This is a genomic window from Paraburkholderia sp. BL21I4N1 (assembly GCF_002973525.1).
In the GTDB taxonomy this organism is placed as follows: domain Bacteria; phylum Pseudomonadota; class Gammaproteobacteria; order Burkholderiales; family Burkholderiaceae; genus Paraburkholderia.
In genome coordinates, this window is the sequence record NZ_PVEN01000007.1 from 1 (window position 1) to 57,671 (window position 57,671).

Consider the following 57,671-nt stretch of genomic DNA (forward strand, 5'->3'; position numbering starts at 1 on the left):
ACAAGTCATGCCTGATGACCATAGCGAGTCGGTACCACCCCTTCCCATCCCGAACAGGACCGTGAAACGACTCCACGCCGATGATAGTGCGGATTGCCCGTGTGAAAGTAGGTAATCGTCAGGCTCCCCTGCAGAAAACAGAAACCCCACCCCCAAAAGGTGGGGTTTCTGCGTTTACGGCAGGGGAAATGCGCAATCACCCGTCGCATGCCGCAGCAAAACTCCACGATCAAGCTTTACTCCCTCCCAATCCGCAGCGCATTCGCATAGCCCGTCAGTTCCAGATAGGCTCGCCCCACATCCGCGCCATCTCGGCTCACGCGCACTGCGCCTTCCCAATAAACCGCGCCCGTCGATTGTCGCGAATCCAGTTCCTGGTCGTTCATTAACGGGTCGAGTTGCCATGTCAGCGGGCCCGTTTTCACCGACATCGAAACGGGATACGACGTGTTCGTTCGCGGTGAACGCCACGTGCGAACGGGCGTGAATTCGACTTCATCGCGGCTGAATTGCGTGACCTCGCCATCGGGTTTGCGAAGCGCCGCGTGGGCCCACACAGTATGTCCATCGCGACTACGCACTTTGAACGCCATCAACGCCGAGCCGTCGGTGAGATTCGCGCCCAGCCAATCCCATCCGACGGCATTCGCGTCGAGCAGGGTGCTCGACCATTCGTGATCGAGCCACGCCATGCCTGTCACCGCAGTCTCGCCACGCGATGCACCGGCGGCGGCCGGCCGCACGATACTGCCGCTCACGCGCAATTGAGGCTCACTGTAGTAGTAACTCGCCTGATCGGGCCGCGGACCCTTGCGCGAATAGCCGCGCTCGCCCTGAACCAAAGGTGCTTGAGAAGGCGTCAGCACGAGATGCAGTGAGAAACCGTTGGCATCGGCGGTGAGGTTGTAGTGGCCGTCGTCGGCGCGAACCATTTTCCAGGTATCGAGTTTGACGTCGGTATTCGCAGCCTTTGCATAAGCGAGGCCGAAACCTTCGCGCGCGATGCGCTGGTCGTGCGCAAGACGGCCGAACGCCGGATCGCTCAACGCGGCGTGCGCGATGATGAGCTGCGACGGCGCGAAGGCACTCGGATCGGCACTGTCGTGCCCGGTTGCCGAGCGGAAAAAGGTGATCTGAAACCCGAGCGACTGATGGTCCGGCGTAGTGAGCCAACCCGTCGCGTACCACCACTCGGTACGAAACGCCGGGTGGGCGCCGCTGTCCTGCGGCCACGCGATCGCATGGTCCGGTGTGACCGCGGCGAATTCGGGTGACGCGGCGAAAGCGCGCGATGCCGTCAGCGCGACAACGCACAACAGACCGCGCATGCGCTGTCGATTCACTGCACGCGCGCAACAGCCCAACCTGTGGCAAGAGAGCGAGCGTGGAATCGTGCGCATCACGTCGCGTATCCGTTCCATCGGCAGCACCCTCATCACCAATCCTCCTTCACGGCGCGCACGGCGTTCACCGAGACCGCGCCGCGTCCCGCGATCACCGCCGTCGAACACGACGACACCAGCATCACCAGCGCGACGGCGCCCAGCACTGTCCACGGCACATGCAGCGACATGGTCCAATGAAACGACTGCGGGTTGACCACAAACACCAGAATCAGACTGATCGCAAAACCGAGCATGAAACCCATTGCGATACCGCAAGCCGTGAGCATGCCGCCTTCGAGCGCGAGAATGCGGAGCACCTGCGAACGGGTGACGCCGACGTGCCGCAGCATGCCGAACTCACGCGCTCGCGCGAGCGTTTGCGCGGAGAACGTCGCCGCCACGCCAAACAGGCCGATCACAATCGCGACCGCCTCGAGCAGATAAGTGACGGCAAAACTTCGATCGAAGATGACGAGCGTATGCGCGCGTATTTCACCCGGTTGCGCCAGTTCCAGCGACGCGCCAAAGGGCAGCGCGCGCAGCCCCGCCATCACACGCTCAACGGGCTCGCCTGGTTGAACGGTGACCGCCACCTCGGTTGCGCTCGTGTCGGCGGTCAAGCGGCGGTAGTCGGCGAGCCGGATCTGAATCGCGCCGGTTTGCCGTACGTAGTCACGCCAGACGCCCGCCACCACGAACACCTGTCCCGGTTTGCCGAGCGCCAATCGGACACGCTGACCCAGCTTGTAACCATACAGATCGACCATGGCTTCGGACACCCAGATCGGCGTCTCATCCGCGTGAAAATCCACGGGAGACAGCACGGTGCCCGTCATCTGCAAATTCGCGCCGGGGTCTGCCGCGTCGATTTCGCGGGCGAGCATCACGACGTCCGGCCGAGCCGGGTCGAGCGTAAGACGCGAGGTGCGGGCAAACGCGGCGCTCCTGATGCCGGGCACGGCGGCGACAAGCGCCTGCTCATCCGGCCGCAAGCCGCCGGTGTCGCCGTTCGGCGCGACGCGTACGTACAGATCCGCGGATAGCAGATGGACCAGCCAGTCTTCGACGGAAACACGGAAGCTCGCCACCATGATCGCCATCGCGACGATCAACGCAAAGCTCGACAACACGCCGCCCATCGCAATCGACGCATGGCCCGGCGCATTCGCGAGACGCGCCAACGCCAGCGTACGGGCGGCCCCGGCACGACGTCGCGTGCCGAAAGCGCGGCTCGCCGCACCGAATACCAGCGCGGTGACGCGCGGCATCAACGCAATGCCGCCGACCAGCAACAACGCGACCGCCAGATAGCCGCCGATCGGCGTATCGAACCACGGCGGCATCTGCGTGAGCACGGCGGCGGCCAGTAGACACAGCAACGCGGGCCAGGGCGTGGCGAGCCGCGCCAACGCGCCTTCTTCGGCGCCGGCCTTGAGCGCCGAGGCGGGTCGCGCGCGGGCCGCCTCCAGTGCCGGCGCAAGGCTGCCCAATATCGACACCGCAATGCCCAGCGTCAGGAACACAGCGGTCGCCAGCGGTTCGAAACCGACCTGAGGCTGCACGCCGGGAAAATAGCCGCCACCCAGATCGCTGCCGAAAAACCGCAGCGCGCCGCTCGCCAGCGCATAGCCGAGCGCGAGTCCGGACAGCGCGCCGAGCAGGCCGAGCAACGCGCCTTCCATCAGGATCTGACGCAGCAGTTGAGCGCGCGTCAGACCCAGCACGCGCAACATGGCGAACTGCGCGCGCCGTCGCACGACGCCTAACGCCTGGGTCGAAAACACCAGAAACGCACCGGTGAACAACGCGACCAGCGCGAGCACATTCATATTGATCCGGTAAGCGCGCGACAGACGATCCGTGCGGCTTTCCGCATCGCGTGTTTCGGCGATCACCCAACGGCTGCCGAGCTGCGTCTGCAGAGCCTGTTTGAAGCGTTCCCGATTCACGCCGCGCTCCAGTTGCACGTCGACGCGCGACAGCTTGCCGAGCTTGCCGAATTTCCACTGCGCCGCGGCGATATCCATCACGGCGAGCCGTTGACCGGGGCGCGTTCTGACCAGGCCACCCGCGACGCGAAACCGCACGATCTCCGTGCCGCTCTGTAGCGCGAGCACATCGCCGGTTTTCACGTTGAGCCATTGTTGTGCGGCCGTGGAGAGGAATACCGTATCAGACGCGAGCGTATCGAACGGGCGCTCCGTCGACGGTACGCCGATCAGATCGGGCGCGATGCGGCCGGCCCTGAAGACATCGACGCCGAGCAGCGGCAGGGCGGCGTTCTGGCCCGGCACGGTGACATCGAGCGCCAGCACGGGACTGGCGAGCGCCACGCCGGGTTGCTCGGCGAGCCGCGGATAGATGGACTCGTCGAACCAGGCTTGCGCGCCGCGCACCTGCAGATCGGCCTCGCCGGAAAGGCTGCGGGCCGCCGCGGAGAATTCGTTGAATGCCGCACTGTTGATCAGTTGCACCGCGTAACCCAGCGCCACGCCGAGCGCGATCGTTGCAATTGCAACCAGTGCGCGGCCGCGATGACTGCGCCATTCCGCGCCCAGCAACCACCGCGCGAGAACGCGATGTCCTTGCATGCGCAACGATGAGCGCTGTGAGCGTGGGTTAGCGGACATGGCCAGAGGAGCGCGCCGGGACGCGCGCCTCGCCCGAGTCCGAGTCCGAGCCGTCACGCGCTGCCCGTCCCGCCAACGCATGCAACCCACCCTCGCTCAGAATCAGAATCCGATCGGCCACCGCCGCCGCGGCCTCCGAGTGCGTGACCATGATGGTGGCCGCGCCGGTCGCCTTGCTTTGCGCGCGAAACAGACCGAGCACGTCGCGCGCGGTATCGGGATCGAGGTTGCCGGTGGGTTCGTCGGCGAGAATCAGTTTCGGACGATGCACGAGCGCGCGCGCAATCGCCACGCGCTGCAATTCGCCGCCGGAGAGTTGCCGTGGAAAATCGTCGCCACGTCCAGTCAATCCGACCGCCGCGAGCATCTCGAGCGCGCTGTCCGTGGGTAACTCGTTGAGCAGCAGCGGCAGCGCGACGTTCTGCGCCAGCGTCAGATGCGGTAGCACATGGAACGCTTGAAACACGAAGCCGAGTTTCTGGCGGCGCAGGCGGGTCGCCGCGTTGTCGTCGAGCCGCGCAACGGGACTGCCGTCGATAATCACGTCGCCGCTATCCGCGTTGTCGAGGCCGGCGATCAGATTGAGCAGCGTCGATTTGCCGACGCCCGAGTCGCCCATGATCGCGACGAATTCACCAGGTCTGAGGATGAAGTCGAGCTGCGCCAGCACGATGCGTCCGGTGCCATAGGTTTTGCTGAGAGCGCGACACTCGAGTGCGGGAACGACGTCTTCATCATCAGGCATGCGGTTTCCGAAAGTGAGGCCGACGGGCAATCAGGCGTGCGCATTACGCGCACCGCGAGCAGAAATGGGCGAATGCCATCGCCGAACCGCCGAAGTATATTCGGCTTCTGTAAGCCGCGCAGTTCGCCGCCGCGACGATCGGGGCCACGCCGAAAGAAGCAGTCGGCCGGCCGGCAGCGACGCCGTTTCTGAGCGCATCCCCGCGTTTCTCTAGAGTGCCGGATCAAAAAATATTTCGTCATCGGCATGAGCGAAATTTTTGCCAACCACCCGAAAATGACTTCGGGAAGACCCTGGGACTCGGCGAGCGTTATTCCGGTTCATGCACCAAGCCGAGGCCTCTGCGCAAGAGTCTTCAATTAACGCTTAATTGCGCGCATTTGTCGGCAAAATTTGCCCCGGCAGACGCGGCAAAACGTCATTGTGCGTCTGCACATTTCTATCCATTTCGCAAGGCCACGCGTGGCAATGGCGCATTGACTATGGCGTTGCTGCATTGTTGCGCTGCAAAAGTATTCTTATCTTGGTAATCTCCCACCCTTGATCGTTCGGCTGCGGGTAAACGTGAGGCGGGCACCGCCGTTTCCACGTCAATTTCAGCGAAATTCAGCCTACATATCCATTTCAATGCTTTCGTTTTTGAAGGCGTTGACGCGGCGTTTTGTATTTCAAGTTTTCGACAGAGTTTTCGACAGAGCACATGCCATTGCCTCTTCTTAGCCTACTAATCTGGATCCCTATTGTCGCTGGCCTGGTGGTTTTGCGGGCGGGATCCGACGCGGCACGTAGCCGCACTCGCTGGATCGCGCTGATCGGTGCGGTGGCGGGTTTTCTGCCGGTGATTCCGTTGGTCGCGAATTTCCGCAACGACGTGACGTCGATGCAATTCGTCGAGAACGTTCAGTGGTCGCCGACCTTCGACATCGCATGGCATGTGGGTGTGGACGGGATCTCGCTGTGGCTGGTCGCGCTGACGGCACTGACCACCATCATCATCGTGGTCGCTTCATGGGAGTCGATCACCGAGCGCACCGCGCAGTACTTCGGCGCGTTCCTGATGTTATCGGGGTTCATGCAGGGCGTGTTCACGTCGCTCGACGGCATGCTGTTCTTCATCTCGTTCGAAGCCACGCTGATTCCGCTCTACCTGCTGATCGGTACGTGGGGCCAGGCGAACCGCCGCTACGCCGCGATCAAGTTCTTCTTCGTGTCGTTCCTCGGCTCGCTGCTGATGCTGATGTCGATGCTCTATCTATATAGCCAGACGCACAGCTTCGACCTCGCCATGTGGCGCGAGACGCATCTCGGCACGTGGCCGCAGGTGTTGATTTTCCTCGGCTTCCTGGCGGCATTCGGCGTGAAAGTGCCGATGTGGCCGCTGCATACGTGGCTGCCGGACGTTCACCTGGACGGCCCGACCGGCGCCGCCGTGATGATCGGCATGCTGAAGCTGGGCGGTTACGGTCTGTTGCGTTTCGCGTTGCCGATCGCACCTCAGGCCAGCCACTTCTTCGCGCCGATGATGATCACGCTCTCGCTGATCGCCGTGATCTATTCGAGCCTGCTGGCGCTCGTGCAAACCGACATGCGCCGCCTGCTCGCGTATTCGACGATCTCGCACATGGGCCTCGTGACGCTCGGCCTGTTCGTCTTCAATCGCATCGGCCAGGCCGGCGCGATCGTGCAGATGCTGTCGTACGGCGTGGTGTCCGGCGCGATGCTGTTGTGCACCGGCATGCTCTACGACCGCACCAAAACCGCGTCGATCGCCGAATACGGCGGTGTTGCGAATACCATGCCGCGCTTCGCCGCGTTCGTGATGCTGTTCTCGATGGCCAACATCGGCTTGCCGGGCACGTCGGGTTTCGTCGGCGAGTTCATGGTGCTGATGGGCGCGATCCGCTTCAATTTCTGGATCGGCGCGATGGCCGCTTCCACGCTGGTCCTGAGCGCGGCGTACACGCTGTGGATGTACAAGCGCGTGATTTTCGGCGCGATCGCCAATGCGCGCGTGGCCAAACTCAAGGATCTCGGCAACCGCGAATTCATGCTGCTGGGCGCGATGGCACTGCTGGTGCTGGCGATCGGCCTCAATCCGAAGCCGTTCACCGACGCAATCGATCCGTCGGTCGGCACGCTGCTGGCTCAATCGGAACGTTCGCTGCATCCGTCGGACTCCGCGCCTGATGGTGGCGAGCATCTGCAGGCAGCGGCGCCCGCGCCGGCTGCCGCAACGACCCGCACGCCGGGTTGAGTGGAATGAAGCATTTCGCTGCTGCAGCATCCGGAGAATGGGGCTGCAGTGTCGATCTGCTTTTTTCAGTCTGGCACGAGTCTCTTCGCACGCCTCTGACGCAGCGCAACCCTTGAGGTCGCCCTGCGTTTTATTGCTTGTATGAAGGGACTTTCGTGCTGTGACGGTTGTTTGAAGCTCAGCAAAGCGAGCACGGCAAGTACTGATCCTCGCGCAGCCCTGCGGCAACGTGTCGCACAGTGCTGCGACGCAATAGATCGTTGCTAAATCGAGGCTTTATTAGCGCTTGACGTGCCCCTACTATGCGAGCGCTTACTAATGGAGAGCGGTCGAATGACGTTCGTTGAAGTCGTAAAAAAGAGGCAATGGATATGAAAGGAAAGACTCTGCGGGGGTCGATAAGTTTCCTGTCCACGAGCCTCGTGTTGTTGCTCTCGGGTTGCAGCAACCTCGATATTTTGAATCCGAAGGGGAGTGTGGGTCTGGCGGAACGCGAGCTGATCGCGACGTCCACCTGGGCCATGCTGATCGTGGTCATTCCGGTGATTGCGCTGACGCTGCTGTTCGCGTGGCGTTATCGCGCGTCGAACAGGAGCGCGGACTATCAACCGGGCTGGACCCATTCGACCGGTATTGAAATCGCCATCTGGACGATTCCGACGCTGATCATTCTGTTCCTCGCCGTCCTGACGTGGAAGACCACGCACGAACTCGATCCGTACAAGCCGCTCGAGTCGCAGGTCAAGCCGATCAACGTCGAAGTCGTCGCACTCGACTGGAAGTGGCTGTTCATCTATCCGGACCTCGGCATTGCGTCGGTGAACCAGCTGGCGATTCCGGTCGGCACGCCGGTGAACTTCGTGATTACGTCCGACACGGTGATGAATTCGTTCTTCATTCCGCAACTCGGCGGCCAGATCTATGCGATGGCCGGCATGCAAACGCGTCTGCACCTGATCGCGGACGAAGCCGGCAATTTCGCGGGCCAGTCGGCCAACTTCAGCGGCAAGGGCTTCTCGGACATGAAGTTCCGCACGCTCGCTTCGTCGCCGGAAGAGTTCAACGCGTGGGTCGCGAAAGTACGCGCTTCGTCGGACAACCTCAGCATGGACCGCTACCACACGGTATCGGCGCCGAGCGAGAAGGATCCGGTGCGTTACTTCTCGTCGGTCGATCCGAAGCTCTTTCACAACATCATTGCCCGATACAACAACGGTAACGTCATCGACAACATGAATGACGCTAACTGTGCGCCAAAGGGTAAGGGGTAACGCATGTTCGGCAAACTCTCACTAGACTCGATTCCGTACCACGAGCCCATCATCATGGTCACCGCCGTGATGATCGCGCTCGGCGGTGCGACGGTGCTGGGTCTGATCACCTATTTCGGCAAGTGGCGCTATCTGTGGACCGAGTGGCTCACGTCGGTCGACCATAAGAAGATTGGCGTGATGTACATCGTGATCGCACTGATCATGCTGTTCCGCGGCTTCGCGGACGCGATCATGATGCGTCTGCAACAGGCGCTCGCGTATGCGAACCCGGGCTACCTGCCGCCGCATCACTACGACCAGGTGTTCACGGCGCACGGCGTCATCATGATTTTCTTCATGGCGATGGCGTTCATGATCGGCCTGATGAACATCATCGTGCCGCTGCAGATCGGCGCGCGCGACGTGGCGTTTCCGTTCATCAACTCGCTGAGCTTCTGGATGACGGCAGTCAGCGCGATCCTGATCAACATCTCGCTGGTGATCGGTGAATTCGCGCAAACGGGCTGGCTGGCTTATCCGCCACTGTCCGAGCTGCAGTTCAGTCCGGGTGTCGGGGTCGACTATTACCTGTGGAGCTTGCAGCTCTCCGGTATCGGCACCTTGCTGACCGGCGTGAACTTCTTCGCGACGATCGTGAAGATGCGCGCTCCGGGCATGACCTTCATGAAGATGCCGGTGTTCACGTGGACCGCGCTGTGCACCAACGTGCTGATCATGGCGTCGTTCCCGATCCTGACGGTCACGCTCGCGCTGCTGGGTCTGGACCGCTACCTCGGCATGCACTTCTTCACGAACGACGGTGGCGGTAACGCCATGATGTACCTGAACCTGATCTGGGCATGGGGTCACCCCGAGGTGTACATCCTGATCCTGCCGGCGTTCGGTATTTTCTCGGAAGTCGTGGCAACCTTCGCCAAGAAGCCGTTGTTCGGCTACAAGACGATGGTGTGGGCGACCTGCGCGATCATGGTGCTTTCGTTCCTCGTCTGGCTGCATCACTTCTTCACGATGGGTTCGGGCGCCGACGTCAACGCGTTCTTCGGTATCGCCACGATGGTCATTGCGATTCCGACCGGCGTGAAGGTGTTCAACTGGCTGTTCACGATCTACAAGGGTCGTCTGGAATTCACGCCGCCGATCCTCTGGACCATCGGCTTCATGATTACCTTCACCATCGGCGGCATGACCGGCGTGATGATGGCGATTCCGGGCGCGGACTTCGTGTTGCATAACAGCCTGTTTCTGATTGCGCACTTCCACAACGTGATTATCGGTGGCGTGCTGTTCGGTTATCTGGCCGGCTTCAACTACTGGTTCCCGAAGGCTTTCGGCTTCAAGCTGAATGCAAAGCTGGGCAAGGCCTCGTTCTGGTTCTGGCAGATCGGGTTCTGGGTGGCGTTCACGCCGCTGTACGTGCTCGGCTTCATGGGCATGACGCGCCGTATCAACCACTACGACAACCCGCTGTGGCATCCGTGGCTGATCCTGGCCGCGGCCGGTGCAGGCCTGATCGCGATCGGTATCGCGCTCCAGGTGCTGCAGATCGTGGTCAGCATTCGCGACCGCAATCTGCCGCAGAACCGCGACCTCACGGGCGATCCGTGGGACGGCCATACGCTGGAATGGGCGATGAGCTCGCCGCCGCCGGCCTATAACTTCGCCATCATTCCGACGGTGCGCAAGCTGGACGCGTTCGCGGACATGAAGGCGGACAAGAGTGCGCAAGCCAAGCCGGTGTATCGCGACATTCACATGCCGTCGAACACGTCGGCGGGTCTGATCGCGGCCATGTTCTCGCTGGTGCTCGGCTTTGCCGGTGTCTGGCACATCTGGTGGCTGGCTATCATCGGTCTGGTCGGCTCGATCGGTACCGTGATCGTCTACAGCTTCCAGAAGAACGAAGGCTATTACATCCCGGCGGCTGAAGTCGCGGCGATCGAAGAGAAGCGCTCGGGCGCAGGCGCCCAGCTGGCGATGGAGGTGGATTGATGTCGAGCAATACTATTAGCGCGGGCGCAGCTGCGGACGCGCATCATCACGACGCGGACCACGTGCCGTCGCATTCGGTGTTCGGTTTCTGGCTGTACCTGATGACCGACTGCATCATCTTCGCGGCGCTGTTCGCCGTGTTCGCGGTGATGGGTCACCAGTTCGCCGGCGGCCCGACCGCCAAGGATCTGTTCGAGATTCCGGGCGTCGCGCTCGAAACCACCATGCTGCTGCTGAGCAGTATCACGTATGGTTTCGCGATGTTGGGCGCGTACAAGAACCGCAAGGGCGTGTTGCTCTTCTGGCTCGGCGTGACGTTCCTGCTCGGTCTGTCGTTCCTGGTGCTGGAATTGCGCGAGTTTTCGCACCTGATCGCCGAAGGCGCGGGTCCGAGCCGTAGCGCGTTCCTGTCGTCGTTCTTCACGTTGGTCGGCACGCACGGTCTGCACGTCACGTTCGGCCTGATCTGGATGGTGGTGCTCGCTATTCAGGTAACGCGACACCGCGACCTGACGGAACGCGACATGATTCGCCTGACGTGCCTGAGCCTTTTCTGGCACTTTCTGGACGTCGTGTGGATCGGCGTCTTCACCTTTGTCTATCTTGCGAGCGTGATCTAAATGGACCATAGCCATAACGCACACTCGGGTGAAGGTCACGGCAGCCTCGGCAGCTATACGATCGGTTTCATTCTCTCGGTTGTTCTGACCGTCGCGGCTTTCGGGCTCGTGATGACGGGCACGCTGTCCGGTGAGAATGCACTGCTCGCGATCGCGGGTCTCGCGTTCGTGCAGATCGTCGTTCACCTGGTGTTCTTCCTGCATTTGAATTCGTCGTCGGCGCAGCGTTGGAACGTGATGGCGTTCGCCTTCACGGTGCTGACCGCGGTGATCGTGATCGGCGGCACGTTGTGGGTCATGCATAACGTCAGCATGCACATGATGTCCCGCTAAGCGGAAAACGCCGCTGGTTGTTGAAAAGCCCCGCAAGATGAAAGTCTTGCGGGGCTTTTACTTTTTGTTCGCCGTGATGCGGTTGAAGAGCCGCGGCTAATTCACGTTCTATTGCGCGCGATTCCACCGCCGCTGCTGGACACGCCATGCCGCGTGGCGGATTCCGTTGCGCGTCCAACGAATTGCCTTGAGTAGCGGACGCATGCGGTTGCCGCGCACTTTGTCGAGCGGGCGGGCGGCGTGTGGCGCCAGTTGTTCCACCACGGCTTCCGGCGTGGTGAAGAGACGCGTCTGCCAGTCCCAGTAGAGCGGATAGCGCAGCAGCGCGCCCGCGCACAGCATGTCGAGTGTCAATGTGCGATGCCGCCATGGCAGCGGCGCGAGGGCGTCGTGAGTCAATCCCCAGCCGGCGTAGAACGGCAGACCGTAGGTGAAGACCGCTTTGCCGCGCAATAGCGCGTCGAAACCGGCCAGCGACGATAGCGTGTGAACTTCATCCGCCACGTCGACGAGCGACAGCAGATCGCTTTCCGTGTCGACGACGTCCGCGAGTCGTTGCACGTCGACGAGTCCCTGGCGATTGCCCGACAGCACGTCGGGGTGCGGTTTGTAGACCACGAACGCGTCGGGACGTAGCCGGCGCACCTCGCGCAGCAACGCGTCGGCCGTGCCGATCGCGCGCGTGCCGAGGCGGATCGACGCGTCGTCGGCCACCTGGCCGGGCACTAGCACAATCTGTTTGCCCGCCGGCGCGGTCCACGCGGGCCGCCGACGGCCGAGGTTGTACTTGGTGACACCGAGTTTCACTACCTTCTCGCGCAAGGCTGCCGCGCGCGCCAATTCGGCCTCGGTGAACGTGGTTTCGTTCAGCAGCACGCTGAGGTCGCTGGGCTGGCTCGCGTCGAAATAGAGGCCGCGACGGTCGATCACCTGGCTGCGCGGAGCGATCATGTCGGAGCCGAGTCCCGTCGAATGAAAGAAGCCGTCTTCAATGCGAACGCGCTGAACTTCGGGCGCGAGACCTGCCGCGCTGCGAGCGCCCCACAGTACCGCGCATTCGTTGGTCCGCACCGATTGCGGCGTGTGCGTCCAGCGCAAAGCGGCGCCGCCGGCGCCGATATAGGGCGTCGCGAACGGTCGCTTCCACCACTGGAAGCGAAGGCCCACCACATTCCGCAAATCGGCGAAACGCTGTTGCACGGCGTGCTGCAATTCGATGCTGTCGAGCAGATCGTCGAGCGTGCCGGGCTTGTGCGTGGCGGGGTTCAGGTAGCGGGTGAAGCGCAGGAAGACTACGTCGAATAGCGCGGTGAGCGTTGGGCGGGCGGTGCGTTGCGGGAAGCGCAGGTCGTCGTCGGTGAGGCCCCAGCCTGCGTAATACGGCGCGCCGAACGTATGAACCTGAACGCCCGCGAGCAGCGCGTGCATGCCTTCCGACGCGCCGAGCGTATAGACATGGTCGACATGCGTCAGCGCGGCGCACAACGATTCTTGTTCGGCCACGCGTTGAATGCCGGGCGGCAACATGTCCGTCGATGCCGACAGCCAGCGCCCACTGCCTTGATCGTCCGATTGCGCGAGCCAGAATTCGGCGTGCGGATGTTTCGCGCGTGCGGTTTGCAACATACGCGCGAATGCCTGCGATGAGTTGCGTATCGCGACTGCGCCGAGGCCGTTCGAGCGCGCGCGCTCGTCGATGAGCATCACGCGGGTTGTGCGGCTGGTTTCGAGTAGCGCGGCGGGGCAGTTGTTGTGCGCGCGGCGTACGGTCGACGCATGGCTGCGTGCGAAGCGTTGCATCAGGAGTCTGACGGCTGACTCGCTGTTCTGTTCGTCTTCTTCCTTGCAACGGCTTAGCGCGGAATTCAATACATCAGCAACCGTTTCGGCGCGCGTATCGCGCAGCGGTGCGACGAACCACGACAATAACGGTGTGCCCGACGGCCCGCGCGACCAGACGGGGCCGGGCCAAATGGCATCGACTCGTTGCTTCATCTAGCGCAGCGTCTCGAGAAAGCCGTCGACGTGTTCGAAATGCTCTGCCCACGTGGGCTCGCGAAAGTTCTCGATACGTTTCAATTGAGCATCACGTTCGGGACTATTTGCGCGAGAGTAAGCCTGAATACGAACAAGCCAACCCGGACCGTCCAGCGGGTCGAGGTACTCGGGAATGTGGTCGGCGATTTCGTGGAATACATCCAGATCGCTCGCCAGTACCGGTACTTTGAGCGCGAGTGCTTCGGCGAGCGGCATGCCATAGCCTTCGACAAAGGACGGAAACAACAGCGCCTGAGCGTGTTGCAAATAGGCGTGCAGTTGTTCGTCGGAGCAGTGCGATTCTTCTATCACGACGCCTTTCAGACTATGGCAGCGCTCCAGCATATCGACGACGTTCTCGCATTCCCAACCACGCCGGCCGATCACGACGAGTTTCGGTGCGGCCGCGCCGAGCTGTTCGACGAGACGGCGCCATACGTGCAGGATGAACCAGTGGTTCTTGCGCGGTTCGATCGTGCCGAGCATCACGAAGTAAGGTGTGGGCAGCGGACGGGGTGCAAGAGGTCGTTGCGTGACGCCGGAGGCCAGACGTGCGACGACGCAGGGCGGTTGTTCGAGGCCGGCGTGTTGCGCTTGGGCCGTGAGCGAGTCGAGCGTGGCCTGCGAATTCATGATCAGTCCGCTTGCCCGTTTTAATGCTGTATGCATACGGCGACGATGAATCGAATCGACGCCAGGGCGGCAATATTCTGCGTGCGTCAACGGAATTAAATCGTGAACCATGAATACGGAGCGAATCTGGCGCCGTGCCATTGCGTCGTAATAACGGCTGAATTCCATGCCGTTGTGACTGGTGTGCAACAGGATTCCGGTAAGCCGTGTTTCTCGCAGGCGATTTAGACAGGCGCGCGCGATTAGCGCGCGGATTGCATTGCGATTTCGAATGGACGAGAGAAGCCATGCAAACGTTTGCTGTGAATCGTGCTCGCTGAGCACGGTGGAAAAGCCGCGCTCGCTGAGAATAGCACGCGCCTTTGCGCCGTATTTTTCAATGTAGGCAAGACCAACGCGATCTACGCCGGTGGGCAAAAGCCCGTCGAATAAGCGTGTGAGAAGACGTGTGACGTCGAGAAAGAGGGTTGACACGAGAGCGTAGTGCGGTTTTGGCGGTTTTGTTAACTGGCGCGCAGAACTTTTTTTGTGTTTCTGCTAATGATTTTTCTCGACAATGCGCCATTCTACCCGAGTGCATGAGACAATCCGCGCCGATGTTTTACTTACTAACTCTTGCCAACTGTTGCAATAAATGTCGCGTCTGTCTAGCCGTATGGTTTTTGCCGCAGTCGCCTTTGGGGCGATCTCGCTGAGTGGTTGCTCGAGTATTCCGACTTCCGGGCCCAGTACTTCACAGATTAACAATGCCGGCGCTGCCGCCAATCCGGCGGGGATCCAGATTGTCGATGTGACGGATGAGGTCGCGGGCAAGCTCTTTGCGGAGCGCAGTATTGGCGATTTCTCGGCTACGTTGGGTAATAGCACAACGTTTCAGCAACAGCTTGGCGTGGGCGACACGATCGAAGTGTCGATCTGGGAGGCGCCGCCCGCCACGCTGTTCGGCGCTGCGCAAATCGATTCGAAGGGCGGCACGACCAATGCGCGTGTAACGGTTCTGCCCGATCAGACAATCGATGGAGACGGCAAAATCAATGTGCCTTTCGCCGGCGAATTGAGAGCCGTGGGGCGTACGCCGACGCAATTGCAGCGTGATATCACGGCACGCTTGAAGAACATCGCGCACGATCCGCAGGTACTGGTGAAGCTCTCGCGCAACGCGACCTCGTACGTCACGGTGGTGGGCGACGTGGCGAGCAGCAACCGGATGCCGCTAAGCGCGCGCGGCGAGCGTCTGCTCGATGCGTTGGCGGCTGCCGGCGGCGTCAAGCAGCCGGTCGACAAGATCACGCTGCAGGTCACGCGCGGCGACATCGTGGCGTCGCTGCCGCTCGAGACGGTGATTCGCGATCCGCGCCAGAACGTGCCGTTGCATGCGGGCGACGTAGTGACGGCGCTGTTTCAGCCGTTCAGTTTTACGTCGCTCGGCGCGACCGGCAAGAATCAGGAAATCAATTTCGAAGCGCAAGGTATTACGCTGGCGCAGGCCTTGGCTCGCGCGGGTGGGTTGGAAGATTCACGCTCCGATGCGCAGGGCGTGTTTATTTTCCGACTCGAAGACGCGAAGGCGTTGCCGTGGCCGAATACGCCCGTGCGTACTACCGCGGACGGCAAAGTGCCGGTGGTGTATCGCGTGAATCTGCGTGACCCGAACTCGTTCTTCGTCGCGCAGAGCTTCATGATGGATAACAAGGATCTGCTGTATGTGTCGAATGCGCCGATCGCCGAGGTGCAGAAGTTCTTGAATGTGGTGTTCTCGGTGGCGTATCCGGTGATTACGGGGGTTCAGACGTTTAAGTAGGGCGGCGCCGAAGTTTTTCATTTTCAGGCGACGCAGTCATTGCAGCCGTTGCGCAATTCATACAGGGATGCCATGTGTAGCGGGTTCTTAGGCTTCGGCCTGTCAGCGTTTGCGAATTCGCAATTGCCATGCCATCGAGTTTGCGCGAGTCGGATTCTGCGGAGCGTGCGGTGAGCATTACTTCTTATGCTCAAAACTTTGAAGACGTCATGCTGTGGCGTGCGCTCGGACATATCGAGCCAGGTCGATATGTCGATATCGGCGCCCAGGATCCGATCGTCGATTCCGTTTCACTCGCATTCCATGAGCGCGGGTGGCGTGGGGTGCACGTCGAACCGACACCGCATTACGCACAGTTGCTGAGAGAGCAGCGAGTTGGCGACGTGGTGATCCAGGCTGCAGTTGGAGAGAACTCGTCCGTGCTGCGTTTCTTCGAGATTCCTGGTACGGGGATATCGACAGCGGACGCCGCGATAGCGGAACAACATCGTCAACGGGGTTTCGATATTCACGAAATCACTGTGCCGTGCATTGCGCTCTCGGCTGTTTTTGAGGCCGCTGGCGAAGGGGAGATTCATTGGCTGAAGATCGATGTGGAGGGTTTTGAGCGCCACGTGCTTTCCGGGTGGGGCGCGTCGTCGGTTCGACCGTGGATCGTGGTGGTGGAAAGTACGCTTCCGCTGACGCAAATCGAGGATTACGGCGATTGGGAGTCGATCCTCATTGGTTACGGTTACAGCTTCGCGTATTTCGATGGATTGAATCGGTATTACGTTGCGACAGCTCACGCTGAACTCAAGGCTGCATTTCGTTCGCCCCCCAATGTATTCGACCGGTTTCTATTAAGCGGGACCTCTAGCTCGCCATTTCATAGTTTGATCGAGGCGCGGTACAACGAGCGTTGTGTTCAGGCGAGTGCTGAGGCGGATCTCAAGGTCGCGGACGCAAATCGTAACGTCGAGCAACTGATCGCCCAGATCGCTGCCCTCGAGCACGCGAGAAATGAGGCTGAGCACAATGCCGAGTCGCGGATGCAATTGTTGTCGCAACAGGCGGACATGTTTCGACAGGAAGCAGAGGCGCGCCGGAACGAGTTGGCGCAAAGAGATCAGTTTTTTGCCGAGCAACTGCGCGCAAACCAGGCCGGCTGCGAGGAGCTATTTACCGCTTATGCGCAAACATCTGAGAATGAGCGGGCTCGTTTGGAGTCGACAATTCTGGGCGCCATAGGCGAGCTGGCCGCGCGTGACGAAGAACTTGCTAATCATCTGTCTGCCTTGCGCGAGCAGAGCGATAGAGAGTCCGCAATGCTTGCGCACATAGACTCGCTGCAACGTTCACGTGAAGCGTTCGAGGGTGAGGTGACTGAGTCCGCTCTGGCGCGCAGCGAAGATATCGACAATCTGCAGCACAAATTGGCGGCGACTCAGGACGAGCTGGCAAGTATTCGGACTGCCTGGTCGTGGGTCGCGACCTCTCCGTTCAGAAGAATTTTTGGGCGACGCCAATCTCGTTAGCCGAACAACGTCGGCATCAGGCGAGAGCAATCAATCAAGAAATTTCGGTGCGTATTCGGAAAGTAAAAATGTCAAGCAATCCTTTTGCCGGTGCGGCGTTTGATTTGAATTCGTTGTTGTCGGCGGACGATATTCAATTTATCGAGAGTGCTTACTTCACGCTGTTGAAAAGAGCGCCCGATACGGACGGCATGAGCTATTACCTCACGCGCTTGCGCAATGGCGCGCCGAAGATTCAGGTTCTTGCACAACTGTCGAATTCTGACGAAGCGCGGGCGACGGGTGTCGATCTTCCGGGCCTCAAGGAGGCAATCCGAACCTACAAGTTCACGCAGCTTCCGATCGTTGGTCCTTTGCTCAGGCCCATATTGAAGCGCGATGGCGGTTCGAAGCCGGCTTCGGCTGGCCAGCATGCGGACGGCAGATCCACCATCAAGGGAAATGCCACACGAGCGAAACACGTCTCCGACGTTAAAAAGGATGCGGCGATTCCGTCTCAAGGCATGGTCGCGCCCTCCGCAGCGCTAGAGGTCGACGATGCATTGAAGGCATTGCTGGCTACGTCGTCGGAAGTTTTCTGGGCAGGCGATCGACCACCGCTCGGCTGGATGAAATCAAGCTCGCGTATTTACGACCCGAAATCCGATTTCAGGCTTCCGGCCGATTTCCACCAAAGCTTCGATCTGGTTTACCTGACCGAGCGGGACCTGGGGGCGATCAAGGCATGGCCACTGGTTGTGGACGAGGCGTTGCGCCTGCTTGCCCCCGGCGGAAAGCTGCTGATGCGCGTGTCGAACACGGCATTGCTGACTAACTTCGAGTTGAAGAACCTGATTGCCGAATGGGGCGACACGAAGATCGTCTTCGAGCATACCTACGATGCGGGGCCATGCCTGTTTGCCGTGATGAACACGCGCACCGAGCGTCGTACTGCCCAGCTCACGGGTTTCTCATTCGGCGTGGTCACCGACGGCAAGCGTCCGGAGTTGCTGCGCGCGTTTATCGAAAGCGTGGAAGGCGTCGAGCGTCTGCCAGGTCAAACGGTAGAGTGCATCGTATGCGGACCGGACTCTTTGAAGGCCGAGTTCGGAGAAAAGTACAAGCACGTTGTGTTCGTTCGCCAGCCCGACGAATTTCCGAAGCTCGGTTGGATCACGAAGAAGAAAAATCAGATTGTCGAGGCTGCGACTACCGAGAACCTGGTCATCGCTCACGATCGCTATGTTATTCCGCCGGACTTTATCAAGAACCTGGCGGAGTACGGCTCGGACTACTCGGTCCTCGTTTGCCGGCAAACCCGGCCAGACGGCCGACGCATGCCGGACTGGGTTGCGCTGGGTGGTGAATGGTCCATGACGTCACCCGCCACACTCGAATACGGCGACTGGTCGCGTCACGTCTTTATCAACGGCGGAATCATGATCGCCAAGGCGGACGTGCTGAAGCGTGTGCCCTGGAACGAACTCCTTTTCTGGGGGCAGGCCGAAGACGTCGAGCTGACGCGCCGTCTGCGCTCCGCGGGCTACGTGGCCCGGCTCGCGAGAAATGTCGAGGTGGTCTCCACGACCATGCGAAAGGGGTTGATGGACGGATTTGAAGCGATGCCGGTGGTCGCGGATAAACACATGATCCCCGGTGGCGGTCAGAACCCGGAACAGGCAACCCCGGCAGTGGGATTCGGACGGAAAGTCAACTTCGGCGCCAAGTGGGGCCAAAAAGCGACCCAAATGGGCGTCTACGTCGACGCCGCTTGGGACATCAGCGCGGATTCGATCGTGCTCGATGCCGAGACTTACGGCGAAATTACGTTCAAATTGCCCGTCACGCCGACGGGCGCGATCGTTCTGCAGATGGAAGTCGAGAGCACTCAAGTTTTACCCACGATATTGGCAAACGACGTGCTTGCGATAGTGACGTCGATTTCCGCGTCGCAATTGCGGGTAGAGGTGTCGGGCGAGGCATTTCTCATTAGCAACATTCTGCGGTTGCACAGTTACGTTGCCACCGGCGAATTCAAGCTGCGCCATATCCTCGTAGAAGCACCGGCGGTCGAGCGTGCGCCACATGCGGAAGGAAAGCAGCTGTTTTCAGGCGGAGAAACCGGCGTTGCAGGGCTCGGGGAAGGTTGGTCCCAGCCCGAATCGTGGGGTTGCTGGATGCTTGGCGACGAGGGGCAAGTACTGCTTCACTCCAGTTTCGCGGAAAGCGACCTGGTTATCGAAGGCTGCGCAAAGGGGTTCGTCAGACCGCCGGCGACAAGGACCGTGGTCAGCGTCGCTGTCAATGGAATGGCGGTTGGCCATTTCACGCTGAAGGCAAGCTTCGACGATCAACCGTTCCACTTCAGCGTGCCAAAGGAATTGATCGGCTCAGACGCCGCACTCCGAATCACGTTCAAGCCTCACGATCCGTGCTCTCCGCAAGAAATCGGCATGAATGCGGATCCGCGACTGCTCAGCCTTGGGCTAGTGAGTCTCGAGGTCAGGAAGGCGTAAAGGACAAACAGTCACGTAGACCGTCTTGTTGGCGTTGCTTCGCACGCGCCAGTAGAAGATTGTTCAGGAACTTAGAGTGGGGGGCATCATCAAGGCCTTATTTATTGTAGAACCGGATTTCTTGAGCCTTCATGTCGGAGTAAGGCGAGTCATTCTTTACTATGCGGCGAAGCTCGAGAATCGCGGTTGGCGCGTAACCTTCGGTGCGCCGAAAGAAGGGAAGATATTTCGCGGGCAATTTAGTGCCAGGCGGACGGCCACCCACGTGCAGCCTTCGCGTGCGCCTTACTGGTCGTCGCGAACCGGCAACAGTGCGACCGATCAAACGGCGGCCGGGTCCAGGCCGCCGTTCGCGATCCAATGGAGCGAAGAAACCATCGATCCGGACGAGTTCGACGTCAATGTAGTCACCGCGCCATGGGTATGTGATCTGGGCGTTCCCCCCATGCCTCGGGTGGTTGGCATCGTCTACGATCTGGTGCCGAATCTGTTGGCAACCGGTTGTTTGCGCTTTCCGAACGAGTTGGACGTCTACGACTTTGCGCAGCAACACGATGTCGGGTTCCGCTACTACCTCGCAAACGCCGAGCGGATTGCCTGTATCAGCGATTCCACGCGCGTGGACTTCATGAGTCTTTATCGCACGGCGAATCGGGTGCCGTCGGTGATAACGGATATTTCATTCGAGTGCACTGCCAGCCAGCTCGGTACGCAGGCGACGCGCACAGTGCTGCTCGTGAATGTGCTGGACTGGCGCAAGAATCTCAAGAACATCGAGTTGATCCTGACGGCCGCCGCCAGGCTCACGTCGTTCCGCCTGCGTGTGGTTGGCAAGGAGCGCATCGGCATGGCCGACGCTTTGCGGTTCTTTTCCAACATGGAGAACCTGGGACTCGACGTCGAGTGGTATCGCGATGTCGACGACGCGGTTCTGGCGAACCAATACGCGCAGGCTTCCGTGCTGCTGTTTCCTTCGGTGTATGAGGGGCTTGGGCTGCCGATTCTGGAGGCTCAGGAGTACGGTGTGCCGGCAATTACATCCAACGTCTCGTCATGCTCCGAAGTCAATATGAATCCGGGCATCTGCTTCGACCCAACTGATGTGGCCGGTATGACTGCCTCGCTGGTGGAACTGGTGAACGGAGAGTCCGATGTGCTTCAAGGCGCGCCGCTGAGGGCTGCGCTGGACAGGTTCCTCGCATCGAACTGCCGGCCTTTGGACGTGTTCACATTCTAATGACTTGTTAAGCTGCCCGACGGCATAAGCGCTGGCGGAAACCCGGCACACTCTTTGAACCCAATGAGCAATTCCAAGCTTAAAAACATCAAGATCTCCGTTGTCTGTCCGTGGTTCCTGCGGGGGGATGCCGTGGGGCATTCCGCGCATGATTACTACCGGGCATTGCGAGAGGCCGGCTTTACCAACGTGCGTGGACTCGGTGTTCGCAACGATTTCCCGGATATGGATTTCGAGGTGTGTGAAGACGCGAAAAGTCTCGAGGACAACCGTTGGTTCAAACAGTCGGATCTGATTGTTTACCATTTCGCTATCCACCATGAGCTTTTCGAGGCGTTGGGCAACCCGGAGAAAAGCGGAAAGCACGTCGTGTGTTTTCACAATGTGACGCCGAAGCACCTGACTCCCCGGCGGATTTGGGATGTCATCGATCGGTCTTTTGCGCAGATTGCGCTCTTCAGGCACGCGCACACAATCTGGGTGGACAGCCGCGAGAATGCAGAGGAATTGACCCGCCAGGGCATCGAAAATTTGCCTGTCGTGGAGTTGCCGATTGCCGTTGATCGTCCCGCGATCGGCGCGCTGGAAGACAAGCCTCGCAGACGGGTCGACCTGCTGTGCGTCGGGCGTTTCTTCCCTTCAAAGGGCATCGTGGACATTATCGACGCCCTGGCCGTCGTGAAGAAAAAGACCGACCGGCATTTCGTGTTGCGTCTGGTCGGCAATACGGATTTCTCCGAGCCCGATTACGTGCGCGAAGTCAAGGAGAGGCTGCGCTTGTACGGGCTCGGCGAACATGTCGACTTTATCGGCAAAGTCGACGAAGCGACGCTCGCACGAGTCTTCCGGCAATCGCACGTACTCGTCTCGGGGTCCTACCACGAGGGGTTTTGCGTACCGGTTATCGAAGGGTTGCGCGCCGGCATGATTCCCGTGACATATGACGCAGGTAACTTGCGCTGGATCGCAGGTGGACGTGGTCGTATCGTGACGACGGGAAGTGTGGGTGGACTGGCACAGACCTTGATTGAAGTCATTGAAGGTGTCGCGGAGTCGTTTGAGAATCCTGGCGCCGCTGTATTACCGCTGGACGGCGGCATGAAGTCGGCCCGGCAATTCTCGGAAGACGCGAAGGCCTATGCGTCGAGTTTCAGCTTCGACAACTTCACGGGACGACTCGAAAGAGCCGTCACGCGTGTGTTCGCGGAAAATGTCTAGAAATTGCACTGTTCGTTTGTGGTCGCTTTGCAGCGATGTACTCATCTCGGCGCGATTACCACGGTGGAAATTCGGTGAGCGGGAACATAAGTTTAGGTGCGAATTTTGAAGATATACATACACGCAAACTGTCAGGGCGCCGCGCTGGCCAGACTCATGTCCGAGACTCGCCCTGATGATGTTCAGGTCAAGTACCGCGAGGTTTTCAGTATCGATATCCAGACCGAATTTGAGAATTTCAAGTCGGATATCGAAGAGGCCGATGTGATCATCTCCCAGCCGGTAGCGGACAACTATCGCGACGTGGAATGGTTGTCGACCGACTGGCTATGCCATAACAGATCGTCGCACTCCAGGCTGATCATCGTTCCGGCGATTTATCACCGCGGCCAGATTCCTCAATGCTTTCCGCTCAAGGACTTCTACGACGGACGGCTTGCTTATCACGACGCCCACGCGATCGACTACTTTCTCGAGGGCAAGGACGTGAATTCGTTTCTGAGCGATACGCAGAGGAGCGATTTTTTTCAGCCCGACTTCGTCAGATCGGAGGCGTTTCTCACGACCCGTGAATTGCTTCGCCGTGAGCACGCAGCGGGCTGCAATGTATTGGTTTCGGACATTATCGAAGCGTACTCAACGACCGATCAACCGCTATTCGCGGTCAATCACCCATCCCGGGCCGTGTTGGCGACGCTTGGAAACCGGGTGCTCGACATGCTGGGTGTCGAATGGCGAATCCCGTCGGCGGGTGCCGAGGTTCTCGACCAGATCGTGATCGCACCTTATCTGTCGGCAGCGATCGCGCTCGGACACGAAGGAACCGGTCTGCGACTGGATGAAATGCGTTCGCAGAGTACATGGGAAAGCCGCGCGGAGTATTTCTCTCACGTATTCGATGCCTACAGGGCAATCGGCGCGGAGCGGCTACGCGAAGCCATGTCGGGGAATGGGGAACTGACGGCCTATCTGCAGCGCTTCAGGCGCTCGAAAGGCGCGGTTCAGTTCGAAGACCGCCGGAAACTGGTCGAGTCTCTGTACCGGACATTCCTCGGACGCGAGCCGAATTCGGGAGAGGTATTGCACCATCTGCAGTCGCTGGAATCGCGAGGTTTTGATGCGCTAGTGACTGTGTTCCCGAGTTCACAGGAATTCCACGCCGCAGGCGGAGGTCGAACCCTGGACGCAAGATTTCCTTTCAACGGCGATTGAGCCGTATGAAAACGCGGTAGCAAATATTTTCGAAAAACAAATCATCTGGAACAGAGAGAAATGCTCAATATTGTGATTCCTATGGCGGGGGCCGGAAGTCGTTTCGCAAAGGCTGGGTACACCGACCCGAAGCCGCTGATTCGTGTTCACGACGTGCCTATGATCAGACTCGTTATCGAGAATCTCAGGCCGTCGGAAGCGCACCGTTTCATCTTCATTTGCCAGGCTGAGCACATTGCCGATTATGGCTTGACGGCGCTGCTCGAGGCCTGGGCGCCGGGTTGCAAGATCGTTGCGCTCAATGGCCTGACGGAAGGGGCGGCCTGCACGGTGTTGGCGGCGAAGGAATTGATCGATAGCGACGATGCGTTAATGATCGCCAACAGCGATCAATACGTCGATGTCTCCGTCGATACCTACCTGGAGCAGCTTTCGAAGCACGATCTCGACGGCCTGATCATGACCATGACTGCGGACGATCCGAAGTGGTCGTTTGTCGGTTTCGATGCGCAAGGCAAGGTCAACCGGGTTGTAGAGAAGGAAGTGATCTCCCACGAAGCCACGGTCGGCATCTACAACTTCCGGCGTGGCCGCGATTTCGTCCGCGCGGCGGAGTCGATGATCGCGAAGGATTTGCGGGTGAACGGCGAGTTTTACGTGGCGCCGACCTATAACCAGCTCATCGACGAAGGTCAACTGATCGGCGTTCACAACGTCGGCAGCGTCGGCGCGGGCATGTATGGACTGGGTATTCCCGCCGACCTCGATGCTTTCCTGGTGCATCCCGTGTCGAATCGTGCTGTCGAAGCGGTGGCGTCATGATCGTACTCAGTCACCGCGGTTACTGGCAGGACGCAAAAGAGAAAAACCAGGAGATCGCATTCTCCCGCTCGTTCGATCTCGGATTCGGCACGGAAACGGACATTCGCGACAGAAACGGCGAGCTCGTCATCTCCCACGATATGCCGAACGGAAACGAACTGACGCTAACCGATTTTCTTCGGATCGTCGGCACGCGTAACCTGCCTTTGGCGCTGAACATCAAGGCGGATGGTCTCGTCGGTGCCCTCAAGGACGCGTTGGGTCGAGGCACGCTAAGCAACTGGTTCGTGTTCGACATGGCCGTGCCGGATATGCGGGCGTATTTGCAGGCAGGCATTCCTGTATTCACGCGCATGAGCGAGGTGGAGCGAACGCCGGCATGGCTGGAGCAATCAGTGGGTGTATGGCTCGACGGATTTTCCGACGTCTGGTACGACGCTGCCACGATTGAATCACTGCTGCGCGCCGGTAAGGAAGTCTGCGTGGTTTCTTCCGAGTTGCACGGCCGGGATCCGGCCGCGCAATGGCATATGTTGCGCGGCCTGCCTGCGCATCCGGGACTGATGTTATGCACGGATGATCCGGAGAAAGCACAGCTTTTTTTTGGAGACCAGATCAATGATTAAGGCCGTAATTTTCGATATGGATGGGGTCCTTATCGAAGCAAAAGACTGGCATTACGATGCCCTCAACAGAGCGTTGCGCCTGTTCGGGTTCGAGATCAGCCGGTATGCCCATCTGACCACTTACGACGGCCTGCCGACCAGCAAGAAGCTGGAGATGCTGTCGCTGGAAAGCGGACTGCCGCGTGAACTGCACGGCTTCATCAATGAGATGAAGCAGGCCTACACGATGGAGTTGGTGCATTCGCTCTGCAAACCGCGCTTTGTCCATGAATACGCGCTGTCGAAGTTGAGCGCGATGAATTACAAGCTGGCCGTGGCATCGAATTCGATTCGCCAGACCATGGAAGTCATGCTGAAGAAAGCGCGGCTCGACGTCTATCTCGATCACGTGATGTCTGCCAGCGACGTGACGCAGGGTAAGCCGTCGCCGGAAATTTATCTGAAGACGATCGAGCGTTTGGGTTTCGAACCCCACGAGTGCCTGATTGTCGAAGACAACGAAAATGGTATCCGGGCCGCTACTGCAGCCGGCGCACACGTGCTCGCCGTTCGCGAAGTGGAAGATGTCAATATTTCGAACATTCTGAACCGCATTCGACAAGTCAACGAGGAGGCCCTCGCATGAATATTCTGATTCTGGCGGCGGGTGGCGCCGAGTTGCACGACGGCGACTATCCTCTTTGTATTGCTGAAATCGACGGTAAGCCGCTGATCCAGTGGGTCATCGACGCCTGCAGCGAAATACACGACGCGAAGTTCATCGTGGCATTGCGTGAGCAGGACATTCGGCGCTACCACCTTGGGAACATGGTCGGCTTACTCTCGCCGCGCGCGACGGTGCTTTCCGTGCCTGAGAACACGCAGGGCGCCGCATGCACGGCGTTGCTCGCGACGCCGAACATCGACACGGATGAAGAACTGCTGATTCTGAACGGCAATGACTTGCTGGAAGCGAATTTCAGCAGCATCGTGGCGAGCTTTCATAACCGCGATCTGCATGCGGGGACGGTCACATTCTCATCGGTGCACCCGCGTTATTCGTACGTGCGCTGCGATGAAGACGGACTGGTCGTCGAAGCCGCCGAGAAGAACCCCATCAGCCGCGCGGCAACGGCCGGGTTCTACTGGTTCAAGCATGGAGCGGAGTTCGTCAGGGCCGTTCAGAACATGATTCGCAAGAATGCGTCGGTGAATGAACTTTTCTATATTTGCCCTTCGCTTAACGAGCTGATTCTGGAGCAGCGACGCATTGGCACGCACGCGGTGGAGTTGAGTCACTACCACCCCATGAAAACACTGCAACAGGTTTCCCAGTGCGAAACCTTGATTCTTCAAAGGCGGTCGGAATGAATAGCGCAAAACTGGATGACATGGTGAAGGGATGGTTTGTCGGCGCATTTTCGCCGACGGCTTTCAGTACCGAGAATTGCGAAGTCGCGGTCAAACGCTATAAGGCGGGCGAGAAAGAATCGGCGCATTACCACAAGGTGGCGACGGAGATCACATTGATTCTTTCCGGCAAGGTTCGCATGGCAGGAAAGGAGTGGGGCGAAGGCGACATCGTCGTGCTCGAACCGGGCGACGTGACGGATTTCGAAGCGCTGACCGATGCAGTCAACGTTGTCGTCAAGACTCCGGGTGCGTTGAACGACAAGTATGTCCTGTAAGGCTTCCTGGAGGCCGTGCAGTCGAGGTAAGCGCGACTCGGACGTCCACCGGGCACATGCCGGCGTTCGCCGGGATGTACAAAGAGAAAAATTAATTTAGAGCGGGCAAAAGAGAGCCATGAGTAAGAGTATTGCGATTGTTACAGGCATCACGGGACAAGACGGCGCGTATCTCGCAGAGCTTTTGTTGAACAAGGGTTACGTCGTATACGGCACCTATCGCCGTACCAGTTCGGTCAATTTCTGGAGAATTGAAGAGGTGGGCGTATCGGCGCATCCGAATCTCCACCTGATCGAGTACGATCTAACGGATCTCTCGTCGAGTATCCGCTTGCTTCAGCAAACCGGTGCCACGGAGGTGTACAACCTCGCGGCCCAAAGCTTCGTTGGCGTGTCTTTCGACCAGCCGATCACGACCGCCGAGATCACCGGCGTTGGCCCCGTCAATCTTCTCGAGGCCATCCGGATCGTCAATCCGGCGATCCGCTTCTATCAGGCAAGCACGTCGGAGATGTTCGGTAAGGTGCAGGCTATTCCGCAAGTGGAAAGCACACCGTTTTATCCGCGTAGTCCCTACGGTGTTGCCAAACTGTACGCGCACTGGATGACGATCAATTACCGCGAAAGTTACAACATCTTCGGTTGCAGCGGGATTCTCTTCAATCACGAATCTCCGCTGCGCGGCCGCGAGTTCGTGACCCGGAAAATTACCGATAGCATCGCCAAAATCAGTCTGGGCAAGCTGGACGCGCTCGAACTCGGTAATCTCGATGCGAAACGCGACTGGGGCTTCGCCAAGGAATACGTCGAAGGTATGTGGCGCATGCTGCAAGCGGACAAGCCCGACACTTACGTGTTGGCCACGAATCGCACGGAAACCGTGCGCGATTTCGTTTCGATGGCCGGTAAGGCCGCTGGTCTGGATATTCGTTGGGAAGGTAAAGACGAGAACGAAGTGGGCTATCTCGTCACGTCAGGCAAGCCGATCGTTAAAATCAATCCGAAATTTTATCGGCCGGCCGAGGTCGAGTTGCTGATCGGCGACCCCGCAAAGGCGCGTGCCGAACTCGGTTGGGAGCCCCGGACAAACCTGGAGGAGCTTTGCCAGATGATGGTGGAAGCGGATATCCGTCGCAACAAAAGCGGATTCTCGTTCTAGGCAATGACAGACCGTACGGATCGACGTGGGGAAGAAGAGATGGGTAATGCCGGAGCGCAATAGGTGAAGTTAATCTTTTCGGTGGATGCCTTGGTGCCGCCGCTCACAGGTATTGGGCGTTACACGTGGGAACTGGCGCGCCATTACTCGGCGCAAAGGTGGAATGTCGACTCCGTGCGGTTTTTTCGACCCAATGAATGGATTACCGATCCCGAGGAATTGCTTCGATCACCCATGCCGGGCAGAAAGCGCGGGTATCTGCGGCGGCAAATACCGAAAAGTTGGCGCGCCTGGGCACTCGGGAAGCAGATGCGAGGCGCTGTCTTTCACGCGCCCAATTACTTCCTGCCTGATTGCGTGGATTCGGGGATCGTTACCGTACACGATCTGTCGGTTTTCAAGTATCCGGAAACCCATCCGCTTCAGCGCCGGCGGCATTTCGAGGCCGGGTTCGCTTCGACATTGGCGCGTGCTGCTCACATCATCACCGACTCAGAAGCGATCAGGCTTGAGGTGGCTGATTTTTTCGGCTGGCCGTTGGACAGGATTACGGCCATTCCGTTGGGCGTGAGCGAAGCGTTTAGACCGCGACTGGAATATGAGCTGGCTGAATTCTTGCGAAATCGAGGTCTCGTTTTTGGTAATTATTCGCTTTGTGTGTCCACTCTGGAGCCGCGCAAAAGGGTCGATCAACTTGTCCGTGCTTATGGCCGCTTGCCGATTGCCTGGCGGCAGAGATTTCCGCTTGTGCTCGCAGGCAGCAGCGGGTGGCTCAGCGAGGATCTTCAAATTGAATTGAAACGCGGTGAGGAGGAAGGATGGCTCCGCTATCTGGGCTTTGTGCCCGAGGCCGAGTTGCCTGAGTTGTACGCGGGCGCGCGGGCATTTTTCTTTCCCTCGGCGTATGAGGGTTTCGGATTGCCTGTTCTCGAAGCGTTGGCGAGCGGTGTACCGACCTTGACCTCCAATTGTTCGTCATTGCCGGAGGTGGCCGGCGGCGCCGCATGGCTGGTCCAGCCGGATGATGCTGATGCGCTGCTGGACGGTATCGAACATGTGCTGCTGGACGATGCGTGGCGCGCGGCTGCGGTGGAGCGAGGTCTGCGCGTCGCAGGGCAGAGAAACTGGGCGGCCTGCGCGAGTCAGACCCTTGAACTCTGCCGCCTTTTTGCCTGAAGGCGAACTACGCCAGGTCGGCGAGCAGATGCTTCAATTGCGTCGCGCTTTCCGCCCAACTCAGGCATTGCATGGCTTGGCTCGATGGCGCTTTATGAAGTGCCAGAAGGTCGAGCCATTGATTGATTTGCGGCGCGAGTTCCGCTCCAGATGCTGCGTTGAAATACGTCGCGTGTTCGTTAGCGACTTCCCGGAACACCGGGATGTCACGCGCAAGGATCGGCAATCCAAAGTGCGCGGCTTCAATTAGCGGTAGGCCGAAACCTTCGGCTTCCGACGCAAAGATCAGACCGTCGAACGACGAGTACATTTCAGACAGCTGTTCGTCAGTCGCATTGTCAAGCCAGATCAGCCGCTTGCCCCACTGTGGGTGTGTCCGCAGTCGGCTCACCAGTTTTTCGACATGCCAGCCGGTTTTTCCGGCAATGACAAGCGTAGCGTTGGCGTTGTTCGCCCAGAGAGTTTCGAACGCATCCAGCACCAGCGCGTGGCCTTTGCGCGGTTCGAGCGTGCCGACCATCATGATCGTTTGACCGGTCAGCGGGCGTCGATGCGTGGAAGGCGTCGCTGAAGCGTCGATCGACGAATGCGTCATGTGAGCGCTCAAATCCGCGCCGAGATGAAACCAGCGCACGTCGAGGTTGTTCGTTGCAGGGCCGAGTCTGTTATCCAGCCATGTTTGAGTTTCCTTTGCGACGGTGCGGGAAATGCAAAAAACCGCATCCGCGTGAATCGTCAACGTATTCAACCAGCGCCGGAACGATTTCCGCGCGACCGGCGTGAACCACTGTGCGTTGGTCAAAGGCAGCAGGTCATACACGATGAAACACTGGCGGACGCCTCGGGCGCGCCATTCGAGCAGATCGAACTGGCGGTAGGGAAGCGCGCGTCCGGATAAGTCCAGTCCGAGAAAGATGTCCCCATTCGTGACGCGAATGGGTGCAGTCGAGGCAGAAGGCTCCGCGTCTGTTAGTGGGCCGGGATAGCTGTCCGCATACTCATAAGCGCGCTTGCGGGTCGCCCGAACGGGGCGGACCTCGAACCCGTCCGGAGGCGAAGCAATAAGTTGGGTAAGCAGGGAGCGAACTACACGTTGAATGCCGGTGCCCGCGTCGTGCGCTGCAATGATCGAAACGTCGACGAGTAATTGCCGCCTTGGTTGGGCGGTAACGCGAGTACCGGCCGCTGCGTGTACAGCCTTTCGAGCACGCGCGGCGAGCCACGCTGGACCTCGCGCAACCACGAGACGAAGGAGCAGCGCTTTAAGACGGTTGCTCAAGCTGCGCCCCTCGTGCGGCCGACGCGTTGTTCAACCCCATCGCTAGCCCGCATTTTCCTGATAGAAAGTGTAGGCTTCTTCGATATTGTCGAACGTGTGAAGTTTGCCGCGCACCAGCACAGCAGCACTATCGCAGTGCTCGCGTATGTAACCCGCGTCATGACTGACAATGATCAGCGAGCGGTCGGTGCGTTTTTCGAAGAGTTCCTGATGGCACTTCGCGTGGAATCGGCTGTCACCCACCGCAATGATTTCGTCGATCAGAAAGCAGTCGAATTCGATAGCCATGGAGATCGCGAATGCCAGTCGTGCACGCATGCCTGCCGAGTAGGTTTTGACAGGCTCACGTAAGTAGTACCCAAGCTCGGAGAACTCCTGTACGAACGGCTCGGCGGCTTTAGCGTCGGCCCCGTACACTCTGCAGATGAAGCGCAGATTGTCCATCCCGGTCAGGCTGCCCTGAAACGCGCCACCGAATGCGAGCGGCCAGGACACGCTCATGTTGCGCAGAATCCGCCCGGAGGTCGGGAGTTCCGCGCCGCTAATCATGCGGATGAGGGTCGATTTGCCCGCGCCGTTGCGGCCGAGAATGCCGACGTTTTCCCCTTTTGCCACGCGCAAATTGACGTCGGCGAGCACGCGCTTGCGTCCTTGCCGCGTGTGGTAGTCCTTGCAAAGCTTTTGCAGTTCGATCATTCCGGCTCCACACGTTTGCTGGCGTCGGCGACCAGAAACAGTCCACAGAACAGAAGCGTGAGATCGGTAAAGATCATGTATTCAATGTTGTAGTGCGGTTTCACGAGCGAACCAAAGTATCCGCTGCGCAGCATTTCGACGCCGTGCACCATGGGCAGCAGCAGCGCCAGCTTTTGCACGCTTTCCGGAAGCCAGTTCACCATGAAGACGGCACCGGATAGCGGAAACATCAGATAAGCGATGGTGTGCCAAACCCGCTCGACTACTTCGCTACGCTCGCTGAGTGCGCCAATGGTGAGTCCGATGCCGGTTCCGAAAATGCACAGAAAAAGCCACCCGAAGATCATCAGCGAGATATTCGCCGGCGGCGCCATCATGCCGAGCGTGACAAAGAATACAGTCAGAAACAAAAAAGACAGCGACGCGCCGGTCACTTCGAGAATGATGCGTGACAGAAAAAGATCGATGACGCGAACATTGCGGTGATATAGCAAGCTCTGGTTCGGCATGATCGCCAGCGAACACCGGTTCGCGCAATTGCGCCATACGAGAACCGACGAATACCCGGTCACGGCAAACGCCGTGATGGGAAGATTCGATCCGTGCACCGATTTGGACGCGGTCCAGAGTGCCGTAATCCCGAGTGTGAACACCATGGGCTCAAAGAAGACCCAGAGAAATCCGATGTTGTGTCGTCCGTACCGGGTCAGGATCTCGCGCATCAGCAGCGCGCCAACCACTCGCAATTGGATTCTCATCGACCTGAAGAGCGGGGTATTGTGTTGCATGATGCCCCCGGGTCGTCAGTCGTGGTGTTCGCGAACGCCTGCGAGCAGCAGACTCAGGACGCCCCAAAGGAGCATGCCCAGCGCAAAGACTTCAAAAATCGACTTCAACCGTTTCGGTTCGATTGCTACGTCGGGCGTGTTCGGCTCTACCAGTCGTTCCAGGTACAGTTGCTTGCGTTGCGCTTCGGCGCGCGCGTTTTCTAGCGCGGACATGGCCGAGGCTAACTGCTTGTCGGCAAATTGCGAGTCGAGTTGCAAGCGCGCATACGCCGCAGCCTTATTCGAAAGGGAATTCTTTCCGCCGGTCACCCCTCCGGTTGCTCCTTGCACCTGCTTTTCGAGCGTGGCGATACTTGTCTTGAGGACTGGAATTTGCGGATTCTGAGGCGCAATGGACTGCAGTTGGATGAGTTGAGTTTGCGCGGCGAACAATTGCGTTTGCAGCGCGGTCACCTGCTGAAGTTGCAATGCGGATTGTTTGTCCGGATCGAATACCGTGTAAGAGTCACGGTAGGTGGCGAGCGCCGCCGCAGCGTCTTTCGCTTTGCCGGCGGCGATGTCGACCTGGCTCTGAGCGAACTGGACGGTGTCCGCAGCGGCTCGACTGTTCATTCGATTGACGAGGTGTTCGCTCATTTCCAGCAGTGTCTCGTTGATCTTCGCTGCGTCCTCCGCCGTGTAGCCGCGAATCTGAAGCGTAGTAATAGCTGACGTCGAATCGAAATCCACCGAAACGATGTGCTTGCCGTAGTACTTCCACAGCGCTTCGAAGCTGTCGTCCAGCTTGCGCGAAAAATGGCTCAGCACGTCGCCGTGATTGCCGTATGCGTCGGCAATATAGTCGCCCTGATTGAGTTCTTTAAGCGCGTCTCGCGATTGAATATAGTCAATCACGGGATAGGTATCGTCCTGCGCACGCGAAAACCCTGTACCTTGCAGCAGCGCCCCCACCACACTCGTCTGATTCTGCCGTTGCGCACTGCGCACCACAAACCGCGACTCCGAGACATAAATGTCCGAAGCAATCAGCCCGAAATACACAATGGCAATCGTGGTCGGTACGACGACCGTCAGCGCAAAAATGCGATTGACGCCCTTGATACGTTCGACCAGCCCTTTCTTTTTCCCCGAAGGCGGCAGCGCCCCGTTGTTGCTAGATACTGTTTCCAACGTCTTATCCAAACTGAATAGTTCTTCCAATCCCCTTGCCGCCTGAAAAGTGTGGCAAAGAGAAGGGCGGGAGCGCCCGCAAAAGATCTGCAACTCCATACGAGCGCAAACGTTTTGCACGAGCCAATGCGAATCCTTACGCGATGTTTTTTCGTGCTTGCAAACGCGCGACATGCGCGCAAAGCATTACACGAAACATCAATAACGTATGCCTTCTCGACAGAGCAAGGGCGGCCGATTATAGCCATGCGCTATGCCTCGCGCTATCCCGCCTTCTTATCCTTCCAACAAATTTCCTGATTTTTCTTACCCTTCCTTATGTTTTATGCCGTAATGATGTATTCTCCGAAGCTTGCTTAAGACCGGCAAGCCACTATTCAAACGATTCCGAGGTTTTCAGGGGAAAGTCGCGTCGGTATGACGTTCTTTTGCTCTCGCGCTCGGGCCGCTTTTCGACGTACTGACATGCACCGTTCCTTTCTCGCCCTGCAAGGCACGGCTTCTCCGTTCTTTAGCCGACTTGCGATTGCATTGCGCGAGCGCGGCCATGCGGTCCGAAGAGTTAATTTTTGCGGCGGCGATCTGGTGTACGCCGGAAATGGCGATGCTCAAAATTTCAGCGGCCAGCTCAGCGAGTTAGGCGACTGGTATGCCAATCAAGTGAAACGCAACAGCGTTACCGACGTTTTAATGTTCGGTGACTGCCGCGACATTCACCGTCAAATGCATCCCATTGCACAAGCCAACGGGTTGCGCGTCCACGTTTTCGAAGAAGGTTATGTCCGCCCGCATTGGCTGACGCTGGAAAAGCATGGCGTCAACGGCCGTTCGCCATTGCCGCGCGACCCCGCCTGGTATCTTGATCAGCGCCGAGTCACGCCGCCCGGTCCGCCCGGCCAGCCGACCGGCTATAACCTCTACGAACGCGCATTCCACGACATCCGCTACCGCGGCGCGAATACGCTATTCGCTACGCGCTTTCCGCATTACCGCAGCCATCGTCCGAGAAACGGGTTCTTCGAGTACTCCGGACTGGCCGTTCGCGCATTGCGGCAACGCCAGCATCATCGTGATTCCGACAAGGTCACACGCGAGTTGCTGGAAGCCGGCCACGCGTACTACATCTTCCCGCTGCAATTGAATTCGGACGCGCAGATAGTCGTCCATTCGCCGTTCGACAGCGTGCGCGAGGCGATCGTCAAAGTACTGACTTCGTTCGCGCGTCACGCGCCGGCCGACAGTTGGCTCATCATCAAGAACCATCCGCTCGACACCGGCCTGATCGACTATCGTCGTCATGCCGAGCAACTCGCGCGTGAACTGGGCATGGCCGAGCGTCTGCGTTTCATCGATGCCGGCCATCTGCCGACGCTGCTCGATCACGCACGCGGCGCCGTCGTGGTGAACAGCACGGTCGGTTTGTCGGCGCTGCATCACCGTCGGCCGCTGATCGCGTTGGGCACCGCCATCTACGGCATGCCGGGTCTCACGTGGCAGGGCTCGCTGGGCGACTTCTGGCGGCACGCCGAAGCGCCCGACATGCACCTGTACCAGGCATTTCTTGACTACGTGGTGCACCACACCCAGATCAACGGCGACTTCTACACGCGCAGCGGCATCGCGATGGCGACGGCCGGTGCGGTGCGGCGACTCGAGGCGGCCTCGCATGCGTAACACCGCGCCACGCCACATTGTCATTACCGGCGCGAGCGCGGGGCTCGGCCGCGCGCTTGCGCACGCGTATGCGGAGCCCGGTGTGGTGCTCGGTCTGATCGGCCGCGACGCGGAACGTCTCGACGCGGTAGCGCGAACATGCCGCGCGCAGGGCGCGCAAGTCGACGCCGGTCGGCTCGATGTGCGCGATGGCGCGGCGATGCAAACCTGGCTCGACCAGTTCGACGACCGTCATCCGATCGATCTGCTGATCGCCAACGCCGGCGCGGCCAGCACGCTCGCATCCGCGCAGGACTGGGAAGGGCTGGCGCGCACGGCGGCGATCGTCGACACCAATTTTTACGGCGCGATCCACGCGGCGCTGCCGGTTATTGCCCGCATGCGTCCGCGCAAAAGCGGCCAGGTCGCGCTCATCAGTTCGATCGCCGCGCTGCGCGGCATGGCGATTTCCCCCGCTTATTGCGCCAGCAAATCGGCAATCAAAGCGTATGGCGACTCCGTCCGTCCGATCCTCGCGCGCGACGGCGTGCGTATGTCGATCGTCTTGCCGGGCTTCGTGAAGACCGCGATGAGCGACGTCTTCCCCGGCGACAAACCGTTCCTCTGGTCGGCGGAGAAAGCCGCGAAGCACATTCAGCGCAAATTGCAACGCGGCCGCGCCGAAATAGCATTCCCGGGTCTGCTGGCGTTCGGCATGCGTCTTCTGCCGTTGCTGCCCGCAGTCGTGGCCGACGCGATTCTCGGCGGTCTGTCGTACCTGCCACGCGAGGAGCGCTGATTGCAAGCAACGCTCGCGCTCAACCTCATCGCTGCCGCCGCGCTCGCGCTTCTGCCCGAAGCGATCGCGTTGCCGCGCGCGTCGTTGCGTCGTTCGCCCGTGTCGTTCGCGTTGCATTTCGTTGCTATTGCGTCGATTTATTCGTTCGTGCTGCTGGTCACCGGCCGCGTGCATTTCTCGGCGTTCGTCGCGATTGCGCTGGTGGCGTTGCTGGCCGGTGTGAGCAATGCGAAATACGCGTCGCTGCAGGAGCCGTTCGTTTTTACGGATCTGAGTCTGTTCAGCCAGTTGTTCGCGCATCCCAGGCTCTATCTGCCGTTTCTCAGCGTGGCCACGGTGGCGGCGATCGTGATCGGCGTTGCGGTGGTGATCGTGGGCTTCGTCGCGGAGACGCCGCTCACACAACGGCCGGTCGGCGCGCTCGCGTTGCTGGCCTGTGCGAGCCTCGCCGTGGCCTATCCGTGCGCCGCGCGCTTGCCGCTCACGCTGAACCCGGTCGACGACCAGAAGCGCCACGGTTTCTTCGCGGTGTTCGTCTCGTATCTGCTGAACGGCATGCAGCCTGCCACCGCGCGTCGCTTGCAGGACGCGTTGGCCGCGGGTACGTTCGCGAGCGGCGCGCCGCAATCGGCACCCGACGTGATCCTGATTCAGAGCGAGTCGTTCTTCGACGCGCGCCGTCTGGCGCCGTCGATCGATCGCGCGATCCTGAAGCACTTCGACCGCGCGCGTCGCGAGTCGGTCCAGCATGGCGATCTGACGGTGCCCGCGTGGGGCGCCAATACCATGCGCACGGAGTTCGCGGTGCTGACCGGCGTCGATCAGCAGCAACTGGGCTACGCGCGTTTCTATCCGTACGCATTCGTGCGCCGCGCCTGTGCGTCGCTGGCTTCGTGGTTCAAGCGCGGCGGTTATAAAACGCTGGCGATTCACCCGTACTACGCGGATTTCTTCGGCCGCGAGCGGGCTTTCAAACATTTGCAGATCGACCGTTTTATCGACATCAAGGCGTTCGCCGACGCGCCGCGTTCGGGTCCCTATGTGTCGGACATGGCGGTCGCTGAATCGATCGTCGCCGCGCTCGACGAGCCGCGCAACCAGCCCGCCTTCATCTTTTCGATGACGATGGAGAACCACGGCCCGCTGCATCTGGAGCGGGTCGAAGCCGGCGAGGGCGCGGTCTTCCACGCCTTGGGCGACGATCCGCGCTGGCGCGATCTGACGGCTTATCTGCGCCACCTCGGCAACGCCGACGCAATGCTCGGCCACCTGCTCGCCGCATTACGCGCGCGGCGGCGCGAGACGGTGCTGTGTTTTTACGGCGATCACGTGCCGGCGTTGCCGCACGTGTTCGTCGATCTCGGGTACGAACCGTCCCGCAGCGATTACTTCATCTGGCGCAATTACGGCGACGCGCCCGCTATCCGGAAAGATTTGTGCGCCGAGCAGCTCGGGCCCGCCCTCGTTCGATCGCTCGAACCGGTCAGGCCTCGTGGCAAGCCGGCGCGCACGCTGTACCCAACAACTGAACAATGACGAAACAGATTGCAATTGTGGGGATGGCTTGCCGTTTCCCCGGCCATGTAGAGAGCCCTGACGACTTCTGGGCGCTGCTGCGCGACGAAAAAGACGCGGTCACCGAAGTGCCGGCCGACCGCTTCGGCACGGAGTTTTATCAGCATCCGGCGAAGCGTGAAGCGGGCAAGAGCTATACGTTCTCGGCCGGCGTGCTCGACGACGTCGCCGGTTTCGACGCCGCGTTCTTCGGCATCTCTCCGCGCGAAGCGCAGCAGATGGATCCGCAGCAGCGGCTGCTGCTCGAACTCGCGTGGGAAACCTTCGAGGACGCGGGCGTGCGTCCGCGCGACATGGAAGGGAAGAACTGCGCGGTGTACATCGGCGTGGCGAGTCCGGACTACGGCAATCGTTTCGTCGACGACCTGAACGCGGTCGATCCGTATTCGGCGACCGGCAACACGCTCAGCATTGCGTCGAACCGTCTGTCGTATCTGTTCGATCTGCGCGGGCCGAGCGTGTCCGTGGATACGGCATGCTCGTCGTCGCTGGTGGCCTTGCACCAGGCGTGTCAGGCGTTGCAGTCGGGCGACGCCGAGATGGCGCTCGCCGGCGGTGTGAATCTGCTGCTGCATCCGTTCGGTTTCGTGACGTTCTCGAAGGCCTCGATGCTGTCGCCGCGCGGTCGTTGCCGCGCGTTCGACGCGACCGGCGACGGCTACGTGCGCTCGGAAGGCGGCGCGCTGGTGATGCTCAAAACGCTCGACCGCGCGCTGGCCGACGGCGACACGATTCACGCGGTGATCGCCGGTTCGGGCGTCAACTCGGACGGCTACTCGCAAGGCGGCATCAGCGTGCCGGGTGCGGCGACCCAGGCCGCGCTGCTGCGCACGGTGTACGACCGCGCGGGCGTCGATCCGCGCTCGCTCGCGTACGTCGAGGCACACGGCACGGGCACGGCGGTCGGCGATCCGATCGAAGCGCGCGCGCTGATGGAAGTGGCGTCGGCGGGGCGTGAGCTCGACCGTCCGCTGTTGATCGGTTCGGTGAAGACCAACGTGGGCCACCTGGAAACCGCGTCGGGCATGGCCGGTCTGATGAAGGCGATCCTGTGCCTGAAACATCGCGCGGTGCCGAAGACGCTGCATTTCGAAACACCCAATCCGGCGATCGATTTTGTCGGCGGTCGTCTGCGGGTGGTGGATCGTCTGACGCCGCTCGGCGGCGATGGGCAGCCGCTCGTGATCGGCGTCAACTCGTTCGGCTTTGGCGGGACGAACGCGCACGTGGTGCTGAAAGAAGCGCCGGCTGCTGTTGCCACGATGCAAGCGGCGGGTGGCCACCATAAAGACAACGACATCGCGCCGTTGCCGCTGATCCTGTCGACGCGTTCGGCCGCTGCCTTGCCGGCACTGGGTGAGCGCTATCTGGCCGCGCTCGAAAACGGCACGTCGTGGAACGCGCTCGCGTCGAACGCGGCGCATCGTCGGCAGTGGCTGAAGTATCGCGCGGTTATCGCGCCGGCAACAGCGGACGAAGCACGCGCGGCGCTCGGCGCACTGATCGCGCCGACGCCGGATCCCATCACGACCGCGCTCGTACAAGGCGACACACCGGGCGACGACACACGTCTCGCACTCGTGTTCTCCGGCAACGGTTCGCAGTGGGCCGGCATGGGCAAGCAGTTGCTCGAACAGGAGCCCGTATTCAGCGCCGCGCTCGACGAGCTCGATGCATTGTGGCGCGCCGACGGCAGCCCGTCGCTGGTCGCGGCATTGCGCGAAGGCGTGAGCGCCACGCTGCTGGAAGCCACCGAACACGCGCAGCCGTTGCTGTTCGCGCTGCAGGTCGGCGTGGTGCGCGTGATCGAAGCGCGCGGCGTCGGCTTCGACGTGTGCCTCGGCCACAGCGTCGGCGAAGTCGCCGCCGCATGGGCCTCGGGCGCGCTGACGCTGGCGCAGGCCGTCCACGTAATCAAGATCCGCAGTCGCGCTCAAGCCGCCACGCGCGGCGCGGGTCGCATGGCCGCCGCCGGTCTCGGCGAAACGGCAATCCGCGCGCTGCTCGCGCAACTCGGCGTCGCCGCCGATGTGGAAGTGGCGGGCGTCAACAGCCCGCAAGCGGTGACGCTGGCCGGTCCGTTCGACGCATTGCAACAGGTCGAAGCGGCGGTGAAGGAAAGCGGCCGCTTTTTCCAGATGCTGGATCTCGACTACGCGTTCCATAGCCGCCAGATGAATCCGATCGAGGCGGGCGTACTGCAAGGTCTCGCCGATCTGAAGCCGGGCGCGGCGACGCGCCGTTTCGTTTCGACCGTGACGGGCACCGAACTCGCCGGCACGGAGCTCGATGCGCATTACTGGTGGCGCAATATCCGCGAGCCGGTGCGTTTCGGCGACGCCATTGCACAGGTCGCGCAAACGGGCGTGCGCCTGTTCCTCGAGGTCGGCCCGCATTCGATCCTGCGCACCTATGTGACGCAAACGCTCGACGACGTCCGTGTCAGCGGCCGCTCGCTGGCCACGCTCAAGCGCCACCACGACAGCGCGCGGATGCTGCAGCAGGCGATCCATGCGGCGATCGCGAACGGCGCGCGGGTCGACGCGCAACGCTTCGCGCCGGCCGCCACGCGCGTGACGCTACCGTCGTATCCATGGCAGCACGAACGCTACTGGCTCGGCCCGACCGCCGAAGCCTACAACCTGGTCAACCGGCGCCGCGAACATCCGCTGCTCGGCTACCGTCTGCATGAACATGCGCTCGCCTGGGAAAACCAGCTCGATCCAGCCGGTTTGCCGATGCTCGCCGATCATGTGGTCGACGGCGGTGTGGCGTTCCCGGGAGCGGGCTACGTCGAGATGGCGCTGGCCGCCGCGCGCGTGCATTTCGGCACCGCGAGCTGCGCGGTGGAGAACCTCGAGATCCGTCTGCCGGTGGTGTTCCAGCCGCAGCATTCCAAGCTGTTCCGTTTCACCGTCGACGTTCGCACGGCGAGCTTCACGATCGAAACGCGCGACCGCATGTCCGACGAAGCGTGGTCGCTCAATGTCACCGGTCGTCTGCTCGCGAGCGGTTGCGCGCTGAGCGACGCCGCCGCGGCGAGCCGCTTGCCGCTCGCCATGCTGACCGGTCTGTTCGCCCAGCCGGCCATGTCCGGCGCTACGCTGTACGACAACACCACGGCGATCGGCCTGACATACGGCCCGGCGTTCCAGTGGGTCCGCTCGGTGCATGTCGATGCCGATGCCGACATCGCGCTCGCGGAACTGGGCGTGCCCGCCGTGCTCGCGCAATCGCCGGCCGATCTCGACGCTTATGCGCTGCATCCGGCTTTGATGGATAGCGGTTTTCATCCGCTGTTCGCGTTGCTCGCGGCGGGGGATCGGAGCGGTCTCGACCATGCGGCGTATGTGCCGGTGCAACTCGGCCGCATCGATTATCTGCGCGGCGACGCGTTCCGCTATGTGCTCGCGCGGATCGAGCGGCGCAGCCCGCATTCCGTGGTGGCGTCGTTCGAATTCGCCGATGCGCAAGGCGCGATCGTCGCGCGGCTGGGAGGCTGCCGGTTCCGTCGCGTCGATCTGAAGGGCCGCCGTCAGCAGGCGCCCGCACGCTATACCTATATTGTCGAAGCCAAACCGCTCGCCGCCGATGCCGACGCGCACACGCTGCCTGAACCGGCCGCGCTGCTCGTCGATGCCGCCGCCGCGCTGGCCGCCCGCGAAGATCAGGCGCGCCGCCATGCGCATCTGACCGAAATGCTGCCGTTGCTCGACGTACTGGCCGGCGCGTACGCGCTGCAGGCGCTCGATGCGCTGAAGGTGTTCGAGCACGCGGCGCTGCCGGATTGCGCGCATCCCACCTTGCTCGCACGCCTCGCGCAGATCGCCGTGGAAGACGGTCTCGCGACGCGCGATGGCGCCCGTCTCGTGCGCGACGACGCGGCCTGCGCGAACCTGCCGGGCATCGACGAACTGTGGCGCGAGCTGCTCGCGCAATCGCCCGCGCACGTGGCCGAATTGACGCTGCTCGCGCATTGCGGCGCGGCGCTGCCGGCCGTGTTGCGGGGCGACGTCAGTGGCGCGCGGATTCTGCCGCCGTCGCGCAGCAGTCTGGTCGAGCATTTCTTCGAAGCCTCGCCGACGTGGACCCACGTCAACGCATTGGCAGGCGAGTGTCTGCATCGCGCGATCGAAGGCTGGAGCGAGCCGCGCCGTTTGCGTGTGCTCGAACTGGATGCGCCGTCGAGCGACGTGCTGCAGCCGCTGGCGATTCACGTGCCGGCGTCGCGCTGCGATTACACGATCGCGGGCACGCATGAACAATTGAGCGGCTTCGACGCGAGCGCGCATCCGTCGGTGCATATCGCCACCATCGAGTTCGGCGAGACGCCGCGTCTGTCTGGCATCGAGGCGGGCGAGCGCTACGACCTGGTCGTCGCGAGCCATGTGCTGGCGGCGCAGACCGAGCCGCGCGCGTTGCTCGCCGCGCTGCGCGGCTGGCTGGCGCCGGGTGCGCTGGTGGTCGTCACCGAGCCGCGCAACAGCCGCTTCGCCGACATCGTGTTCGATCTCGACGCAGAGGCCGCGCACGCGAACGCGCGCCGTGCGGCATGGTTGTCGCCGCAAGCGCTGACGAAGCAGCTCGAAGCGGCCGGCTTCGAACAGGTCACGCGACATGCCGAACAGGATATTGATCTGGAAGGCGCACCGACGCTGATCGTGGCGCGCGAACCGCGGGCCGCGTCGCGCGCCGCCGATGCCGGCGATGTGGAAAACCAGGCGGTGCGGACTCAGCCCCCGCATTGGTCCTTGCTGTACGCAGCAGAACACACTGACAACGACACGCTGGCCACAGCACTGCAAGTTGCTGGCCACTCTACGTCGACGACGACGCTGCTTACGTTGCGTCGCGACATGAGCAAACTGGCCGCACCCGCCGGGCACGTTCATCACGTGGTGTTCATAGCACCCGATCACAGTCTGCCCGCCAACGCGGACGGCGCCGACGTGATGCTCGCGCAGCAACACACCACGCTCGCGCTCGCCCAACTGGTACGCGATCTCACGACGGTCGCCGGCATCACGCAGCCGCAACTGTGGATCGTCACGCGCGGCGGCGCACCGCTTGCGGCGCCGTTCGCGGAGGCCGCCACGCTGCGTCCCGAGCAGGCGGCAATCTGGGGTTTGGGCCGCGTGCTGGCCAACGAGCATCCGGAACTCTCGTCGCGTCTGATCGACGTTCATGCCGGGTGCCGCGCCGCGGGCGCGCTGCTGGCGCGTGAACTGCTCGGCTCGGATGGTGAAGAAGAAGTGCTGCTGACGCCGCATGGCCGCTACGTGCCGCGTATGTTGCCGGCCGCGAGCGCCGCCTTGCGCGACAAGGACGCCACACCGTTGCGCGCGCGGAACGAAGCCGCGGTGCTGGGCTTCGCGTCGCCGGGTTCGCTGCGCAACCTCGAATGGTTCGGTTTGCCGCCGCGCGAACTCGCGCCGGACGAAGTCGAAATCGAACCGGTCGCGACCGGCCTGAATTTCCGCGACGTGATGTATGCCATGGGCCTGTTGTCCGACGAAGCGGTCGAAAACGGCTTCGCGGGCGCCACGATCGGTATGGAACTATCCGGTCGCGTGGCGCGCGTGGGACGCGACGTCGCGCGTTTCGCGCCGGGCGACGCGGTGCTGGGTTTCGCGCCCGCGTCGTTCGCGAGCCATGTGTGGACCAAGGCCGAAGCGATCGCGCACAAACCCGCGCGTCTCACGTTCGAAGAAGCCGCCACGGTGCCGACCACCTTCTTCACCGCGTACTACGCGCTGTGCGAGCTGGCGCGTCTGCGTCGCGGCGAGCGCGTGCTGGTGCATGGCGCGGCGGGCGGCGTGGGGATCGCGGCAATACAACTGGCGCGCCATCTCGGCGCGGAAGTGTTCGCGACGGCGGGCAGCCGCGAGAAGCGCGAATTCGTGCGCCTGCTCGGTGCCGATCACGTATTCGATTCGCGCAGCCTCGCGTTCGCCGATGAAATCCGCGAACGCACGCAAGGCGCCGGCATCGACATCGTGCTGAATTCGCTGGCGGGTGAGGCGATGGTGCGCAGCATCGATACGCTGCGTCCGTTTGGCCGTTTTCTCGAACTCGGCAAGCGCGATTTCTATGAAAACAGCCGGATCGGGCTGCGTCCGTTCCGTAACAACATCAGCTATTTCGGCATCGACGCGGATCAATTGATGAGCGCGTTGCCCGGCCTCACCGCGCGTCTGTTCGACGACGTCATGCAGCTGTTCGCCGATGGCGTGCTGCATCCGCTGCCGTATCGCGCGTTTCCGGCCGAACGGGTCGAGGAAGCGTTCCGGCATATGCAGCAGGCGCGGCAGATCGGCAAGATTCTCGTCACCTATCCGGCCGGCACGCCGAACCCGGCGCGCGCGAGCTCGGCGGCGGCGACGCTGCGACTCGATCCGGCGGCGGCGTATCTGATCGTCGGCGGCACGGGCGGTCTCGGCTTCGCCACCGCGCGCTGGATGATGTCGCGTGGCGCGCGTCATCTGACGCTCGCGAGCCGTTCCGGCACGCTGACGCCGGAGTTCGCCGAGGAAGCCGCGCGCTGGCACAACGAAAACGGCACCCAGGTCCATGCGGCCGCGTGCGACGTCACCGACGCCGCCGCGCTCGGCCTGCTGCTCGCCGACATCGGCAAGCGCGGCACGCCGCTCAAAGGCGTACTGCATTCGGCGATGGTGATCGACGACGGCCTCGTGCGCAATCTCGACGACGCGCGTTTCGCCGCGGTGCTTGCACCGAAGCTGGCGGGTGCCTGGAATCTGCACCAGGCCACGCGCGACGCGGCGCTCGATTTCTTCGTGGTCTATTCGTCGGCGACGACGTTCCTCGGCAATCCGGGGCAGTCGAGCTACGTGGCGGCCAACAGCTTCCTCGAGGCGCTGGTCGTGCAGCGTCGCGCGGCCGGTTTGGCGGGCACGTACATGGCCTGGGGGCCGCTCGACGACGTCGGCTTCCTCGCCCGCAATGCGGAGACGCGCGAGGCGTTGCAGGCGCGCATTGGCGGTCTGTCGATCACCTCGACGGAAGCGCTGCACGCGCTCGAACGCGCGCTGGTCGACGTCAACGCGGGCGAAGCCGTGGTGCGGCTCGACTGGCAGGCGCTGTCGCTCGGCATGCCGGCGGCGCGCGCGCGCCGCTACACCGAATTGCATGCGCGCGGCAGTCACGAACCGGCGCGCCAGGGCGGCGCGCGGATGCGCGATCAGATCGCCGGGCTGCCGTTCGCGGAGGCGCTGCATCTGGCCGAGGAAACCTTGCAGGCGCAGATTGCACGCATCCTGCACATGTCGCCGGAGAAAATCGAAACCGGCCGCTCGATCCTCGACATGGGGATGGATTCGCTGATGGGCATGGAACTGGGCATGGCCGTGGAAGAGAGCTTCCAGGTGAAGCTTTCCATCATGACGATGGCCGAAGGCGCGACCGTGCATTCGCTCGCGCAACGTATCGTGGAGTCGATCCAGACGCAGGACGAGGCGGCGGACAGCGGCGTCGCGGCGCAGGTGGCGGCGGTCGCCGCGCAACATGCACTGGATGTCGGCGCGCATGCGCTGGCCGACGTCGCGGACGCCATGTCGGCGCAAGCCGGCGCGTTGTCGACATCCGCCTCGTCCGCGGCCTCCGACGTCACGACGGAGCTCGTCTGATGCGCGCGCCGGCCGGCTGGAGCGATCGCGAAGGCACACTCGCACGCGAACTCACGTTGAGCGGTCACGGTTTGCATACCGGACGCCGCGTGAACGTGCGGATCCTGCCGGGCGACGCCGACAGTCCGCGCGGCATCGTGTTCCGGCGCGTGCAACGAGGCCGCCCGCTCGCGGAACTGCCGGTGAGTCCGTCGTTACGGCGCGGCCAGCCGCTTTGCACGATGCTCGAATCGAGCGACGGCGTGCGGGTGCGCACGGTCGAGCATCTGCTCGCGTCGCTGCTCACCTGCGAGATCGATCGCGCGACGGTCGAACTGGATGCCGAAGAAGTGCCCATTCTCGACGGCAGCGCACAGCCGTGGATCGACGCGATCCGCGCGTGCGGCCGGATTGGCTTGCCGCATGCCAAGCGCTTCATTCGCGTGCTGCGTCCGGTGAGGATCGCGGACGGCGCGGGTACGCGCGACGAACGCAGCATCTCGATCGAACCGTCGGCGGCCTATGAAATGACGGTGCGCAACGATCTGAAGGGCTTCGGCGAACTGCGCTGGGACGGCGCGCTGACGCCCGCGAGTTTCGCCGAACAGATCGCCCCGTCGCGTTCGTATGGCCGCGTCAAATGGGCGATTCCCGCGATTCTCGCCGGCTACTTGCGCGGCATGCCGATTCTGCGCGGCGCGCGTCTGTCGTGCACCGCGGCGATTGTCGGCAACCGCGTGGTGGGCGGCATGCGCGTGCCCGACGAATTCGTGCGGCACCGCGTGCTCGATCTGGTCGGCGACATGGCGATGGCGGGCGCGCCGTTGCTTGGTCGCGTGAACGCGCTGCGGCCGAGTCACGAGATGAACTACCTGCTGGTTGCGGAACTGCTCGCCACGCCGGATGCGTGGGAGTGGGCCGAATTCACGGCTTGAATATCGCCAGCAGGCTGGCGGGTTATGAGGTTATCGGAACACTATGGGATTGGGCGACAACATCCGCCAGCAACTCGCCGCGAAGGCGTTGATGCGGCAACTGGAACGCGTCTCCGACGAAGCGCGGACGCCGGGCGTGCCGTTGGCCGCGGCCGGCCCGCGTGCGGCGCAGGACGCCTCGCGCGCGGCGCTGTGCAGCTTCGAGACGATGCCCGGTTATCAGCAGGTCGAGATCTTGCGGCAGATGGGCGAAAAACTGCAGGTGCAGTCGCCGTTCTTTCGCGTGCATGACGGCATTGCCGGCGCGACCACGCGGATCGGCGGCGCCGAGTATCTGAACTACGCGAACTACAACTACCTGGGCCTGGCCGGTGACCCGCGGGTGTCGGCGCGTGCCAAGGAAGCGATCGATCGTTACGGCACCTCAGCGTCGGCGAGCCGGATGGTGGCGGGCGAACGGCCGGTGCAGCGCGAACTGGAAACGGCGCTCGCGTCTTTCTATGAGGTCGACGATTGCGTGGTGTTCGTGAGCGGCCACGCGACCAACGTGACGGTGATCGGCTCGCTGTTCGGCCCCGGCGATCTGATCGTGCACGATTCGCTCGCGCACAACAGCATCGTGCAAGGCGCGCAGTTGAGCGGCGCGAAACGCCTGAGCTTCGCGCACAACGACTGGCAGGCGCTCGACGCGCTGCTCGCACGCGTGCGCCACGACTACCGGCGTGTGCTGATCGCGATCGAAGGGCTGTACAGCATGGACGGCGATATTCCCGATCTGGCGCGGTTCGTCGAGATCAAGCGCCGTCATGCGGCGTTCCTGATGGTCGACGAAGCGCACTCGCTCGGCGTGCTCGGCGAGCGCGGCCTGGGGGTGCGCGAACAGTGCGGCGTGGCGAGCGGCGACGTCGATATCTGGATGGGCACGCTCAGCAAAACGCTGGCGGGTTGCGGCGGTTTTATCGCCGGCTCGCAGGCATTGATCGATATCTTGCGGCATCTGGCGCCGGGCTTTCTGTATAGCGTGGGTCTCGCGCCGTCGCTCGCGGCGGCCTCGCTGGCCGCACTGGAACGTCTCGTCGCCGAACCGGAACGCGTGGCGCAATTGCGCGCGCGCGGCCGGCAGTTTCTCGACGAAGCACGCGCGGCCGGACTCGACACCGGCAAGAGCGCGGGCTACGCGGTCGTGCCGATCATTACCGGCAGCACCTTGAAGGCCGCGCAATGGGCCAATGCGATGTTCGCGGACGGCATCAACGTGCAGCCGATTTTCTATCCGGCCGTTGAAGAAAAGGCGGCACGTCTGCGCTTTTTTATCTGCTCGACGCACGAGCCCGAGCAGATCAGCCGAACCATCGCGGCGCTCAAGCGCCTGCCTCGCTAAAGAGAAGCCATTCCGCTATTTCGCCATGCACGCCATTCAAGCCGACCGTCCCGCTTCCGATACGCTGCCGCGCGAGCGCGCCGCCGTGCTGAGTTTTCGTCCCGCGCGGCCCGACGACGCCAGCGCCTGCGCGCCGTTGATCTTCGCTTCGGGCATGCGTGAGTTCGGTTTCTTTCTGGGCGAGCCCGCCGCGATCTGCATCGATTTTCTGAGCTTCGCGTTCGGCTCGAAGCAGGGCCGTTTTTCATATCGGCGTCATCGCGTGGCCGTGGACGGCAACGCGCGGGTCGTCGCGGTGCTGGCCGTGCACGACGGCCGCAGGACCTGGCTCGACGATCCGCATGTCGCGCTGATGCTGCTGCGGTTTTTCGGCTTGCGCCGCACGGTGCGCATGCTGCTGTGCGGCCTCACGCTGGAGAGCGAATTGCCCGCGCCGAAGTCGTCCCAGACGTTGATCGCACATTGCGCGACGCACGAACAGGTGCGCGGCACGGGCCTGTTCAGCGCGCTGTTCGCCGACGCGCTGCACGCCGGCTCGCTGGAACGCGACGGCGGCCGGCAGGTCGTGCTGGATGTGCTGGTCAGCAATACGCGCGCCTACGCGCTGTACCGGCGGCTGGGTTTCGTCGAGCTGCCACGCCGGGCACCGGTTTCGCCGCGTTTGCCGCGCGAGCTCGAATCGGTGCGGATGCAATTTGTCGGAAGGGGCTGAGCGGGCGGTTCGAATCAGCCTGTCGAGTCGGTTCAGGAATCAGTCAGCCGCAGTTCAGTCGGCGCCATGATGGGTTGAGAGGTCCGTCTGACGTCCGTGCTGCGGGAACGAAATATTCACACTTCAATAAAAATACGTGGAAAGGGCAAGAGCATGCAGATTCATCCGGTGATTCTTTGCGGTGGAAGCGGCACCCGGCTGTGGCCGATGTCGCGTGGCGGCTATCCGAAGCAATATCTGAAGCTGACGGGCGACAACACGCTGGTTCAACAGACCGTGCTGCGCTTGCGCGGCGTGGCGGACATCGCCGCGCCGATCGTCGTCACGAACAACGAGCAGCGTTTCCTCGTGGCCGAACAACTGCGCCAGGTGGACGTGGCGGCCTCGGCGATCGTGCTCGAACCGGCCAGCCGCAACACGGCGCCGGCCATCGCCATCGCGGCCTTGCTGGCGCTGCGCGATTCGCCGGAGTCGCTGCTGCTCGTGCTGCCGTCCGATCACGTGATCGCCGGCGAAGCCGCGTTCGTCAAGGCCGCTTCGGACGCGGCGCAGATCGCCAAGGACGGCTTCCTGGTCACCTTCGGCATTACGCCGACCGAACCGCATACCGGCTACGGCTACATTCGCGCGGGCGCGAGTCTCGTCGACGGCTCGCAGGCTTTCGCGGTCGACTCGTTCGTCGAAAAGCCGGATGCCGAAACGGCCCAGCGTTTCATCGCGCAGGGCGGGTACTACTGGAACAGCGGCATGTTCATGCTGAAGGCTTCCACCTACATGGAAGAACTGCGCCGCTTCGAGCCGGAAATCGCATTGCAGGCCGAGCTTGCGCTGAAGGCCGCGCAGCATGACAACGACTTCGTGCGGCTGGACGAACCGGCGTTCTCCGCCAGCCCGAACATCTCGGTCGACAACGCGGTGATGGAGAAAACGAAACGCGCCGCTGTCGTGACGGTGGCGGATCTCGGCTGGAACGACATCGGCTCGTGGACGGCGCTGGCCGATATCGCCGAGCGCGATGCGCAAGGCAATGCGTTGTTCGGCGACGTGCTGACCGATGCGGTGAGCAACTCGTACATTCGCGCCGAACACCGCCTCGTCGCGGCGATCGGGCTGGACAACGTGGTGATCGTCGAGACCGCAGACGCGGTGCTGGTCGCGCATCGCGATCAGGCGCAAGACGTGAAGAAGATCGTCGCGCAGTTGAACGCGATGGGCCGCCACGAGTCCGTCACGCACCGCCGTGTGGTGCGGCCGTGGGGCTCGTACGAAGGCATCGACAGCGGCGACCGCTTCCAGGTCAAGCGCATTGTGGTGAGCCCGGGCGCGCAACTGAGTCTGCAGATGCATCATCATCGCGCGGAACATTGGATCGTCGTGAAGGGCACCGCGCTCGTGACGAACGGCGACAAGGAAATCGTCCTGACCGAAAATCAGTCGACGTATATTCCGCTCGGCGTCACACACCGTTTGCTGAACCCCGGCAAGATTCCGCTCGAGTTGATCGAGGTGCAGTCGGGTGCGTATCTCGGCGAGGACGATATCGTTCGTTTCGAAGACACCTACGGTCGCGTGCCGAAGGCCTGAGACCCGACACGCCACAAGTGGATTGACCCGTCCGGGTACAACGCGTTAGCATCGATGCCATGACTGCTTCTATCGTTTCCCTTCCGTCTGCTTTGCACGCATGCTGTCACGGCCTGCCGAGGGGAGCTTGCGTCTAGCGCGTCGATTTGCACACGTCCGTATCCCCGAGGCCACCCGTCACACGACCGGTGGCCTTTTTGTTGTCTGGTCCGCTGATTTCGCTGCTGCAATCGCTCAGCGTTGAAGGAAAACACCATGCCGCTCGCTCTCTACGACACCTGGTCGCGCACGTTGCGCCCGTTCACGCCGCTTCGGCCGGATCACGTCGGGCTTTATTGCTGCGGCCCGACCGTGTATGACCACGCGCATATCGGCAATCTGCGGACCTACGTGTTCGAGGACGTGTTGCGCCGTGCGTTGGCACTGAACGGTTACACCGTGCGGCACGTGGTGAATATCACCGACGTCGGGCATCTGGTCTCCGACGCGGACGACGGCGAAGACAAGATGGAGAAGGGCAGCCGTCGCACCGGCGAATCGGCGTGGGCCATCGCGGAACGCTATACCGCGGCGTTCCAGCGCGACTGGCGCGCGTTGAACCTGCTTGAGCCGACGCTCTGGTGCCGCGCGACCGATCACATCGCCGAGCAGATCGACTTCATTGCCGACCTGGAGCGTAACGGCTACACGTACCGCACGGCGGACGGCATCTACTTCGACACGGCGAAGCAGGACGATTACGGCTATCTCGCGCGTCTCGCCGTAACGGGTCTGCAAGCCGGCAAACGGGTGGCCGTCGGCGACAAGCAACGCGCGACGGACTTCGCGCTGTGGAAGTTCAGCGCGCCCGGCAGCACGCGGCAGATGGAGTGGGCGAGCCCGTGGGGCGTCGGCTTTCCTGGCTGGCACATCGAGTGCTCGGCGATGTCGGCGAAATATCTCGGGCCGTGGTTCGATATTCATTGCGGCGGCGAAGATCACATCGCCGTGCATCACAGCAACGAGATCGCGCAGACCCAGGCGCGCCACGGCACGCGGCTCGCCAACTTCTGGCTGCACGGGCATTTCCTGATGCTCGACGCGGGCAAGATGGCGAAGTCGGGTGGCGACTTCGTGCGCTTGCAGACGTTGATCGACCGTGGCGTCGATCCACTGGCTTATCGTTACCTGTGCCTGAGTGCGCACTACCGCAGTAGCTTGCGTTTCAACATGGAGGCGCTGGATGCCGCGCAAGCCGCATTGGACCGCTTGCGTAGAGCGTATCGGCAATGGCCGGAGGGTGGAGCGCCGGATGCCGGGGCCGTCGCGCGTTTCAATGCGGAGGTCGATCAGGACCTGAACCTACCGCGCGCGCTCGCCGTGTTGTGGGAGGTGGTGCGAAGCGATCTGCCGACGTCCACGCGGCGGGCTACGGTGGATTGCTTCGATAGCGTGCTCGGGCTGCGCCTTGCTGACTGGCGCGAGGACGTGGCGACGATTCCCGCAAGCATCACGTTGCTCGCCATGCAACGCGACGAAGCGCGGGCCGCGAAAGAGTGGAGCGAGGCGGATCGTTTGCGCGAGCAGTTGCGAGCCGAGGGCTGGCAGGTCGAAGACAGCGCGAACGGACAGGTGCTGCGTCCGCTCGACTGAGGGCTCACGCGGTTGCGTTCGACGGGCGGCGAAGCGGTGCATCTGAGCGATCTGGCGGGGCGCATGGTGATCCACGCGCACCCGTGGAAGAAGCCGGGCAGTGAGCGCACCGTTTGGTACTAGCGTAATTCTGTGCACAATGAGCTCAAGCATGCGCGCACGCGCATGCTTCGCCGATACCCGTCAGCCAGAAAAGGAGCACGCATGAGCCAGCTTAAAGCGGTCGATTACGCCGCGGCATCGCCCGAAGTCAAAGCCGTGTACGACGACATCAAGCAGACCCGTCAGGTCGAGGACGTCAACAATTTCTGGAAGTTCATCGCCCACCATCCGCCCACGCTCGCGCGCACGTGGGACAGTCTGAAAGACGTGATGGCGCCGGGTGCGCTCGAACCGCTCATCAAGGAATTGCTGTACGTCGCGGTAAGCGTGACGAATAACTGCGGCTACTGCGTGGCGAGCCATACGGCCGCCGCCCGTCGCGCCGGCATGACCGATGAGATGTTCGGCGAACTGCTGGCTGTGGTCGGCATGGCGAATGAGACCAACCGGCTGGCGGTGGGGTACCGCGTGCCGATCGATCCGGCGTTTGAGTAGAGGCCGCTTTTAAAGCTCGCTTTAAAAGCGGCTTTAAAGCCCGCTACGCCCGCGCCATCCCGCGAGCAGCGCCGGCAATTCGGCCATGTCGCGAAACACGTGCGCCGCACCGACACCATGCAGCGCGGTAACGCTGCTATGGCCGAGTTCCTGCGGGCAATAGCCGAACACGGTGGCGCCGGCCGCGACGCCCGCGGTTGCGCCCGTCACCGTATCTTCCACCACGGCGCAACGCTTCGGGTCCACGCCCAAACCGGCGGACGCGGCCAGGTAAACATCGGGAAACGGCTTGTTGCGCGGCGTTTCGTGGCCGCTGAAAACGCGTCCGTCGAAGCAGTCGAGAATGCCCGCCTTGACGAGCTGCAACTCCACCTTGATACGATTCGCGCCGGATGCCACCGCGATGCGGCCGTTCAACGTCGCATACAGCGCACGCACCGCCGACGCCGAGCCGGGAATCGCCACCAGCTCGCGTTCGAGTGCCGCATTGCGGCGCGCGCGAAACTGCATCAGCCACTCGGTGGTAATCGCGACGCCGGTACGCGCTTCGATCAGCGCCGCTTCGTCCCGAACGGCCTTGCCGACGAAAATGCGCATGGTTTCCGCCACGCTCAGATGCCAGCCCAGTTCGCCGAGCATTTCGCACAGCACGCGGTTGGTAATCGGTTCGGAGTCGACGAGCACGCCGTCGCAGTCGAAGAGTACAGCGTCGAAAGGGAAATCGGCCATCGGAGAGCGGGGAGAGAGAAGGTGGGGAAACCGGAAAGCATACCTCACGGGCGAGCCGCAACCCTTCATTTGTATAACGCATGCTGTCGTTGAGCCAACAGCGGGCAGTCCATCAGTGCTCCGTTCAGAGTCGTCAAACTCCCTGACAATCAAAGCGACGGATTTTCGCCGCTACCGCGTTCAACTAGAAACGGAGCTGCTTCTGGCTTCGCCTCTTAGGGAGAAACCAACATGACATCGACCCGACCGGTCCGCCTGCTGACCTCCGTGATTCTCGCCACGTTGACCTGCGCCGCCACGCTGACGGCCGCGCCGGCCTTCGCGCAAGCCGTGATCGTCGCGCCGATGGCGCCCCCGCCGCCGCGCGTCGAAGTGATGCCCGCGCCGCGCAACGGCTATGTGTGGGATCAGGGCCGCTGGCGTTGGGACCATGGCCGCTACGTGTGGGTGCGGGGCCATTGGCAGCCGGTGCGCGTCGGCTATCGCTGGGTGCCGGGTCATTGGGTGCAACGCGGCCCGAACTGGCGCTGGGTCGAAGGCCATTGGGCATGAACCGGGCGCGTCGCGGCAACTCACCGCGTGAGCGCTTCGGCGCGTTTGAACACTGTGCAGGAATGAACCAGGCAAGTTGCCATGAAAACGCTCGTAATAATTCTGCTGGCGACGATGCTCGCCGGCTGTGTGGTCTACCCGGCGCGGCCGGCGGTTTATCGGCCGGCGGTTTATCGGCCGGCGGTCGTCGTATATTGAGCGGGGCGTCGCAATCGCAGGCGGGCAGCGCGAGTGAACCGCTGACGCCCCGCGATGCGCCATCCACGCGCGGCCTGCAAACCGCCGCGTGTCCAACCCGAGGTGAGACGGTGAAGCCAACGTGAGCAGCATCAGAAGGAGTGGCGGCAAGTGAACGACCTTCGTCCGACGACGCGATCCGCGTGGCCGGCGCGACCCGGGCCAAGACGGCCCGGGCCGCTGCGGCCTGAGCGATCCGCGCGACGCATCCGGCTTGCAATGGGGAGCGTCACGCCTTGAGCGAACGCGATCCCGACGCGGAACTGCTTGAACAGGTCGGCCGGCAAGAACCGGCCGCCGTGCGTTCGCTCGTCGCGCGCAAATTGCCGCGCCTGCTCGCGCTCGCCACGCGCATGCTGGGCGACCGCATGGAGGCGGAAGACGTGGCCCAGGAGGTGTTCGTGCGGATCTGGAAGCAGGCGTCGCGCTGGCGCGAAGGCGAGGCGAAATTCGACACCTGGGTTCATCGCGTCGCACTCAATCTCTGCTACGACCGTTTGCGCGGCCGGCGCGAAGAGCCTTACGACGAGCTACCGGACGAGGCCGACCCCGCCGCGCTGCCGGACGCGCAACTGGAAGCGCGCGCCCAGGACGAGCGGGTGCGCACCGCGCTCGCCGCGCTGCCGGCGCGGCAACGCGAGGCGCTGGTGCTCAACTACTACCAGGACATGTCGAACATCGACGCTGCCGCCCTGATGGGCATCACCGTCGATGCGTTGGAAAGCCTGCTGGCACGCGCGCGTCGCAATCTGCGCGCTCAACTGGCCGGCAGCGGCCTTAGCAAGGACACATCATGACGCCCGAAAGATTTCATCAGATCGTCGAAGCCTATGGCGCCGATGCGCGTCGCTGGCCGCAAGCGGAGCGCGCGGCGGCGCAGGCGTGGGCCACGCTGCATCGCGCCGAAGCCGACGCGTTGCTCACCGAGGCCGCCAGCCTCGACGCGTGGCTCGCCGCAGATAAAGTCGAGCCGCCGGGCGCGGCGTTGCGCGAGCGGGTGATCCGCAGCGCGCCAGTGCGCCGGCCGGCCGCGCCGCGGCGCTGGTGGTGGTCGGGCGCGGCGGTGGCGGGCGTCGGTCTGCTGGGCGGCGCGGCCGGCGCGTTCGCCGTGTCGTTCTTCGTGCTGACCGAATCGGTGCCGCCGGTGCACGAGTCTTCTTATTTAACTTCGAGCTTCGGTGGGACCTCCGCCGATTGGAGCGGCGAATGAACGGCCGGTCATTGAAATTCGTGCTGGCGGCGTCGCTGGTGGTCAATGTGTTTCTGTTGGGGGCGATCGCGGGCGGTGCTTATCAGTGGCTCGCGGCGCACCGCGCGACGGCGGACGTGTCGGCGCAGCAGCGCGCGTTGCGCTTCGCCGCCGCGCCGTTGTCCGCCGAGCGGCAGAAGGCCTTTATCGACGGTTTGAAGCAGGCGCGCCGCGAGGGGCGCGACTATGCTCGCGAGGGCAAGGAAGGGCGCCGTGAAGTGTTGCGCCTGCTGGCCGCGCCGCAGCTCGATCGCGCGGCGCTCGACGCGGCGCTCGCCCGCACCCGCGCCGCCGACAGCAATCTGCGCGCGAACGTGGAAGGCAGTGTGGCGGATTTCGCGGCGACGCTGTCGCCCGAGGAGCGCGTCGAGTTCGCCGATAGCCTGAAGTTGCGCGGTCAATGGCGCGAAACCGCGCCGGCGCCGAAGGCGAAGAAGCCGGCCGATCAGGCGAACCAGACCGACTCGCAGAACTTGCCGAAGCCGAATTCGAGTGGGTCGTCGGCGAATTAAAAAGCAGTCGTATGCGACGGATTTTGGCGCGCGGGCCGTTTAATCCCTATCGAACGCCGAAGAGGATGGTATGGCCAACTCACCGAACCTGAATGCCGCCGCGATTGCACTGAATCGCTTCGGCCTGGGCGCGCGGGCCGACGACACGCCGCCCGCCGACCCGAAGGGCTGGTTGCTCGCGCAACTGGAGCAGTACCAGCCACGGCCTGCCGCGTGGGCGAGCCAGCCGAACTCGGTGGCGTTGTCCACCGAGTTGCTGCAACAGCGCATGGAACTCAATCAGCCGAACCGTCAGAATGCGGCCGCCGACGCGGCGGGGAGTCAGGCGGACAATCAGGCGAACGCGCGATTTGCGCCGCAACCCGGCGCGCAAGCCAACCCGCGGCAGAATGCGCGAACAACGGCGCAATCGACGGCGCAAACCGACGCGGCCAATCCGCCGCAAGACGCCGCTCAAACCGCTAGGCAAGCCGAACGGAAAGCGATTCGCGGCGAAATACTCGACCTGTACCGCTCGTCGGTGAATGCGCGGGTGGAAAGTGCGTTGACCACGCAAACGCCGTTCGTCGAACGGCTGGTGCATTTCTGGGCCAATCACTTTGCCGTCTCCACCGAAAAGCCCGGCGTCGCCGCGCTGGCCGGTTCGTTCGAAGCCGAAGCGATTCGCCCGCACGTGCTCGGCCGTTTCGAGGACATGCTGGTGGCGGTCGAACGTCATCCGGCCATGCAACTGTTTCTCGATCAGACCCGTTCGGTCGGACCGGACAGCATGGCCGCGCTGCGCGCCGAGCAACGCAATCCGGAGCGCAAACGCGGGCTGAATGAAAATCTTGCGCGCGAAATCATGGAACTGCACACGCTCGGCGTGCGCAGCGGTTACAGCCAGGACGACGTCACCGAGTTCGCTCGCGCGCTGACCGGCTGGAGTCTCGCCGCCGGCAACGGCAAAGGCGCTGGCAACGCGCGCCGCTTCGGCGCGCAGCCCGACGCAGCCCCCGGCACGTTCGTGTTTCGCGCCGCGCTGCACGAGCCGGGTTCGCGGACCATCATGGGTCGTCGTTACGACCAGCCCGGCGAAGAGCAGGCGCTCGCGATCCTGCACGACCTCGGCGCCGCACCGGCCACGGCGCAGCATATCGGCGGCAAGCTGGCGCGGCACTTCGTGGCCGACAATCCGCCGCCCGGCGTAAGCGAACGGCTCGCGAGCGCGTTCGAGCGCAGCGGCGGCGATCTGCCGACGGTGTACCGCGCGCTCATCGACAGTCATGAAGCGTGGTCGCCCACCGCCGTGAAGTTCAAGACGCCTTGGGAATGGACCATTTCGTCGATGCGTGGGCTCGGCTGGCAGGACCTCGGCAAACTGCAAACCGCGCCGATTCTCACGCAGCTCGGCCAGCCGGTGTGGCGGCCCGGTTCACCCGCCGGTTACGACGACATCGCCGCAAGCTGGGCCGCGCCCGATGCGCTGGTGCGCCGGGTCGAAATGGCGCAGCGTTTCGCGGCGCGAGTGGGCGACCGGCTCGACGCCCGGTCCCTCGGTCAGACCTTGACGGCCGGTTCGCTCAGCGAGCCGACCGCGACGGCGGTGTCGCGCGCCGAGAGTGCCTCGACGGCGATCGCGCTGTTGCTGGTGTCGCCGGATTTTCAACGGAGATGAATGCCATGTTGTCACGCCGCAAATTTCTGAGCGTCGCCGCCGCAGGCGCCGGCGCGATTCTCGTGTCGCCGCAGATCGTGTTCGCGAGTGTCGCCACCGATCGCCGTTTCGTCTTCGTGATCCAGCGCGGCGCGGCCGATGGGTTGAACATCGTCGTGCCGTACGCCGACCCGGCTTATGCGAGCCTGCGCGGCGCGCTGGCGATCGATACATCGAACGCAGCAAAGCTCGACGGCACTTTCGCGTTGCATCCGGCGCTCGCGCAAACCGCGTCGATGTATGCGAACCGCCAGGCGCTGTTCGTGCATGCGGTGGCGTCGCCCTATCGCGACCGCTCGCATTTCGACGGCCAGAATGTGCTGGAGACCGGCGGCACCGCGCCGTATCAGATGAAGGACGGCTGGCTGAACCGGCTCGTCGCCCAGTTGCCCGCCACGCGCGAAAACGCGATCGCCTTCGCGCCGACCGTGCCGATGGCGTTGCGCGGCGCGGCGCAGGTGACGTCGTACGCGCCGTCCGCGCTGCCGCAGGCGCCCGACGATCTGCTCACGCGCGTCGCACAACTGTATGACCAGGACGCGCAGTTGCGTCCGCTGTGGGATTCGGCAATGGCGGCGCGCGGTCTCGCGGGCGACGCCGGCGCGCGCCAGGACCCGGCCAGCCTCGGCAAGCTCGCGGCAGGCTTTCTGTCGCGCGACGACGGCCCGCGTATCGCGATGATAGAAACCGGCGGCTGGGACACGCACAGTGCGCAGAATCCGCGACTCGCCAATCAGTTGAAAGCGCTCGACACGATGCTTGCGTCGTTGCGCGACGGCATGGGGCCGTTGTGGAGCAAAACCACGGTGCTGGTGGCGACGGAGTTCGGACGGACCGCCGCCGCTAACGGCACGGGCGGCACGGACCACGGCACGGGGTCGGTGGCGATGGTGCTGGGCGGCTCGGTTGCCGGTGGACGGGTGATCGCGGATTGGCCCGGCCTCGCGCCGCATGCGCTGTACGAAGCGCGCGACCTGAAACCGACCACGTCGCTGGATGCGGTGATTGCCGGCGGCGCCAGTGAAAGTCTCGGGCTCGATCCGCAGCGCACGGCCAGCGCGTTGTTCGGTTCAGCCGCGCGGCCGCTGACGGGGGTGGTGCGGGCCTAGGAAAAGCAGAAGCAGGAAGTCGAAGCAGGTAGCAGAAAACCGGTTCACCTAAAAAACACTCAGGAGAGGAAAAAATGAAAATCAGATCGTCGGTACGCGTTGTTTCGATGGCGGGTCTTTGTGCCGCTGTCTTGTCCGCTTGCGTCGTGGAACCGGCCCGGCCGGCACAGCCCGCGCCGCTCGTCGAAGTGGTCCCGGCCGCGCCCGCGCCCGGCTATCACTGGGTGAAGGGCCACTACCGCTGGGAAGGCAATCACTGGCAATGGGTCCCGGGACACTGGGTGGGTTGATCGAGTCCTCAAGCCGCGACGCGATTGCGTCCGGCTTCCTT

At 62.2% G+C, this 57,671-nt stretch carries 47 protein-coding genes and 1 rRNA gene (1 of these 48 running past the window's edge); 36 read left to right on the forward strand and 12 right to left on the reverse strand.

Annotated features, from left to right (window positions below):
* The first annotated feature begins 10 nt into the window (after positions 1-10).
* Positions 11-124 (forward strand): 5S ribosomal RNA (gene rrf, locus B0G83_RS19000).
* Between the two features lie 112 nt (positions 125-236).
* On the opposite strand, the gene B0G83_RS19005 is transcribed toward rrf, so the two are convergent.
* From B0G83_RS19005 to B0G83_RS19015, 3 genes are all read right to left on the reverse strand, one after another.
* Positions 237-1,328 carry a carotenoid 1,2-hydratase gene (locus B0G83_RS19005; protein WP_258167963.1) on the reverse strand — a complete coding sequence of 364 codons (1,092 nt, stop codon included), beginning with the start codon at positions 1,326-1,328 and terminating at the stop codon, positions 237-239.
* Positions 1,329-1,435: 107 nt separating this feature from the next.
* The gene (locus B0G83_RS19010; RefSeq protein WP_181156958.1) at positions 1,436-3,976 is read right to left on the reverse strand and encodes an FtsX-like permease family protein; all 2,541 of its coding nucleotides are present in this window, start codon (positions 3,974-3,976) and stop codon (positions 1,436-1,438) included.
* 28 nt (positions 3,977-4,004) lie between these two features.
* Positions 4,005-4,760 carry an ABC transporter ATP-binding protein gene (locus tag B0G83_RS19015; protein WP_258167964.1) on the reverse strand — a complete coding sequence of 252 codons (756 nt, stop codon included), beginning with the start codon at positions 4,758-4,760 and terminating at the stop codon, positions 4,005-4,007.
* 700 nt (positions 4,761-5,460) lie between these two features.
* Between B0G83_RS19015 and B0G83_RS19020 the strand changes: the two genes are divergently transcribed.
* The 5 genes from B0G83_RS19020 (at position 5,461) to cyoD (ending at position 11,230) form a co-directional block, all read left to right on the forward strand.
* Positions 5,461-7,014, forward strand: a complete 1,554-nt coding sequence (locus tag B0G83_RS19020; RefSeq protein ID WP_105508960.1) for a NuoM family protein — start codon at positions 5,461-5,463, stop codon at positions 7,012-7,014.
* A gap of 371 nt (positions 7,015-7,385) precedes the next feature.
* The gene (cyoA, locus tag B0G83_RS19025) at positions 7,386-8,285 is read left to right on the forward strand and encodes a ubiquinol oxidase subunit II (protein WP_105509228.1); all 900 of its coding nucleotides are present in this window, start codon (positions 7,386-7,388) and stop codon (positions 8,283-8,285) included.
* 3 nt (positions 8,286-8,288) lie between these two features.
* Positions 8,289-10,277 (forward strand): cytochrome o ubiquinol oxidase subunit I, encoded by a 1,989-nt coding sequence (cyoB, locus tag B0G83_RS19030; protein ID WP_105508961.1) that lies wholly within the window; start codon positions 8,289-8,291, stop codon positions 10,275-10,277.
* Positions 10,277-10,897 carry a cytochrome o ubiquinol oxidase subunit III gene (cyoC, locus tag B0G83_RS19035; RefSeq protein WP_105508962.1) on the forward strand — a complete coding sequence of 207 codons (621 nt, stop codon included), beginning with the start codon at positions 10,277-10,279 and terminating at the stop codon, positions 10,895-10,897. The genes cyoB and cyoC overlap by 1 nt, the downstream gene beginning before the upstream one ends.
* Complete coding sequence (gene cyoD, locus B0G83_RS19040; protein WP_035556882.1) at positions 10,898-11,230, forward strand: cytochrome o ubiquinol oxidase subunit IV; 333 nt, start codon at positions 10,898-10,900, stop codon at positions 11,228-11,230.
* 108 nt (positions 11,231-11,338) lie between these two features.
* Here cyoD and B0G83_RS19045 read toward each other — a convergent pair whose 3' ends face one another.
* The gene (locus B0G83_RS19045; RefSeq protein ID WP_105508963.1) at positions 11,339-13,225 is read right to left on the reverse strand and encodes a capsular biosynthesis protein; all 1,887 of its coding nucleotides are present in this window, start codon (positions 13,223-13,225) and stop codon (positions 11,339-11,341) included.
* The gene (locus B0G83_RS19050) at positions 13,226-14,374 is read right to left on the reverse strand and encodes a glycosyltransferase family 1 protein (RefSeq protein WP_105508964.1); all 1,149 of its coding nucleotides are present in this window, start codon (positions 14,372-14,374) and stop codon (positions 13,226-13,228) included. It abuts the gene before it with no gap.
* A 160-nt stretch (positions 14,375-14,534) separates the two neighbouring features.
* Between B0G83_RS19050 and B0G83_RS19055 the strand changes: the two genes are divergently transcribed.
* The 13 genes from B0G83_RS19055 to B0G83_RS19115 all read left to right on the forward strand — a co-directional run bounded on the left by B0G83_RS19055 (position 14,535) and on the right by B0G83_RS19115 (position 28,830).
* Complete coding sequence (locus B0G83_RS19055; RefSeq protein ID WP_105508965.1) at positions 14,535-15,701, forward strand: polysaccharide biosynthesis/export family protein; 1,167 nt, start codon at positions 14,535-14,537, stop codon at positions 15,699-15,701.
* A gap of 170 nt (positions 15,702-15,871) precedes the next feature.
* Positions 15,872-17,218: an FkbM family methyltransferase gene (locus tag B0G83_RS19060; RefSeq protein WP_258167967.1), complete on the forward strand. Its 1,347-nt coding sequence runs from the start codon at positions 15,872-15,874 to the stop codon at positions 17,216-17,218.
* A 68-nt stretch (positions 17,219-17,286) separates the two neighbouring features.
* Positions 17,287-19,713, forward strand: a complete 2,427-nt coding sequence (locus tag B0G83_RS19065) for a DUF4214 domain-containing protein (RefSeq protein WP_105508966.1) — start codon at positions 17,287-17,289, stop codon at positions 19,711-19,713.
* A 76-nt stretch (positions 19,714-19,789) separates the two neighbouring features.
* On the forward strand, positions 19,790-20,950 hold the full coding sequence (locus tag B0G83_RS19070) for a glycosyltransferase (RefSeq protein ID WP_146120258.1): 1,161 nt from the start codon (positions 19,790-19,792) through the stop codon (positions 20,948-20,950).
* A gap of 63 nt (positions 20,951-21,013) precedes the next feature.
* Positions 21,014-22,168 carry a glycosyltransferase family 4 protein gene (locus B0G83_RS19075; protein WP_105508968.1) on the forward strand — a complete coding sequence of 385 codons (1,155 nt, stop codon included), beginning with the start codon at positions 21,014-21,016 and terminating at the stop codon, positions 22,166-22,168.
* Between the two features lie 96 nt (positions 22,169-22,264).
* Positions 22,265-23,380 carry a WcbI family polysaccharide biosynthesis putative acetyltransferase gene (locus B0G83_RS19080; protein WP_258167968.1) on the forward strand — a complete coding sequence of 372 codons (1,116 nt, stop codon included), beginning with the start codon at positions 22,265-22,267 and terminating at the stop codon, positions 23,378-23,380.
* Positions 23,381-23,461: 81 nt separating this feature from the next.
* Positions 23,462-24,202, forward strand: coding sequence for a glycosyltransferase family 2 protein (locus B0G83_RS19085; RefSeq protein WP_258168012.1), 741 nt, complete (start codon positions 23,462-23,464; stop codon positions 24,200-24,202).
* Positions 24,199-24,828 (forward strand): phosphodiesterase, encoded by a 630-nt coding sequence (locus tag B0G83_RS19090; RefSeq protein WP_105508971.1) that lies wholly within the window; start codon positions 24,199-24,201, stop codon positions 24,826-24,828. Before B0G83_RS19085 ends, B0G83_RS19090 begins: the two co-directional genes overlap by 4 nt.
* Positions 24,821-25,453: an HAD family phosphatase gene (locus tag B0G83_RS19095; RefSeq protein WP_105508972.1), complete on the forward strand. Its 633-nt coding sequence runs from the start codon at positions 24,821-24,823 to the stop codon at positions 25,451-25,453. The genes B0G83_RS19090 and B0G83_RS19095 overlap by 8 nt, the downstream gene beginning before the upstream one ends.
* 32 nt (positions 25,454-25,485) lie before the next feature.
* Positions 25,486-26,178, forward strand: coding sequence for a glycosyltransferase family 2 protein (locus B0G83_RS19100; RefSeq protein ID WP_219849031.1), 693 nt, complete (start codon positions 25,486-25,488; stop codon positions 26,176-26,178).
* Positions 26,175-26,495, forward strand: a complete 321-nt coding sequence (locus B0G83_RS19105; RefSeq protein ID WP_105508974.1) for a hypothetical protein — start codon at positions 26,175-26,177, stop codon at positions 26,493-26,495. The genes B0G83_RS19100 and B0G83_RS19105 overlap by 4 nt, the downstream gene beginning before the upstream one ends.
* A gap of 118 nt (positions 26,496-26,613) precedes the next feature.
* Positions 26,614-27,654: a GDP-mannose 4,6-dehydratase gene (gene gmd / locus B0G83_RS19110; protein WP_105508975.1), complete on the forward strand. Its 1,041-nt coding sequence runs from the start codon at positions 26,614-26,616 to the stop codon at positions 27,652-27,654.
* 63 nt (positions 27,655-27,717) lie between these two features.
* Positions 27,718-28,830, forward strand: coding sequence for a glycosyltransferase family 1 protein (locus B0G83_RS19115; protein ID WP_105508976.1), 1,113 nt, complete (start codon positions 27,718-27,720; stop codon positions 28,828-28,830).
* Positions 28,831-28,837: 7 nt separating this feature from the next.
* Here B0G83_RS19115 and B0G83_RS19120 read toward each other — a convergent pair whose 3' ends face one another.
* The 5 genes from B0G83_RS19120 to B0G83_RS39175 form a co-directional block, all read right to left on the reverse strand.
* The gene (locus B0G83_RS19120) at positions 28,838-30,109 is read right to left on the reverse strand and encodes a glycosyltransferase family 1 protein (protein ID WP_258167969.1); all 1,272 of its coding nucleotides are present in this window, start codon (positions 30,107-30,109) and stop codon (positions 28,838-28,840) included.
* Positions 30,110-30,151: 42 nt separating this feature from the next.
* The gene (locus B0G83_RS19125; protein ID WP_105508977.1) at positions 30,152-30,805 is read right to left on the reverse strand and encodes an ABC transporter ATP-binding protein; all 654 of its coding nucleotides are present in this window, start codon (positions 30,803-30,805) and stop codon (positions 30,152-30,154) included.
* Entirely contained in the window at positions 30,802-31,593 is a 792-nt protein-coding gene (locus B0G83_RS19130) for an ABC transporter permease (RefSeq protein ID WP_105508978.1), read from the reverse strand. The genes B0G83_RS19125 and B0G83_RS19130 overlap by 4 nt, the downstream gene beginning before the upstream one ends.
* A 15-nt stretch (positions 31,594-31,608) precedes the next feature.
* Positions 31,609-32,763 carry a hypothetical protein gene (locus B0G83_RS19135; RefSeq protein WP_105509231.1) on the reverse strand — a complete coding sequence of 385 codons (1,155 nt, stop codon included), beginning with the start codon at positions 32,761-32,763 and terminating at the stop codon, positions 31,609-31,611.
* Between the two features lie 396 nt (positions 32,764-33,159).
* Entirely contained in the window at positions 33,160-33,375 is a 216-nt protein-coding gene (locus B0G83_RS39175) for a hypothetical protein (protein WP_258168019.1), read from the reverse strand.
* Here B0G83_RS39175 and B0G83_RS19140 point away from each other — a divergent pair.
* From B0G83_RS19140 to B0G83_RS19185, 10 genes are all read left to right on the forward strand, one after another.
* The gene (locus tag B0G83_RS19140; RefSeq protein WP_258168013.1) at positions 33,289-34,437 is read left to right on the forward strand and encodes a capsule biosynthesis protein; all 1,149 of its coding nucleotides are present in this window, start codon (positions 33,289-33,291) and stop codon (positions 34,435-34,437) included. The two genes, B0G83_RS39175 and B0G83_RS19140, sit on opposite strands and share 87 nt — an antisense overlap.
* Positions 34,430-35,215 carry an SDR family oxidoreductase gene (locus tag B0G83_RS19145; protein WP_105508980.1) on the forward strand — a complete coding sequence of 262 codons (786 nt, stop codon included), beginning with the start codon at positions 34,430-34,432 and terminating at the stop codon, positions 35,213-35,215. Before B0G83_RS19140 ends, B0G83_RS19145 begins: the two co-directional genes overlap by 8 nt.
* Positions 35,216-36,751, forward strand: a complete 1,536-nt coding sequence (locus B0G83_RS19150) for an LTA synthase family protein (RefSeq protein ID WP_105508981.1) — start codon at positions 35,216-35,218, stop codon at positions 36,749-36,751. It begins immediately after the preceding gene.
* On the forward strand, positions 36,748-44,436 hold the full coding sequence (locus tag B0G83_RS19155; protein ID WP_105508982.1) for a type I polyketide synthase: 7,689 nt from the start codon (positions 36,748-36,750) through the stop codon (positions 44,434-44,436). The genes B0G83_RS19150 and B0G83_RS19155 overlap by 4 nt, the downstream gene beginning before the upstream one ends.
* Positions 44,436-45,350 (forward strand): UDP-3-O-acyl N-acetylglycosamine deacetylase, encoded by a 915-nt coding sequence (locus B0G83_RS19160; RefSeq protein WP_105508983.1) that lies wholly within the window; start codon positions 44,436-44,438, stop codon positions 45,348-45,350. The genes B0G83_RS19155 and B0G83_RS19160 overlap by 1 nt, the downstream gene beginning before the upstream one ends.
* 43 nt (positions 45,351-45,393) lie before the next feature.
* Complete coding sequence (locus B0G83_RS19165) at positions 45,394-46,731, forward strand: aminotransferase class I/II-fold pyridoxal phosphate-dependent enzyme (protein ID WP_105508984.1); 1,338 nt, start codon at positions 45,394-45,396, stop codon at positions 46,729-46,731.
* A 25-nt stretch (positions 46,732-46,756) separates the two neighbouring features.
* Complete coding sequence (locus B0G83_RS19170; RefSeq protein ID WP_105508985.1) at positions 46,757-47,443, forward strand: N-acetyltransferase; 687 nt, start codon at positions 46,757-46,759, stop codon at positions 47,441-47,443.
* Between the two features lie 153 nt (positions 47,444-47,596).
* Positions 47,597-49,027 (forward strand): mannose-1-phosphate guanylyltransferase/mannose-6-phosphate isomerase, encoded by a 1,431-nt coding sequence (locus tag B0G83_RS19175; RefSeq protein ID WP_105508986.1) that lies wholly within the window; start codon positions 47,597-47,599, stop codon positions 49,025-49,027.
* A gap of 255 nt (positions 49,028-49,282) precedes the next feature.
* On the forward strand, positions 49,283-50,659 hold the full coding sequence (gene cysS / locus B0G83_RS19180) for a cysteine--tRNA ligase (protein WP_105509232.1): 1,377 nt from the start codon (positions 49,283-49,285) through the stop codon (positions 50,657-50,659).
* A gap of 204 nt (positions 50,660-50,863) precedes the next feature.
* Positions 50,864-51,256 (forward strand): carboxymuconolactone decarboxylase family protein, encoded by a 393-nt coding sequence (locus B0G83_RS19185; protein ID WP_105508987.1) that lies wholly within the window; start codon positions 50,864-50,866, stop codon positions 51,254-51,256.
* 33 nt (positions 51,257-51,289) lie between these two features.
* On the opposite strand, the gene B0G83_RS19190 is transcribed toward B0G83_RS19185, so the two are convergent.
* Entirely contained in the window at positions 51,290-51,985 is a 696-nt protein-coding gene (locus B0G83_RS19190; RefSeq protein WP_105508988.1) for an HAD family phosphatase, read from the reverse strand.
* Positions 51,986-52,216: 231 nt separating this feature from the next.
* On the opposite strand from B0G83_RS19190, the gene B0G83_RS19195 reads away from it, so the two are divergent.
* The 7 genes from B0G83_RS19195 to B0G83_RS19225 all read left to right on the forward strand — a co-directional run bounded on the left by B0G83_RS19195 (position 52,217) and on the right by B0G83_RS19225 (position 57,630).
* Positions 52,217-52,537 carry a YXWGXW repeat-containing protein gene (locus tag B0G83_RS19195; protein WP_105508989.1) on the forward strand — a complete coding sequence of 107 codons (321 nt, stop codon included), beginning with the start codon at positions 52,217-52,219 and terminating at the stop codon, positions 52,535-52,537.
* 431 nt (positions 52,538-52,968) lie between these two features.
* Positions 52,969-53,571 carry an RNA polymerase sigma factor gene (locus B0G83_RS19200; protein WP_258168014.1) on the forward strand — a complete coding sequence of 201 codons (603 nt, stop codon included), beginning with the start codon at positions 52,969-52,971 and terminating at the stop codon, positions 53,569-53,571.
* Positions 53,568-53,984: a hypothetical protein gene (locus B0G83_RS19205; protein WP_105508991.1), complete on the forward strand. Its 417-nt coding sequence runs from the start codon at positions 53,568-53,570 to the stop codon at positions 53,982-53,984. Before B0G83_RS19200 ends, B0G83_RS19205 begins: the two co-directional genes overlap by 4 nt.
* The gene (locus B0G83_RS19210; RefSeq protein WP_105508992.1) at positions 53,981-54,535 is read left to right on the forward strand and encodes a periplasmic heavy metal sensor; all 555 of its coding nucleotides are present in this window, start codon (positions 53,981-53,983) and stop codon (positions 54,533-54,535) included. The genes B0G83_RS19205 and B0G83_RS19210 overlap by 4 nt, the downstream gene beginning before the upstream one ends.
* A 70-nt stretch (positions 54,536-54,605) precedes the next feature.
* Positions 54,606-56,192, forward strand: a complete 1,587-nt coding sequence (locus tag B0G83_RS19215) for a DUF1800 family protein (protein WP_105508993.1) — start codon at positions 54,606-54,608, stop codon at positions 56,190-56,192.
* A 5-nt stretch (positions 56,193-56,197) separates the two neighbouring features.
* Entirely contained in the window at positions 56,198-57,340 is a 1,143-nt protein-coding gene (locus B0G83_RS19220) for a DUF1501 domain-containing protein (protein WP_105509233.1), read from the forward strand.
* A 74-nt stretch (positions 57,341-57,414) separates the two neighbouring features.
* On the forward strand, positions 57,415-57,630 hold the full coding sequence (locus B0G83_RS19225) for a YXWGXW repeat-containing protein (RefSeq protein WP_105508994.1): 216 nt from the start codon (positions 57,415-57,417) through the stop codon (positions 57,628-57,630).
* An 8-nt stretch (positions 57,631-57,638) separates the two neighbouring features.
* On the opposite strand, the gene B0G83_RS19230 is transcribed toward B0G83_RS19225, so the two are convergent.
* Positions 57,639-57,671, reverse strand: partial view of a sensor domain-containing diguanylate cyclase gene (locus tag B0G83_RS19230; protein ID WP_181156959.1) — the 3' portion only. The gene runs 771 nt beyond the window's last position; the window shows 33 of its 804 coding nt (coding positions 772-804); the start codon falls outside the window, past its right edge; its stop codon occupies positions 57,639-57,641.

Excerpts from the sequence above, each read along its gene's own strand:
- B0G83_RS19005 (WP_258167963.1), bottom strand. The coding sequence starts at position 1,328 with ATGCGCGGTCTGTTGTGCGTTGTCGCGCTGACGGCATCGCGCGCTTTC.
- B0G83_RS19010 (WP_181156958.1), bottom strand. The coding sequence starts at position 3,976 with ATGCAAGGACATCGCGTTCTCGCGCGGTGGTTGCTGGGCGCGGAATGG.
- B0G83_RS19015 (WP_258167964.1), bottom strand. The coding sequence starts at position 4,760 with ATGCCTGATGATGAAGACGTCGTTCCCGCACTCGAGTGTCGCGCTCTC.
- B0G83_RS19020 (WP_105508960.1), top strand. The coding sequence starts at position 5,461 with ATGCCATTGCCTCTTCTTAGCCTACTAATCTGGATCCCTATTGTCGCT.
- cyoA (WP_105509228.1), top strand. The coding sequence starts at position 7,386 with ATGAAAGGAAAGACTCTGCGGGGGTCGATAAGTTTCCTGTCCACGAGC.
- cyoB (WP_105508961.1), top strand. The coding sequence starts at position 8,289 with ATGTTCGGCAAACTCTCACTAGACTCGATTCCGTACCACGAGCCCATC.
- cyoC (WP_105508962.1), top strand. The coding sequence starts at position 10,277 with ATGTCGAGCAATACTATTAGCGCGGGCGCAGCTGCGGACGCGCATCAT.
- cyoD (WP_035556882.1), top strand. The coding sequence starts at position 10,898 with ATGGACCATAGCCATAACGCACACTCGGGTGAAGGTCACGGCAGCCTC.
- B0G83_RS19045 (WP_105508963.1), bottom strand. The coding sequence starts at position 13,225 with ATGAAGCAACGAGTCGATGCCATTTGGCCCGGCCCCGTCTGGTCGCGC.
- B0G83_RS19055 (WP_105508965.1), top strand. The coding sequence starts at position 14,535 with ATGTCGCGTCTGTCTAGCCGTATGGTTTTTGCCGCAGTCGCCTTTGGG.
- B0G83_RS19065 (WP_105508966.1), top strand. The coding sequence starts at position 17,287 with ATGTCAAGCAATCCTTTTGCCGGTGCGGCGTTTGATTTGAATTCGTTG.
- B0G83_RS19075 (WP_105508968.1), top strand. The coding sequence starts at position 21,014 with ATGAGCAATTCCAAGCTTAAAAACATCAAGATCTCCGTTGTCTGTCCG.
- B0G83_RS19085 (WP_258168012.1), top strand. The coding sequence starts at position 23,462 with ATGGCGGGGGCCGGAAGTCGTTTCGCAAAGGCTGGGTACACCGACCCG.
- B0G83_RS19090 (WP_105508971.1), top strand. The coding sequence starts at position 24,199 with ATGATCGTACTCAGTCACCGCGGTTACTGGCAGGACGCAAAAGAGAAA.
- B0G83_RS19095 (WP_105508972.1), top strand. The coding sequence starts at position 24,821 with ATGATTAAGGCCGTAATTTTCGATATGGATGGGGTCCTTATCGAAGCA.
- B0G83_RS19105 (WP_105508974.1), top strand. The coding sequence starts at position 26,175 with ATGAATAGCGCAAAACTGGATGACATGGTGAAGGGATGGTTTGTCGGC.
- gmd (WP_105508975.1), top strand. The coding sequence starts at position 26,614 with ATGAGTAAGAGTATTGCGATTGTTACAGGCATCACGGGACAAGACGGC.
- B0G83_RS19125 (WP_105508977.1), bottom strand. The coding sequence starts at position 30,805 with ATGATCGAACTGCAAAAGCTTTGCAAGGACTACCACACGCGGCAAGGA.
- B0G83_RS19130 (WP_105508978.1), bottom strand. The coding sequence starts at position 31,593 with ATGCAACACAATACCCCGCTCTTCAGGTCGATGAGAATCCAATTGCGA.
- B0G83_RS19145 (WP_105508980.1), top strand. The coding sequence starts at position 34,430 with ATGCGTAACACCGCGCCACGCCACATTGTCATTACCGGCGCGAGCGCG.
- B0G83_RS19155 (WP_105508982.1), top strand. The coding sequence starts at position 36,748 with ATGACGAAACAGATTGCAATTGTGGGGATGGCTTGCCGTTTCCCCGGC.
- B0G83_RS19160 (WP_105508983.1), top strand. The coding sequence starts at position 44,436 with ATGCGCGCGCCGGCCGGCTGGAGCGATCGCGAAGGCACACTCGCACGC.
- B0G83_RS19165 (WP_105508984.1), top strand. The coding sequence starts at position 45,394 with ATGGGATTGGGCGACAACATCCGCCAGCAACTCGCCGCGAAGGCGTTG.
- B0G83_RS19170 (WP_105508985.1), top strand. The coding sequence starts at position 46,757 with ATGCACGCCATTCAAGCCGACCGTCCCGCTTCCGATACGCTGCCGCGC.
- B0G83_RS19175 (WP_105508986.1), top strand. The coding sequence starts at position 47,597 with ATGCAGATTCATCCGGTGATTCTTTGCGGTGGAAGCGGCACCCGGCTG.
- cysS (WP_105509232.1), top strand. The coding sequence starts at position 49,283 with ATGCCGCTCGCTCTCTACGACACCTGGTCGCGCACGTTGCGCCCGTTC.
- B0G83_RS19185 (WP_105508987.1), top strand. The coding sequence starts at position 50,864 with ATGAGCCAGCTTAAAGCGGTCGATTACGCCGCGGCATCGCCCGAAGTC.
- B0G83_RS19190 (WP_105508988.1), bottom strand. The coding sequence starts at position 51,985 with ATGGCCGATTTCCCTTTCGACGCTGTACTCTTCGACTGCGACGGCGTG.
- B0G83_RS19195 (WP_105508989.1), top strand. The coding sequence starts at position 52,217 with ATGACATCGACCCGACCGGTCCGCCTGCTGACCTCCGTGATTCTCGCC.
- B0G83_RS19205 (WP_105508991.1), top strand. The coding sequence starts at position 53,568 with ATGACGCCCGAAAGATTTCATCAGATCGTCGAAGCCTATGGCGCCGAT.
- B0G83_RS19210 (WP_105508992.1), top strand. The coding sequence starts at position 53,981 with ATGAACGGCCGGTCATTGAAATTCGTGCTGGCGGCGTCGCTGGTGGTC.
- B0G83_RS19215 (WP_105508993.1), top strand. The coding sequence starts at position 54,606 with ATGGCCAACTCACCGAACCTGAATGCCGCCGCGATTGCACTGAATCGC.
- B0G83_RS19220 (WP_105509233.1), top strand. The coding sequence starts at position 56,198 with ATGTTGTCACGCCGCAAATTTCTGAGCGTCGCCGCCGCAGGCGCCGGC.
- B0G83_RS19225 (WP_105508994.1), top strand. The coding sequence starts at position 57,415 with ATGAAAATCAGATCGTCGGTACGCGTTGTTTCGATGGCGGGTCTTTGT.